The following is a 57,671-nucleotide window of genomic DNA, read 5'->3' as shown; positions in this document are numbered from 1 at the left end:
TTAGGATTGTCCCAGATTTTTTCCAAAGATCCCCCTTTGAACGCAGAATTAGAAGAACGCCCCAATTGCCAGCCATCGTCCAGTTGAAAATGGGTAATGCCCAGTTTAGCACCCGCTTCCAATTCCAGCAAGGCAAACTTTTCGCTGACCCGGGTATCCTGACCGCGATCACCCCAGGTGTTCATGAGTACCATTTCGTCGCGTCCAGGCACATGGATGCGCAGTTTGCGTTGGTAGGTACGCAGGGCTTTGTACCGATTGTTGGGATCACCTGCATACACGCCGGTTACAAATCCATAGCCGCGTCGCCACTCCAAAGGGTGTAAATCAGCCGGATTCAAGCCCGCACCAATGACCCGCAGGGTACCGAACTCGGTGAGGAAGTCGCCGCCAGGGTAGGCCAACTGTACATTGGAAGTAGGAGCTTCTTTGAGCAAAAATACCCCGTAGTTGCTGGTATTGTCATGGGCAAAAAGCAGGTTGCCACGGTACAGATTAGGTCGGTATGAGATGGCTCGAACGGTGTTCACCAGGTTGTTGAAGCGGTCGGTAATGTCATAAAACTCCACGGCATCCAGACGCCAATGCCGACCGGGTAGCTCTACTTTTTCAATCACCGGGGTATTGCTCCCGGCGGTGCTGGCGCTCAATTTTTCGAGGTTGACCATGTCGGCCAGGTTGGTGCCCGGCTGTAGCCAAACTGCATTTGAGCTGCCCCGAAAATAGAGATCGCAGGCAATAGCCGGGCAATCGGGATAAATACGAAACACCCGTTTGACTTCCAGTTTATCCAAAAAATAAGTGACTTCGGCGCTCAGGTACTCGGGCGTAACCGAGGTTTTGGGAACAAGTTTTGCCTCAAAGCGGGCATTTTCCACCTTTTCGCCTTGCCCCGGGAAGATCAAGTCTGGTTTATTGCTGCTCATTAGCCAGGTTTTTCGGTTGGCTTTGTCACTTAATGCACGTGAAATGAGGTTGCCTTGATTCCAGAGGTAGGTTCTGGAAATCAGATTGTTGGATATGTATAACGTGTCGTTTTTTAAGGTGGCTGTACAAGATTTGATGTCCTGGGCTTGTATAAATGGAAGCCAAGCAAGTAGACAGAAAAAACAAATGAGGTATTTCATGATGGTCTGATGTTAATCGATTGCTTTTGGTTATTCAAAAGTGATGCAGCTCATCGTTTTCCTTTTTGGGAAACGAGATTGTACAAAACAGGTTCAGTGTATGACCTCAATAGCTTCGCTGTCTTTTTGCACCAACAGAGCAGGCTTAGTCTCCAGGTAATGGCCATTGAGCAGCACGTTTTTTAGTTTTATTGCTTTGGTGTCGTCAAAATAAAAGGTAGGTCTGGCCTCAGTGTCGGGATAATGCACCGTGATATTTCGCATGCTTAGCCCTTTGACATGGCGGACATAAAAGGCGTTGGAAGGCAGTTTCATGCCAAAGGTTTGGCGGTTTTCAGGATAGCCCTTGAGATTTTCCGGGATGATGGACGGAATGGTCTTCAAAGAATCGGCACCCACTGCAATCACGATGCTGATTTGCAAGTCGGAGAGTTCCAGTTGTTCAATCGGGCTTTCCTCCAGGCCAGCGATGATGCTGGGGATAATGCTGCGACATTCCGCCCTAATGTTATGGATGCTGATGTTCCGCATGACGGAGGGTTGCTGATCGGGGTTCAAAAAACGTTTGCCGACCCGCACAAAAATTGGGCTGAGGACATCGGTCATGACAATATTGGAAAAGTGGATGTTTTCGACCAAACCACCATCCACACCTAGAACGACAATGCCACAATTCACACTTTGGGTGTCGGGCAGGTGTACAATATTGGGGGTCATTTTCCAGCGCTGAAACTTGAAGGAGGGCTTTTTGACCACACAATTGTTGACCGTGATGTTGCGAAAGCCAGCTCTTGATCCGGTGCCCAACTTGATGGCGTTGCAAAGCGAGGAAATGACACAATTGCTGACGCTGATGTTTTCACAGAACTTGTCCAGGTATTCACTTTTGAAACACAGGGCATCGTCTTCAGAGTCGATGATGCAATTGGAGATGGTCACATCCTGGGCGTCGACGTCAATGCCATCACAATTGTAATTGAACTTGCTTTGCACAAAAATCCCATCGAGGTTGACTTTTTTGCAGCCGGAGACAGAAATGGTGATCTGGGCTGCATTTAAAATATGGACATCGCGCAATAAGACATCTGTGCAGCGCAAGAAAAACAGGTTTTTGGGGCGGCCATCGGTATTGACCCCCAACTTAAAAACAGCAGCATCTCCCGAGCCTTGAACTGTACCTTTACCAATGATCCCCACCTGTTCGGCCTGATCGGCAATGATGAGTGCCTTCATGGTTTCCACAAATAAACCATTGTGGATAATGGTGCTAAATTTTTTGGCAGCCAGAATATTGTATTCGGGATAATCCAGTGGATTGCTGCTGCCCTGAATCACGGCACCGGGCATGAGATGGAGGTAAACTCTGGATTTTAAAAACAGGGTTCCGGTATAATATTTTCCAGCGGGCACAATCACCTCACCACCACCCTGGCTAAAACAGCGGTCAATGGCGGTTTGAATCGCCCGGGTATTCAGGGTTTTGCCATCCCCTTTGGCACCAAATGTGGTGACGTTGTAGGTTTGGGCAAAACCGACCTGAAGGGTCAGTACAAAAAACAAGGTGTAGATTGACTGCATTGCTTTTAAGTGTTCCATGTCCTCTTTTTAAAGTTTTCTGATTTTGATGTTCCGAAACCATTAAGACCCCATTTTGAATCAGCCAGCCTTTTTCAGGAAAGGGGCTGCCATTGGCTTTCATCCAGCCATTGCTCGATTTTCCATCAAACAACAAAGTCCAGCCTTGTTTCTTTTCCTTGTTGGACAATTGATTGGGCGTTGCTTGCTGCGTATAACCTGCCAGGATGAGTAAGGCTGCACAGAGGCTCAAACCCGGTTTTTTGAAAAAATCCATACGTTTATCCTTTCAGTGGTGGTTTTAAACCGTCATTTCCCAGCCTTTTTCGTAAGTCCGCCCCCACAATTTTGTGGCAGCTTTGTTGTTAAGGATGCGTCCATTTTGTGGGTCGCATTGCAGGGTTGTTCCTGTGCGTTGGGCGATGTTGGCCAGGTGGCAAAGCAGTACACTGCGATGGCCTTCTGCAACTGAGGCAGTAACCGTTGCATTTCCACGTACACTTTCGATAAAGTTGCTCAGGTGGTACATGTCGGCATTGCCGCTGGCGCTCACCGTATTGTTTGGATCAGCCTTGACGTTTGATTTGATTTCTTTGACTAGCTTGTCGGCCGTATCGAATACTTTGTAATCCCCACCACCATAGTTGACGAGTGTACCTTTGTCTCCGTAGATGATGAAACCACGGCCACTGCCTTCGATGGGGTAGGAGTTGCAACTGCGGCCTTCCCAAGTGATTGTTTTATTGTTCCCAAATTCAAAGGAAGCAATTTGCGTATCGGGGGTTTCCCAATCGTCTTTAAAGGCGTAGCGCCCACCTGCCGAGGTTACCTTGGTCGGGAAGTCGACTCCCAAAAACCAGCGACAACAATCGATCTCATGATTCCCATTGTTGCAGGCTTCACCCGTACCCCAGTGCCAAAACCAGTGCCAGTTGTAGTGCACCAGATTGTCCTGGTAGGCCTTACGGGGTGCAGGGCCTTGCCATAGGTCAAAATCCAGGGTAGTTGGCACCGGGATAGATTTTCCTATTCCAATCGATTTGCGCGAATTGGTGTACCAGGCTTTGGCCATGTAGGGGTTACCAATCAAGCCACCGCGTACTTCTTTTACGGCTTCGATCAGGGTAGGGAAGGAGCGACGCTGGCTGCCTACCTGGACAGTTTTGCCATATTTTTTTTGCGCTGCGATCAGCATTTCACCTTCCTGAGGATTGTGGCTGCAAGGCTTTTCAACGTAAACGTGTTTGCCGTTGGCCAGGCCAAGGAGGGTCGCCGGAGCGTGCCAGTGGTCGGGCGCAGCGATGACAAGGGCATCGAAGTCATTTTTGCTGACCAACTTGCGGATGTCTTTTTCTACCGTGGGCTTCCGAGCGGCATTTTTGACCGCGTTTAACCCTCTTTTGATTGCACCATCTTCCACGTCGCAGAGGTAAGCTACCTCTACGCCGGGGATTTCAGCAAATTTTTCGGCGTGGTAAGCCCCACGGCTGTTGACTCCCATTACGGCGACCAAGACTTTGTTGCTGGGTGCATTTTTGCCAAATACCGGAAAGTTAAGGATGGTTAACCCTCCTGCACTGGCAATTGAAGCCTTTTTAATGAATGTTCTGCGCTGCATGCAATTTATTTTTGATTGACCAATTGGATAACTTTTTCTTATTAAAGATTTTTTAGATTTTTTTCAACGGGGGTAAGACTGCCAAATACAATTATCAAATTACCAGTTTTGGCTACGCATTTGGCGGTTTTTGAACTAGGATACGAAGTTTACTTCAGCGCGACGTCGGCTTCTTTTTGTAAAAAATCGGCGTCCGCTTCATGCAGACCAGTGAGCTGCTCTTGCAAGAGGGCATCGTCGGGCACAATATCGATTGGGGTAATGCTGGAAGAAGCGGAAGAAGATTCATTGTAGCCAATATTCGAGGCCCGATTGTAGCAGGAAATCATGGACCAGCGCGGGCGGTCCGAGAGATTGGCATCGGAGCGGTGCAACAAATTGCTGTGGAAGAGGAGGACATCACCCGGCTCCAATTCAACGTACACCAATTCCATGGTTTTGAGCGCCAATTCAACGTAGCGAGCGGCTGCGCCAACTTGTTCGCCGGAAAATCCATGTTCTACCCGCCCCATTTTATGGGAGCCACGGATGACTTGCAAACAACCATTAGCCCGATTGGCTTCGGTAATGGCCACCATGACTGACATCATTTGATCGGGCAATAAAAATTCATTTTTGTACCAATAGCCGTAGTCCTGATGCCATTCCCAAGCACCACCAACCTGCGGTTCCTTTTGCATCAATTTGGAGTGAAAATGGCATACTGCGGCCTCACCTGCCAATACTTTATCTACGGCATCTACCAAACTTTTGCCCCGGGTCAGCAAGCCATAGGCGTCATTGCCTGGCTTGTACCACAAGGCCAATTTGCTGCGTTTGCCCGTACTATCGTTGACGTTGATGGCATGTTTGCTGATGGCATTATCTTCAATGGCAATGTGGTACAATTTGGAAATTTCAGCTGCGCTGAAAAATCCGTGCAGGGTTAAATAACCATCCTGATGGTATTGCTCGATTTGAGCCGAAGTTAAGGTTTGGCGTTGCATGTTTACGGTATTGATAGATTTTCAATTATTGAGCACTGATGCCAAAAAGTTGGCCGCCATAAGTTGCTTTGATTTTCACTCCAAATCCCAATTCAGCCAGCTGTTTGCCCGTGGCCCGCAGGATAGTTTGGCCCGTGATGGCTTCCTGAACCAGGTAAGTTTTGTTGGGATCCAGGTAATTGAGGTACACCTGCTGGCTATCATTTCGGGCACCGTGCCTAAACACACCGATGATTCCTCCAGAGCGGGTTTCGGTATTGATGCGTTGAAATCCATCCCAGCCGCCTTCTTTGGGCTCAGCAAAGCCGGGCAAGTCCTGGCGGTAGCTCATGATGTCGTGCCGTAGGGCCATAGCTTGCAGCCAGTCGGCATAAGCACGGTATTTTTTTAAATCCGTTGGTGATAACTTTCTAGGGTCGCCCAACATGATCGGTAACGCTCCTGCCAGGGATTGGATATGGGTTTCCCAACCTGTGTCTTGCATCGCCAGGTTGCCGATCACCAAAGCGGTAGCGGCCATTGCGGGGGAGCGCCACCAGGCCATGTTGCGTACGCGCAGGTCACCGTCCTGGTTCAACTCGTAAAAATTGGACAACCAATTGCCCTCCGCGTGTTTCAGCATGGCATAGTCGATCAATTGCAGGCCACCCATGGTTTCAAAAGTACAGTCGATGAACAACTTGGGATTCAACGCGTGCAGTTCATCAAAAAGCTGCCACATGAATTCGTAATTTGTGTAGAGTGATTCATGGTGGTCCTGGTGTCCAGGGTGTCCCGTAGCGTAACAGCCCGATCCAGCCGAATCAAAACGATAAGGACTGGTCACGATGGCAAAGTCCAGTTTGAGGTACTCCAAACCATATTCGCTAACCAAGCGACTAAGGATGGTTTTGATGTGTTGATACCAGGCGGTGCCAAAACAGGCAGTATACTTATCGGTATCACCATATAAAAGAAGGGAGGTAGGTTTGCCCTGTTGATCCTGAACAAACCATTGGGGATGCTCTTGGTACACTTTACTTTTCGGGCTAGCGCTGCCTACGCTGACCCATAATCCGGGTTTCATGCCCAGGGACTTGATGTAATCAAAAACCGGTTTGAGTCCATTGGGGAATTTTTGCTTATCGATGCCCCAATCCCCCCAATTGTCCTGCCAACCATCGTCGATCACAAATTCCTTCATACCCGCGGCAGCGGCCGCTGCCGCGAGTTCTTTGATCAAAGCCTCGTTGATGTTGCTTTTGAAGGGCCGCCAGGTATTGTAAACAAAGGTGGGTTTTTCGGTCAATTCTGACAATCGGATGCCCATGTGTTTGCGTATGAAATCCGGCACGGCGGTATTCAACACCTCATCGGGGTCTTTCTGGTTGTTGTACACGATGGTAAAAACGGGCGGCGTTTCAAAAGACTCGCCGGGCTTTAACCATTTGCGAAAAGGGAATGCGGCGTTTTTGTGGCTGAGTCCGGCGCACAGTTCGGGTTTTTCCCAAAACACCGAGGTTCGTTTCAACACACCAGGGGCTTCATTGCCAATGACGATGCCCTGTTTCCATTCAGGATTGTACACCATAACCAGCGCGTCCTGTTTGTTGCCTTCGTAAGGACCAAGGGAACGTCGGCGTCCATAATCGCTGAACACCCAGCTATAAGTATTGGGGGCGTATGTGCCAAGCTTCAATTTTTCAACGTCTACCGATTCTAAGGCAGCGGTACTGGAAGACAGATTTTTGATGCTTAATTTTTTGCGCAGCGCCGGGGATTGAGGATAAAGCAGGTAATGCAGGGTCAGTTCCAACTGTTTGTCCTGACTCAAAAGGGTAACTGAGGCCCCTTGGCCAGCCTTGGTATCGGTGATTTTCTGGATGTTTTGCAAGGTCCATTCTCCCAGGCCCGAGTATACTTTTTCGTTGTATTCAAATTGAAATTCAGGACTATTTTGCTCAAAATAGTTGAACTCGCCCTGGGTGGGTTTGTACACTTTGGTGCTGATGCTACCAGTAGGGGCAGGGAGTTTGATGCTCCGCTGAACCAAGGAATTCTTGAGCGTTAGTTCGTTGTTGTTCCAGCTTACAAAAGACTCCTGGGCGGTACTTAGCTGCCAGATAAGGGCATATAAACCTAGGAAAATCCATCGCTTTTTACTTTTCAGCAAGTGGATAAGCTGCTTAGGATTATTCCGAGTTAAAATCAATCCAATCGTCATTTTTACCAAATTTTCAATTATCATCAAAGATTTTGATGACACAAAATTCGATTATCCGCGCTACCTATTGCTTGACGATCTTATTAAAAACATGGATTATTTTGACTTTTTACAACAACAATATTCTGTTGAAATGTTAAATGGTTACACCTGGGTGATTTCTTGATATTTATTAAATGTAGATTCTTGATAATTTTGCAACTTCTTACGGTATTTTTTTTGACGTTTGGTATGAAGAAGTAAGTGTCTTTCACAATCCGTGGCATTACCATATTCATTTTTTATGACCAAAACCAAAATCTATTGGCTGTGCCAAATCACCGGATGGCTGGGTATGGTGGCCATCGAAGTCATCAACTTCACCTTTTTTATCGTTGGGAAATTCAGCCTTGAGTACTTGTTGTTTTTTCTGACTTTGGCCTTAGTGGGAGTTGTGCTTACACATGCCCTAAAGTTGCTGTTGGCTAGACTGCATTTTTTTCAAAACAATTCCACTTTCAGAATCTGGCTAGGGGCGCTATTGTACTCCCTGACGCTGTCCCTGCTACTAACTTGCGCCAATATTGGCATCAACCTTGCACTGGGAGTCTCCCTGAGTGAACAACTGACTCCAATCAGCCTGTTGGGTCTGACCCTCAACTGGATGCGTTACGTTGGCGTATGGGTGATCATTTATTTTTTGTACAAAATCATGGACATCAATGCGGCGCTCAAACAGGAGAAATTAAGCGTAGAAACCTTGGCCAAAAGCGCCGAATTGGAGCTGTTGCGCTCCCAATTGAATCCACATTTTTTGTTCAATGCGCTCAATAGCATCAAAGCCCTGATTAGCATTGATCCCGAAAAAAGCCGGGAAGCCATTGTGCTCCTAGGGGAAATTTTACGGTTCACCCTCAATTATGGCCAGGAAAGGGAAATTGCCTTACAAGCCGAAATCGAAGAGGTCCAAAAATACCTGCAACTGGAGCAAATCCGCTTTGGCGCTGGTTTGTCAGTAGATTGGCAGATTGATGATCAGGTCCGTCATCAGGTCATCCCACCGGGCATCTTGCTTACTTTGGTCGAAAATGCCATCAAACATGGTCAAGTCAATGCTCAGGGGCTTATTGAGCTGCGCATCGGACTCAAACTCATCAACGATACCATCCAGCTGGAAGTAGCCAACTCTGGAACCTGGCAGCCCGATGCCACTCATCGGGGCGTTGGATTGCGGCTGGTTCAGCGGCGCTTGGAAGCCATTTATGGAACTGCTGCTCAATTTACGCAACACAATGAGCCCAATGCTGTTCTCATCCAAATCACTTTGCCCAAACAATTGCCATGAGCTACCGCGCCTTAATCGTTGAGGATGAATACCTGGCTGCCGAAGAACTCCGCAAAATGCTGGCTGCCCACCCCGAGGTAGAGGTCTTGGGCACTGCCGATACATTGCCTGCCGCCATCGAGCAGATTCAAGCCCTCAAGCCCCAGTTGTTGTTCCTGGACATCAACTTGCGTGGTGCCTCCGGTTTTGATTTGCTCGAACAACTGGATGAGGTTCCATTGGTCATTTTTATCACCGCGTATGATCAGTATGCCATCAAGGCTTTTGAGGTGAGCGCACTGGACTATTTGCTCAAACCGATTAACCCGCAGCGTTTGGCCGAAGCGATCGAAAAACTCAAAAAACAACTCTTGCCAGAAGAGACCAACCCAAGCAGGTTAAGTATAGATAAACGCATTTTTATCAAAGACGGTGAGCAATGTTTTTTTGTTCCCCTTGCGGAAGTATTCCTCATCGAAAGTGTGGGCAATTATGCGCGGATGTATTACGGTAACAACAAGCCACTATTGCACAAGTCGCTCAACTACCTGGAAGAAAAACTCCCGGCCAGCCACTTCTTTCGTGCCAATCGTCAGCATATCCTCAACGTGGAATACATTCAAAACATCCAGGCTTATTTTAACAATACGCTTCTGGTCGATCTGCCAGCTGGGCATCGGGTTGAAATCAGTCAGCGCCAATCGGTCAAGTTTAAGGAGTGGATGGGGATTTAAAAGTTTACTCTTTATCCTTCCACGCGCTCATCACTACATTTCTGCATTCGTGTAAATTGAATGTCCTTCCTGCTGCAAATGCCACATTTTTGGATCATCAAAACGATACCAAAATGTTTGCATTCACCAGTGATACTCTGGTTTGGAAAGGCCAAACCAATCATTTTCAACTCTACAGTGGTGCGGAATTGCTCCTGGACTTGCGTTATTTGTCATCCGGCGAGCAGGAATGCCGCATCAACGGGCACAGCTTCTTTTTTGAACGCAGTGGTTTTTGGAATCCTGTTTATCAGGTGACAGAAGATGGCAACCAACTGATGCGCATGCAACATCAATTCTGGGGCAGTAAAGCCTTCATTTCCTTCGCAGCGCTGGATGGCCCACTGGAAATGCGCTACACCAACGATCCTCAACTCAGCCTAATCATCAGCAAAGGTTCTGAACAAGTCATCCGCTACTCCTTGCAGCTAGGCTTGTCAAAGCCCCCCTTTCGCATCGAACTGGGCAACTTTATGCTGGAAGTAGAGCATTTGTTGCTGCTTCTGGCCCTTTGCTTTATCCTCACCAAAGCCATCGTCAGAGAATACCATGGGTCTCAAGATGAGTTGCTCCTGCTGTTGGGCGCGGCTTGATTATTGTTTGATTATTCATTTCAAATCTCCCGATCATGAAGATTTTTTTGTGCCTGTTTTTGTGCTTGGGGGGAGTTTACCTCTCCGCTCAACAACTACAATGGCAAAAACTCAACACAGAGCCTTATCCGGGCAAACAGGACGACATTTGTTTTGTCTCGCCTCAACTGGGCTGGTATGTCAATGGTTATGGTCGCATTTACCGCACCCGCGACGGTGGCCAAAGCTGGGAAAAACAATGGGAACAAAAGGGGACCTTTTTCCGCTGCGTGGCTTTTTTGGATAGCTTGCGTGGGTTCGCGGGTACAGTAGGTACGGATTATTTCCCCAATGTAACCGACACGATCCCCCTTTATCGTACCCTGGATGGGGGAAAAACCTGGGCACCCGTATCTTACAAAGGGCCTTATGTCAAAGGTCTTTGCGCCATCGACATCGTCAAAGAACAATTCATCAACCATGGCAAAATCGACTACAAATACCACGTCTACGCTGTAGGTCGGGTGGGTAGCCCTGCCATGATGATGGTGTCGGACGATGCTGGCCAAACCTTCATTTCCAGCGACCTGAATGGGGCGGCGAGTATGCTTTTCGACATCAAAATGTTCAACACCAAAGAAGGTATTGCTTGCGCGGCCTCCAATGCCGATATAGCTGAATCCAACGCCCTGATCTTACACACCAAAGATGGAGGCAAAACCTGGAACAAGGTCTTCCAATCGAGCCGCCCTTTTGAAACGACCTGGAAAGTCTCTTTCCCTAGCCGCAAAGTGGGCTATGTTACCATTCAATCCTACAATCCGGACCCCAATGTGAAGCAGCAGCGCGTAGCCAAAACCATCGATGGGGGCCTGAGTTGGAAAGAACTAAACCTTGTGGAAGACCCACAATCCCGCGAATTTGGCATTGGCTTCCTGGATGAGCTTCACGGTTATGTTGGTACAATGAGCACTGGATTTGAAACCAAAGATGGTGGCAAGACCTGGTCAAAGGTAGACCTGGGGCGCGCTTGTAACAAAATCCGCATTTATCAGGAACCGGGCCAAACTTATGGCTACGCCATCGGCGTAAATGTGTTTAAGCTCCAAAAAAGCCCCGAATAGAATCAATCCTCTAACATTTATAGCAAAAACCAAAAATATGCAAAATCTGATTGTAGGCATTTGTATCGTCCTTGGCCTCCTCGTGGGCATGAGTGTACAGGCACAAAGTGAAAACTGGGTGCAAACTGATCTGGGCGAAGGTGTTTCCATTAAATATCCTCAGATTCCCAGCAAGCGCGAGATGGACGGTGGGATCACCTTATTTCGCTTTAAAACCGCCGATAGCCTGGCGGTGCTCACGGTTTTGATTCGCGACTTGAGCAATCTGGGGATCAACGCGGAGCAACTGAGCGCAGCCGCAGAAACTTCAGAATTTTGGGATCAAGTGCAGAGTAGTTCTTTGCAAGCGCTTTCCAATTCTAAATTGCTTAAAGCAGAGCGAATTCAAGTGAATGACCAACCTGCACTGGCGCTTGACCTCGAATTTTCCAGAGATGGAAAGGTCAATGTAATGAGCCAGCTGATCTTTGTAAAAGGGATAAAGAGTTATACGGTGAATTTCAATAGCCTGGAACAAAAAGGAGACCCTGCGGTGAAGGAGGTGTATTTTGCCTCTCTAAAGTTTTAGTTGTTCAGTTCAATAATTTTCAGACTTCCGTTCCCTGTGGCCTGCAGCACTATTTTTGATGGTGCTGTGGGCTTTGGTTTTGGACATCACGGCCTTCAAAAAAAAGAGCTTAGAGGAGCAGATGCCCTCTAAGCCTTTGCATTGAATGTGAATAATACAACTATAGTAGGAAAAAATACGTGCTTTTATTTATTGTCCCTGACCCATTGAAAAGGCCGGTTTTCCATCAAAGGCATACAGGTTTTCCGTTTTTACAACATCAATCTCATGCTTCAGGGCATTGATGAGTAAGGTGATGGTGTCGTGTTTGATGAACTTGCCTTGTTGACCCTGATAGCGACAGCGCCAATGGTCGGTGCAAAAAGTTTCTTCAAATCCTTCGGGCCAAACCTTGATGCCGCGATTGGTGATCATGCTCAATTTAACTTCTTCCACCTCGAGCTCTTTCATCCGATTGGCCAGCTCATCAGGGTTGGTGCCAGACCAGTGCACGAACAAATCTATTCCCATCAGTTCTTTTTTAGCGGGCTTTTTACGCTGGTAGCGCGGCAATTGGATGGGTTTGCCTGCGGCGTAGCTCACCGCTGACAATTGTTGTGGTTGCTGGCCCAGGTTGGCGATTACCGCAGCGGCAAACTCCCTGGTGCCGACCTTTTGTTTGCTCACACCTTCTTTGTAAATGTCGTAGGTATGAATGCCGTCTTCGATGGTTTTCAACCAGGCGTTTTGCACCTTTTCAGCTACTTCGGTTTGACCAATGTGGTTGAGCATCATGATGGCGCCTTGCAACAAACCGGAAGGGTTCGCCAAATTTTGCCCAGCACGCCGCGGAGCTGAGCCGTGAATGGCTTCAAACATGGCACAACTCTCACCAATATTAGCTGAACCAGCTAGCCCCACTGAACCCGCAATTTGAGCAGCTACGTCCGAAAGTACATCCCCATACAAATTGGGCATCACAATGACGTCGAAAGCTTCAGGGGTATCAGCCATTTTGGCGGCGCCAATGTCGATGATCCAGTGTTCGTTTTCGATATCGGGATACTCCCTGGCAATTTCTTCAAACACCTGATGGAAAAGTCCATCGGTTTGTTTCATGATGTTGTCTTTCGTAAAGCAGGTCACCTTTTTGCGGCCGTACTGACGGGCGTATTCAAAAGCGTAGCGTACAATCTTTTCGCAGCCGGGGCGGCTGATCAATTTCAGGCATTGCACCACCTCATCGGTTTGTTGGTGTTCAATACCCGCGTAAAGGTCTTCCTCATTTTCCCGGATGATGACCACATCCATCTGCGGGTGTTTGGTTTTGACAAAGGGATGCAAGCTCATGCAAGGGCGTACGTTGGAGTACAAACCTAAAAACTTACGCGTGGTCACATTCAAACTTTTGTAGCCGCCTCCCTGAGGCGTAGTGATCGGCGCTTTCAGAAATACCTTGTTGCGGCGGATGATGTCCCAGGATTCTTTGGCAATGCCAGCGGTATTACCAGCAAGGTAAACCTTTTCACCTACCTCAATTTCTTCAATCTCAATTTGAGCACCAGCCGCCAGAATAATGTCCAGTGTGGCGTCCATGATTTCGGGACCAATTCCATCCCCTTTTGCTACAGTTATCTTTGTCATATCCGTCGTTTTGATTGTTGACGGTGCAAAACTCTGGAGATTTATTCATATGTTTTTATTTATCTTTGCAATGAAAATCATAAACAAAATTTATGAATTACACTTTAAACCAGTTGCAAGTATTCCAGAAGATTGCCCAAACCCAAAGTGTGACCAAAGCAGCCGAGGAACTACATCTTACCCAACCTGCGGTTTCCATTCAATTGCGCAATTTTCAAAACCAGTTCAAAATACCCCTAACCGAGGTGATCGGGCGGAAGATTTACATTACGGATTTTGGGCGGGAAATTGCCCAGGCAGCCGAGCAGATTCTGGAACAAGTAGCTGCCATTCAGTACAAAACCCTGGCTTATCAGGGGCAGTTGTTTGGCAAACTCAAAGTCTCTGTGGTATCTACCGGGAAGTACGTTATGCCTTACTTCCTGACTGCATTTATGCAAACACACCCCGGTGTTGAGCTAGAGATGGATGTGACCAATAAAACCAAAGTGATCAAGAGCCTGGAAGCAAATGAGGTAGACTTTTCACTTGTTTCTATTTTGCCGGAGCACTTGGCTTTGAATCACATCGATTTATTGGACAATAAGCTTTATTTGGTGGGCAATCGAGATACAACCCCATCCGAAGAAGTTGACTTAAAGGTGTTGTTTGAGCAAAGCCCTTTGATTTTTCGAGAAAAAGGGTCCGGCACCCGCCAGTCAATGGAAAAATTCATCGCTGAGCAACAGCTGAATGTGCAGAAAAAAATGGAATTGACCTCCAATGAGGCAGTCAAACAAGCGGTATTGGCAGGCTTAGGCTACTCCATTATGCCTTTGATCGGCATACGCAATGAGTTACAAAGCGGGGCGATGAAAATTATTCCCCTGGAAGGTTTGCCCATTCATACGGTCTGGCAATTGATTTGGTTAAAAGGTAAAAACTTGTCTCCCGTGGCAAATGCGTATGTGCGACATGTCGAAATGGAAAAGGAACGAATAGCTGATTTGCACTTTACCCATTCCAGATGATCCCCTTTCAGATCCCTATTGTAGGGTCATTTTGATTGTGGTAGAAAGCTGGTAGACCCTCGTCGGAAATCTTCAACTGGTATGGGAAGTTTTGCTACCTTTAATGTCATTTTTAAACAAAACAACCAACATGACTCCCGCTCGTCATTTTAGTAAAAACCCGAAGTTCAATGATCGTCTGCGCCAGGGTGGTCTTTATGTAGCAGTAGCTGCCTTGCTGGCTACCCATACCCAGTGTACCAACAGTGGGGGAGGAGGTGATTGGGAAGCAGTAACCACTTATGAAGTGACCAAAGGCGTGCAAACCACCCTGGAAGAAGTAGAGCCCGATAAATTTGAGGTAGTAGACGAACAATTGCTCGAAGGCAAAGCTGCTTCCAGTGTCATCATCAAACGTTTGACGGGGGAAGTGGATACGCTCGGCCTGGCCGAAGCTCAATCCTTGGTGACTAGTCAGGATACGGTTTCAACCCATTCTACGACAAATAACAATACACATTATCGCCACGGTTATGGAATTGGCCCGGTATTGTACTGGAGTTCATTCGGGCACATGATGGGAAGAAGTTTTAATACTCCTTCTCCATACAACGTTTACCGCAGTAATGGTTTTGCCAGTTCAGGTGTAACCGATCAACTGCGTAGTACAGCCCTTTCACGCACCGAAATGCGGCCCGTACGTGGACGCACCGGATTTTTTGGTGGCAGTGGCCGCTCGCGTTTTGGCTCCTAAACAAAGGGGCAATAAAAAATAAGTGCTTCATTTTGCCAAAGGATTAGATGAGTAAATGGTTCATTTTAAGTTTCTTATCTAATCCTTTGGCCCAAGAAAAATGAAGCACTTATTTTTGCCCCACAACAAAACTTACATGCAGACCCATCAATTGCCCCAATTGCCCAGCGCCGTGTATGAGGAAATGGGCTGGAGCTACTTTTTATCGCCGGAAGGAAATGCTTACCTGACCGAGGAGATCGTTGAAATCAGCGCCGCCGAAAGGGATGCTTTTTATGCCGCGGGTAACCACTTGTATGAACTTTTTGTGGAAGCGGCGGAATACGTTCTGGAGAATGACCTCCTGCACACCCTGGGTATTCCTCCCAATTTGTATGATTTGATTGAGTATACCTGGGAGGATGAAAGACACCTACACCTCTATGGTCGATTTGACATAGTGGGAGGTGTCGATGGCTTGCCGATGAAGGTTTTGGAGTTTAATGCCGATACACCTACCTCAGTTCCCGAAACAGCCATTATCCAATGGGCTCAACTGCGGGCGAACGGAATTTCGGAAGATCGCCAGTTTAATTTTTTATACGAGGCCCTGGTGGACAACTTCAAACGACTGAAAAAGCTCAATCCTGGTCGCGAAGCTGCCATTTTGTTCTCCACGCTGGCTGGCGCACCGGAAGATGATCACAATGTAGAATTGCTCCAAACGGCAGCCCGGGAGGCTGGTTTTGAAACTGCTTTTCGCTACATCGACCAGGTCATCTTTTCAGATGTCAATGGCATCTTTGTCGAAGAAGAGGATGGAAACACTACCCAATATCCCTTCTGGTTCAAACTCATCCCTTGGGAGTACATCGCCGAGGACGAACCGGAATTGTGTCGCATGCTGACCAATATTGTCACTCGCGGCCTGGCCATTGTGCTCAACCCGGCCTACACTATGCTGTTCCAATCCAAGGCCATCATGGCTTACCTTTGGCAACTGCATCCTAAAGATCCATTGCTCCTAAAAACAACCTTGGAAGAACCTGTCGGGCGCGAGCATTATCCTTTTGTAGAAAAAGTGGTTTTGGGTCGAGAGGGTGCCAATGTGGCGATTTTTGACGACGATGGCCTGCCAGAAACTGCCCGCAGTGGCGATTACGAAAATCAGATCAAGGTGTATCAGTCCCTGGCGCAATTGGCACGTGATGATGCGGGAAATTACTATCAAGCGGGTCTGTTTTTTGCCTACGAGGCTTGTGGTATCGGGTTTCGGCGCAGCGCTCACCGCATCATTGACAATGGCGCCCAGTTCATTGGGCACTGGGTAAGAGTGTAAAAGTGTAAAAGTTGAGTACTACTAAGGTGCTCTAAGGTGTCTAAGGTGGTTCAAATATAAATGTTTCTATTATACTTGTTTGAACCACCTTAGACACCTTAGAGCACCTTAGCCGTTATTCATCTACTCCACTCGAGTTATGCCTAAAATAAAAAGATGTTGTTTTAGGGAAACTCCAATTCGAGCTGTATCCCACCCTCCGCTTCATTTTCCTTCTCCAAATTGGACAAAGTCACCCCCAATAGGCGTACTACTGGGGCCTCTTCGAGGTGCTGATCCAGCAAGTCGTGCACAATCCGAATCAACTCATCCAGGTTGCGAATTTCGGAAGCAAAGGAGCGGCTACGGGTAAGGATTTTAAAGTCGGGCGACTTGAGTTTCAGCGTTACCGTACGCCCAAAGTTCTCTGTTTTACTCATGTACCGATGCACCCCTTCCACCAAATCGCTGAGTTTGTTTTTCATGATTTCAGGATCACTCACATCGTCATTAAACGTGCGTTCCGCCCCAATGGATTTGCGGATGCGGTGCGGATTTACGTCCCGATTGTCTTCGGCCCGCACAATGCGGTAATAATGCCGCCCGGCTTTTCCAAAAAATCGCACCAGATCTGCTTCGCTGCGTTCCTTGAGATCGCCCCCTTTGTAAATGCCCATGTTGTGCATTTTGCGGGCGGTAACCTTGCCTACGCCGTGGAATTTTTCCACTGGGAGTTGCTCCAAAAAAGGAATGGCCTCTTCTGGAGTAATCACTTTGATGCCATTGGGTTTGTTGATGTCGGAGGCTATTTTGGCCAAAAACTTGTTGAAAGAAACCCCGGCTGAAGCCGTCAATCCCGTCTCTTTTTCGATGCGTTGTCGGATTTCCTGAGCAATCAGGGTAGCCGAGGACATGTTCTTTTTGTTTTCACTCACGTCCAGGTAGGCTTCATCCAGGGAAAGGGGTTCCACCAGGTCGGTATAATCCAGAAATATCTCCCGAATTTGGTTGGACACAGTACGATACACTTCAAAGCGGGACCGCACAAACACAATCTCCGGGCACAAACGCCGGGCCATTCCACCCGACATGGCACTGCGCACGCCAAATTTTCGCGCCTCGTAACTGGCCGATGCCACTACACCCCGCGTGCCGCCACCACCCACCGCCAAAGGCCTGCCACGCAGCTCCGGGTTGTCCCGTTGCTCCACCGAGGCAAAGAAGGCGTCCATATCGATGTGGATGATTTTGCGCATGGCAATCATTGGCGTTTCAATAGCAAAAATATAAAAACTTATCGGCGACTTTTAAAAAGAAAAATTTTAACTTTTAGTCTTGTTGAATAGAAGGTGATTGCGCCTTTTTAGTATGTTGTGGCAAAATTTAACCATCATGAGACTCACACTTGTCGTCCTCCTCCTGGCCCTGAGCCAACTCTGCCTGGCACAGCCTCAATTCAAAGGCAAATGGAAACCCATCTTCAACGGCAAAAACCTGAAAGGTTGGGATGTAAAAATCCGGGGTTATGCCCTCAATGAAAATTTTGGCAATACCTTCCGGGTGGTAGACGGGAAAATGCAAGTGAATTATGAAGCATATACCGACTTTAAAGAACAGTTCGGGCATATTTTTTACAAAAAACCTTACAGCTATTACATTGTAGCGGCTGAATACCGCTTCATCGGCCAGCAGGCGCCCAAAGGGCCGGATTGGGCTTTTCGCAACAGCGGCATCATGGTCCACGGCCAACCCGCCGCAACCATGGGCAAGGATCAGGATTTCCCCATTTCCATCGAGGTGCAACTCTTGGGACAAGACGTGAACATCAAGGCTCCGCGCACCACCGCGAACCTTTGCACACCCGGTACACATGTAGAGATGAACGGCAAATTGTTTACCCCGCATTGCACCAATTCCAAGTCCAAAACCTACTACGGCGACGAGTGGGTACGCGTTGAAGTAATGGTTTTGGGCGACTCCATCATCAAACACATCGTCAATGGCGATACGGTTTTGACCTATCAAAAACCGCAAATCGGCGGCGGCACCGTCAGCGGTTTTGATCCTGCAGTCAAAAAAGACGGCCAAATGCTCACTTCTGGCACCATTTCCCTGCAAAGTGAAAGCCATCCAGTGGAATTCAGAAAGGTGGAGGTGATGGATTTGGAGAAGTATTATCGGAAGAAGAAATAGGTAGGACTGTAGAGACGCACGGCTGTGCGTCTTAGTTATGGATAAAGAGACGCACAACCGTGCGTCTCTACAAACCTCACGTATGCAAGCCATTTCCCTTTTCGAACTCCAATCCTTCCTGCGTCAAGTAGTTGCACTGAACTTTCCAGATGCGCTATGGGTGCGTTGTGAAATTGCGCAGCTGAGCCAGTCGAGAGGGCATGTGTACCTGGAACTGGTGGAAAAAGCCGAGAATGAAAATGAACCCACTGCTCAAGCTTCGGCGGTCATTTGGCAAAGTGCCCAGCGCAGGTTACAAAGCAAATTGGGGGCCGCCAATTGGAAAGCGCTGCTTCAGGTAGGTGCGGAGGTGCTGTTGCGGGTAAAAGTGGAACACCACGAGCGCTACGGCCTCAAGCTGATGGTGGACGACATCGATCCCAGTTATACCCTGGGCAAACTGGAGCAACGCCGCCGCCAACTGTACGAGCAATTGAAACAGCAGGGGCTCCTGGGCAAAAACGGGGACTTGCCCCTGCGCCCGGTTTTGCAGCGCATTGCCGTGATCAGCTCGGAAACGGCCGCTGGCTTCCAGGATTTTTTACAACATTTGGGCGAAAATGTTTATGGTTATACCTTTAAATCCAGTTTATTTCCTGCCGCCATGCAGGGTGCCCTTGTAGAGACTGAAGTACTGAAACAACTCCTGGCCATCCAGCGCCGGATAGCTGGGTTTGATGCGGTAGTCTTGATTCGGGGCGGAGGTGCCAAGCTGGATCTGGCGGGTTTTGATAGTTTGGCGCTGTGCGAAGCCATTGCGAAATTTCCCTTGCCCATTTTGACCGGGATTGGCCACGATGTGGACGAAACTTTGGTAGATCTGGTGGCCCATACCGCTTTAAAAACCCCCACTGCAGTTGCCGATTATTTGCTGCAACACAACTTGCATTTCGAAAGTCAATTGCTGGAGTTGAGCCAGTTCCTGAGGTATCAGGCGGCGGAAAGTTTCCACGCCGCTGAATTGCAACTCAGTACTTGTATCCAATCTTTACAAACCATCCCTCAACTGATTTTGGCTCGGCAGCAGGATAAGTTGCAGCGCATCGCGGCGGAGTTGCCCCTCGTTGCGCGTTACCAACAACGCGAGCAGGTACAAAAAATCGAACAATTGGAGCAGATTTGCCAATTGTTGAGCATTGAGGGGACATTGCAGCGGGGTTTTGCGCTAGTGTCCAAAAATGGCAAGCCTGTTGCTTCGGCGCAAGAAATTATGGCTGATGAAAGTTTGGAGATTGAATTCAGAGATGGGGTAATTCAAAGTAAGGTGAAGTAACTCTTATGGCCTAACCTCCAGCCAGGGAATACCCCAGCGCCCCTCAAAAAATAATACCCTCACAGTATCCCCTTTGTTCAAACGCTGATAGGTCACTTTATCCACCTGAACCTCATCAATCGGGTAATCGAAGTCTAATGGCTCCAGGCTCAGGTAGTAGGTAGTGGTTTTTCCGGTGGTCTTGTCTTTGTCTAGAATCTGGGCATGGAATCCAGCAGCATTGGATTGATCCAAAGCGCAATTGGTGCACAATATGGCTCCGTAACTGTATGCTAAAGTGATGCCCAAAACGACCAAGGCCATTAAAAAACTTTGACCTTTTTGCCAATCAAATTCCCGGTTTCCAAGTAGCAACCCAGCGGATAAGGGCAGGGCCACCAACGGTAAAAGCCACCAGAGTTTTTCAAAATCATAAATATTCAGATCCAACATTGCTCGAAGAAACAAAGCCATGGATGGGATGAAAAACGCCAAAAAAACGGATGGATGAGTGCTGTTCTTTTTTTCTTCGATATGAATGAGCCCTTTGAATAGTTTGACGAGCACTATGGCTGCAATGGGGCACAACATAGAGGCAATAATGGCTGCAAGGTAGGGCTTTGGATAAAAAAAAGTCCAGGCAGCAATGATTCCTGCCACCCAATTGAGCACCTTGGTACTGAGCCGGGCATTATGAAACTGAGTTTGCCTTTCAGCTACTGAAAATCCAAAAGTATTGTCTTCGATGATGTGTTGGTAACTGTCCCCCATCTCCAATTCGTCAAGGTCAGAATACTTGCTGGCCAGGATGTCGACCAATTCTCCCAAGTTGCCAAAATATTTACTGATTTTAATCCGCTTGACGCCCGGGGTTTTGGCTTCGATGATTAGGGATTTGTCATCGATCCTAAAGCCCTTAATTTCATTCAATTTGATGGAACGACTAAAGAGAATATTTTTATAATCAATGGATTGATCAGTCAGGATTACTTTGCTTACAATGGTGTCTGCAACTCCCGCAATCATCAACCCAATCATGGCTATAGAAACGGGAATGGCGAACCAAAAAAACTCAGCCGTTTCATTTGTTCGCCAACTCGGGATGAACAATAACAGAATTGGCATGCTAAATAAACCAATTAGCAATGGTGCAAAAATGAAGATAAAAATCGCCCAACCCTTGGCCATTTTATATTCCTTCATTGAGGCTCATTTTTCATTCAAAATATTTTTCACACAATTTCGACCCACAATTTAAGGGATATTATCTTTGCTCGCTATGGAAACGACTTACGAAAGCGCTCTGGAAGAACTTCAACAAATCACGCAGCATTTGCAGGAGGGCAAAATTGGCATCGACGAGTTGGCCGTGCAGTTGCAACGGGCCGCTGAACTGATTCGTTTTTGCCGCGAAAAACTGCGCAGCGTGGAAAAAGACATTGAAGGGCTATTTGAAGAATTGACATGATGTCAAACAAGCACATGGAACGGGTTTATTTGGCTACTGGTAGCAACATTGGCGACAAATCGGCCCATCTGGCCAAGGCATTGGAACTCATTGAAGTTTACGTCGGCGATCTGGTGCAAGTCTCCGGGGTGTACCGTACAGCTGCATGGGGTATTGAAGACCAACCCGAGTTTTTGAACCAGGCCATGGCCGTAGATTCCAATCTGGAACCAGAAACCTTGTTGTTGGCAGTCATGGAGATTGAACGCCAAATGGGACGTGAGCGCCGCATCCGTTGGGGTGAACGATTGATCGACATCGACATCCTGTTTTACGGCAATCTGGTTTCCCAGTCCCAACGGCTTACCATACCCCATCCCTTTATCCAGGAGCGCAATTTTGTGTTGCAACCGCTACTCGAAATCGCGCCGGATTTTTACCACCCCGTTTTACAAAAAAGCATTCGTGAACTAGCGGCGGCCTGCCCCGATCCCCTGAAAGTGGAACGGATTTGAACGACCTGATTATGACCGAAAACACCTTTCCATACCAGTTCATCGCCATCGAGGGCAATATCGGCGCTGGCAAAACCACCTTGTCCAATCAACTGGCCGCCGAGTACGGCTGTCGCTTGATCCTGGAACAGTTTACGGACAATCCATTTTTACCGCTTTTTTACGACAATCCTGAACGCTACGCTTTTCCGGTTGAGTTGTTTTTTATGACCGAAAGGCACAAACAGCTCCAAGAGGAACTGTCGCAGACCCACTTGTTTCAACAGTCGATCATCGCCGATTATTTTTTTATCAAAACCTTGTTGTTTGCCAAAAACAACCTCAAAGAAGAAGAATACCGCCTCTTTCAGCGCTTGTTCAATGTGTTGAATTCAACCTTTCCCCGGCCCGATTTGTTGGTGTACCTGCATCGTCCCGTAGAACGCCTGATGTACCAGATCCGCAAACGGGGCCGTGCTTTTGAGCAAGACATCAGCGACGCTTACCTGGAACAAATTCAGGCTGCATACCTGGAGTTTTTCCGCACCGAAAGTTCCATTCCTATTCTGATCATCGAACTGGAAGACCTTGATTTCGCCCATGAACCCGAAGCTTACCAACAAGTCAAAGACCTGATTTTTCAAACCTACTCCTCGGGGGTACACCGCAAAAAGCCATGACCTCATTAAAAACCTACAATACTTTTGGCGTAGAAGCCCAGGCCCCCGAAATGCTGACAATCGAATCAGAAGACCAATTGTTGGAGCTGTTGCGCACACGTGCCAAGCGGCCCTACTTGATTCTCGGTGGCGGTAGCAATGTTTTGTTTCGCCAAAGTCCCAGTGGTGCCGTTTTGCTCAATCGCATCAAGGGCAGAGTTGTGGTAGAGGAAACTACAACTGAGGTTACCATAGGGGTTGGAGCTGGAGAAAACTGGCACGAACTGGTACTGTGGACGCTTGAACACAATTGGGGTGGGTTGGAAAACCTTTCCCTGATTCCCGGCACAGTCGGAGCCGCGCCCATTCAAAACATAGGTGCTTACGGCGTTGAATTGAAAGATACTTTTGTTGGCTTGGAGGCCATTGAATTGAGAAGTGGGGAGGAGCAGGTTTTTTCAGCCGAAGATTGTGCATTTGGCTACCGCGATAGTTATTTCAAAAGGGCAGGTAGGGGCAAATATTTCATCACCCGGGTGTACCTGACTTTGCAAAAACAACCATTGGTCAATATTTCCTACGGGGCGATCAAAGAGGTATTGCAGGCTGCAAATATTGACCAACCCACCATCCAGGATGTAAGCAAAGCAGTGGTGAAAATCCGCAGTTCCAAGTTGCCCGATCCAGCATTCATTGGCAACGCTGGTAGTTTTTTCAAAAACCCGGAACTGGAGGCTGAGCAGTTTACCCGTTTACAAGCTGAGTATCCCCAAATCCCCCATTTTTTTGCCCCCGCAAGCAGGGTGAAAGTGCCCGCTGGCTGGCTCATTGAGCAGTGTGGCTGGAAAGGTCAACGCCGGGGCAATGCGGGCTGTTATGACAAACAGGCGCTGGTGCTGGTCAATTTAGGCGGTGCTACCGGTGCAGAAATTTGGGCATTGGCGCAGGAAATTATGGAAACAGTTAAAATGAAATTTGGGGTAGTGTTGGAAGTAGAGGTCAACGTGATTTGATTATTCCGGGTGAATTGTCTCAAAATTCCCCGTCTTCCGGTTTTTCCGCACATTGTCCCAATGGAAGTAACGGCCATTCATCACGACATACACCCCTGGCGGTAGCATCTGCACAAAAGCCAGGGCGCTCCCCATGTTGAAAAATCCATCCGAAGAAGTGCCAAAAGCGTAGGGAATCATGGCTCCGGTAAGGACTATGGTTTTGCTGTCAAGTGGGGTGTTGGCCAGGTAAGTCGCAGTTTCCACGATGGTGTCGGTACCGTGGGTGATTAAAATCCGATCGTGCTGATTTCGCTGGCAATTGTGGGCAATGATGGAGCGATCGGCATCGGTCATTTGCAGGCTGTCGATCATCATCAGGGTTTTGACGTCGACATCGAGGGTGCAGCGCCCGGTGACCAACATTTTGGGTAGGTGGGTATCCTGGAAATACAATTCACCTTTGATGTAATTGTATTCTTTATCGAAGGTGCCGCCAGTGACGAAGATTTGGATCATGGTATTGGGTAAACAGCATTATAGGACATTTTGCTCGGAGGACATCAATTGCCCCAGGCTTCAGCCTGGGGGCAAAGAAAACCCTCTGATTTGGGCTTTAGCCTTTGCTTAAAAATTAATGCTTAGGCTAAAGCCTGATCAAAGGTGGAAACCCGATCCACGAGCTTTAGCGCGTGGCAATTGATGTCCTCCGGGCAAAATGTCCAGTAGTGTGTGATTCAGGCGGTAAATTTAGGATTATTCTACCTTAAACTTGGCATCATCCAGGCCCTTATTCCATTCGATGGATTTGACCTTGAATTCCAGTGGAAAAGGCAGCACTCCGGCAATAACCACCTTGCGCGGTGCAAAGATTCCGTTTTGTTCTTGATAATCAGCAAATTCAGTGGTTTGTGTTCCCGCTTCGCTGGTTTCTACACTTTTGACCATATAGCCCGTTTTGACATCAAAGTAAGTGGTCTCTTTGTTGCCTTGGGGGTCTTCGATGATCACTTTGTGGGCTTCATTGCCATTCACCGCTTCGGTGCCTTTGTAGCTGAGTTTGTAGCCCAGTTTTGCGTAGTGCAATTCGGGGAAAATCAGGGCTTCGCCCTCGGCTTTTTTCAACTCCTTTTCGCCCATCGCCGCCGATTGGCCTTGCTGGGTTACTTTGCCTTTTTTTCCATCGAATACTTGTGATTGTACCTCATTGCCCATGGCTGTCACACTGATTTTGACTTTTCCCGGATCTTTTTTCAGGGATACCATCTCCAGGGTCATACCTTGCACACTGGCTTCCATGCTCAAGGATTCGTCCTTGATGGCCATCAGTTTTTCCTTGCCGCCAATGGCCTGGATGTATTTGTCGATGACCTGTTCAGCACTAATTCCGCCTGCCGCCGGGGCTGCTGGTGCTTTGACCGGATTGCCATCTGTATCGAAATAATTGACCGTTCCAAAGGCTTTCAACTTATCTGCTACATCATCCTGGCTACCCACCACTACGATGTGGGCATTTGCGGGGAGCAGGTATTTTTGCGCAGCTGCCTGGATTTGCTCAGGGGTGATTTTGCTGAGGCGTTCCAGGTAAGTATTGTAATAATCTTTGGGTAAGCCATAACGAGCCGTGTTGAGGGCATAAGTGGCAATGGTTTGGGGTCTTTCCAAGCGCATGGCAAAAGTGCCGGCCATGACAGCCTTCACCCGACTGAGTTCCTCTGGTTTTACCAAGGTCTCACGCATCTTCTTGAATTCTTGCATGAATTCAACGATGGCACTGTCGGTAACTGCATTGCGGAAGCTACCCGAAGCAGTGAAATAGCCCACTTCCGTATCCGGGCTAACATTTGAGTAAGCACCATAGGTGTACCCTTTGTCCTCCCGCAGGTTCAGGTACAAACGGCTATTGGAATCACCACCAAACAAAGTGTTCATCACAATCACCGCCAAATAATCGGGCTGACTTGGCTTGAGTTGGACAGGGTAAGTAATGTCAATAACAGACTGCACTGAGCCATCCCGGTTGACAAAATCAACCTGCGTTTGTTTGGGCGCAGTTGGGGCTGCGAAAGGTGTTTTGCTTACCGTTCCTTTCTGCCATTTGCCAAAATACTGGGTTGCCTTGGCCAGTGCCTGAGCGGGCGTAATGTCTCCCACCACAATCAGGTAAGAGATATTTGGCTTAAAATAAGTGGCATAATATTTACGGCACTGCTCTAACGTAATTTTATTGACAGTGGCCTCGGTGCTCAGTTCGCCGTAAGGGTGATTTTTGCCGTACCGCACCACATTGGCTACATTTCCAGCAATGGCTTCCGGATCTTCCTTGGCTGAGGCTAGACCAGACAAGGTTTGCTTCTTCAATTTTTCAAACTCCTCGGCTGGGAAGGTGGGATTGAACAACATATCACTCATCAAGGCGAGTACCTTGTCCTGATGTTTGGTCAAACCTGATCCGAACAAACCGGTGGCACTGGAACTGATGTTGGCACCGATAAAATCGATGGCTTCATCCAGTTGGGCCTTGGTTTTGGTTTTGGTGCCGTTGGCCAGCAATGAGCCCGCCATTTCACCTACCCCGGCGAATTCCCCTTCAAGATTGAGCGGGGCATCAATGAAGAGTTGGAAGGATACCTTAGGCAATCGGTGGTTTTCTACCACAATAACCTTGAGTCCGTTTGGCAGTACGTTTTGAACGTAGTTGCCCAGTTGAATTTTTGGTGCAGGAAGGGCAGCTGGTGCCTTTTTGCGAAAATCTTCCTGTGCTTTCAGGGTCAAGCTCAGGCCCAGACCCAGTAAAAAGCATATGCTGTAAATGATGTATTTTTTCATGTTTTGACAGTTCTTCGGGTTAGTCAATTATTGTTTTTGTTCGGGCAACCAGTAGAGTACCACACGGTTGTTTTTGTCCAGGTATTTTTTGGCTACCCTTTGCAAATCTTCGCGTGTCACCTTGAGGTAACGGTTGATGTTGGTGTTGATCAGGTTGGCATCGCCGTAATAGGTCTCAAAATTGGCGAGGTTTTCGGCAATCCCTTCCAGCGTACTGTTTTCGTCAACCAGATCAGCTTCGAGTTGATTGCGCAGTTTTTGGAATTCCGTTTCCGGTACCAATTGGGTTTTTACCCTTTCAATTTCCACATCCAAAGCTTCCTCTACCTTGGCCGGTGCAATTCCTAAGCCTGCAATGCCCAGAATGATAGAGGCTCCTGGTTGCTCCAAAGGCAGCGAAACGGATTGAGCTGCAACAGCCAGCTGTTTTTCATCCACCAAGGCCTTATACATCCGCGATGATTGCCCGCCAGAAAGCAGGCGATTCAACATTTGCAGGGCATAAAAGTCAGGATCGGTTTGGGCAGGGGTGCGGTAAGCCATAAAGACACCAGGCAATTGTACCTTGTCAAAAATGGTGTCTCGAACTTCTTTACCCAATGCCGGCTCAACAATCGTTGGGCGATAAATTGGCCGGGTACCTTTGGGGATGCTTGAGAAATACTTTTCGATCATCGGTTTGATCTGTGCCGGATTGATGTCACCAGCAATGGTCAACACCGCATTGTTGGGCACGTAAAAGTCTTTGTAAAAATTGACATAGTCGGATTCGGTGGCATTGTCCAGGTGCTCCATTGAGCCAATGGGCGTCCAGCGATAGGGGTGTTGCTTGAAGAGGCGCAGCGCCATTTCTTCCAAAAAGCGACCATAAGGCTGATTGTCGATGCGCTGACGGCGCTCTTCTTTCACCACCTGGCGCTGGGTCTCAATACCTTTGGTCTCGACCTTGGCGTGCAACATCCGTTCTGATTCCAGCCACAAAGCCAGAGGCAATTGATTGGACGGCAGAATTTCGTAATAATAGGTACGATCCTGGGAAGTGTTGGCATTGTTGACACCGCCAGCGCCCGAGAGGTATTTGTCAAACTCACCTCGACCTACATTGGCAGAGCCTTCAAACAGCAAGTGCTCAAAGAAGTGAGCAAATCCGGTACGTTCTGGGTTCTCGTTTTTCGAACCGACATGATACAGGACGGACACCACTACAATCGGGGTAGAATGTTCTTCGTGTAAAATCACCTTGAGGCCATTGCTCAGGGTATAGCGTTCAAATTTTACAGGGTTCAACTGAGCATTGGCCAAGAAAGGCAAACTCAGCATACACAACAGCAGGGAATACGAAATACGCATAAGGCTGATTGGTTTAATGGAGAAATAAGGTATCTGGTTTATCTATAAGGTATAAAGACAAATCCAGGCTTAAAAGTTGGCATTAGAACGCTGTTCTTTTAAATTCTTGGATGAAAAATTGGAAAAATATCGACCAATGAAAGTTGAGGAGTTGAGAAGTTTAGAAGTTGAGGCTACCGCGAGCGACTTAGACAAGGACGTTTTCAAAATCGCTCGCGGTAGCCTCAACCTTCTCAACCTTCTCAACTTTCTCAACTTTTTTCCGTAACCTTGCCTATCCAATACCCATCCACCCATGCCAGACGTAAAAATTGAAGCCTCCTGGAAAGCCGCCTTGGCGGAGGAATTTGAAAAGCCTTATTTTCAGGTTTTAATTGATTTTTTGAAAAAAGAAAAAGCCGCCGGGAAGGTCATTTTTCCACCGGGGCCGCTCATCTTTAATGCGTTTGAGTGCACGCCAATTGATGCGGTGAAAGTGGTGATTTTAGGCCAGGATCCTTACCATAACCCAGGAGAAGCCATGGGTTTGTCCTTTTCGGTACCCAAGGGAGTCAGAGTGCCGCCCTCCCTCAAAAACATCTATCAAGAGTTGTTCACCGATTTACAAATCCCGAAAGCAGAGCACGGCGATTTGAGCAACTGGGCCCAGCAAGGGGTATTTTTACTCAATACCATGTTAACGGTAGAGCAAAAGCAGGCCGGCTCTCATCAAAAGGCGGGCTGGCACTTTTTTACGGATGCCGTCATCCAAACCCTTTCAGAGAAGCGGGAACATTTGGTCTTTATGCTTTGGGGAAACCCTGCGCGTAAAAAGGCAGAATTGATAGATGGGAACAAACACCTGATTTTGGAAGCCGCGCACCCTTCACCATTAGCGGGCGGTGCCTTTTTTAATTGCAAACATTTTTCCAAAGCCAACGCCTATTTGAAAGAGCATGGTATGGGAGAGATCAATTGGGTGGTATAATTAAGGTAGGGTTTTATTTGAAAATATCCGCCACTACCTCATCCCGTTTCCCTCTACTGATCGGGATTTTTACGGTACCAATCTCCAGCATATTGCCATCTAGTGCACTGACCTTGGATTTGGCCACGATGTAGGATTTGTGCACCCGGCTAAATTGTTGATTCGGGAGTAGCTCCTCTAGGTTGCGCAAACTTTCAAGGGTGACGTACCTGCGATTGCCACTGCACACAAAGCGGACGTATTCTTTAAGCCCTTCGATGTAGAGGATGTCATCCACGAACACTTTGACCAGTTTGCCATCTACTTTCAAGGATAAAAAATCAGGGGCAGCAGAGCTTTGAGCCGGGTTTCCTGCCTGGCGGGCGTTCAGTAGCTGTTTGGCTTTTTGCACCGCCTGTAAAAATCGTTCAAAGGGAAAAGGTTTGAGCAGGTAGTCCACTACATTGAGGTCGTAGGCCTCGATGGCGTATTCTGTGTAAGCAGTTGTAAAAACAACCAAGGGTGGGTTTTGTAGGGTTTTGAGCAGATTATTACCACTCAGCACGGGCATCTGAATGTCGAGGAACAACAAATCAACCTGGCCCAGCTGCAAACGCTCCAGCGCTTTCATCGGTAATTTTTCTTTACCAACTATTTCCAAATCGGGCACTTGTTGGGCGTAAGTTTCCAGCAAATTGAGCGCGAGGTATTCGTCATCGACGAGCAAGGTGCGGATCATGGCTATAGTTTGAGCTTTAAGTTTACTTCAAAGGTATTGGCCTGGTCCTGCACGTCAAACTGGTGGGCAGCAGGGTACAATAACGCCAGGCGTTGGCGCAGATTATCCAGACCAACACCTCCCACATCGTCCTTTTGTACGTGCTGTACGTCATCTTTGCTATTCCGGGTTTTAAACTGCAGCCATCCTTTTTCGACACGCAATTCAATCTGGATAAAAGCTGTTTCATTGAGCTCAAAATCAGCGTGTTTGCAACAGTTTTCCACCAAGGGAATCAGCAACATGGGTTCGAGCCGAGCGCCCTCAATGTGGCCATCAATTTTAAACGTGATGTTCAGTGGTGTTTCACTGCGCATGCGGAACAGCTGTAAATACTGCTCAATATGGGAGATTTCCGTTTCCAGGGGGATTTGTTCCGCTTTGGAGTCGTAAACTACATAGCGCAAGAGTTTAGAAAGCTGCATGACCATATCCGCAGTTTGTGGAGAGCGAACTACCGCCAGGGAATAAATATTATTCAGGGTGTTGAACAAAAAATGCGGGTTGATCTGGGCGCGCAAAAACTGCAATTGAGCCTCGTTCTGCTTGCTGATGATGGCCAGGTTTTGTTGCTCGTGGCGAAAACGAATCTCCAGAATTTGGTAGAAGGTACTGACCAGAAGTGTGAGGATGTTGGTTAAAATGGCACCAGCCCACCATTTGTTGCCTTCGGATAAGATGACTGTACTGGGCCGAATGGGAGGAAAAAAATCATTCAGGTTGATGCGGATTGCGGCAATGCCGAGCATCAGTAGGGTAGCCCACAGCAGGAATTGTACATAATGGTTTTTTTCAAAATAGCGCTCTACCAGCCAAAGATTGGCATAAAACAACAGCGCCATGGGCAGCAAATTACCCAAACCCCTTAAAAAACTTATGCCCAGATTGCCATACAAGGGCATAAACAACCAGGCATATACCACAATCAACACCAGCCAAACGCCAATGTGAAAAGCTACTTTTAGGCGGTAATTGTTCAAAAAATGCTTATTCATTGTTTTAGCTTGAATGTGTTACCTCAAAGCTACACAATGGCAACATTTTCAGGATATGCTTTCAATGAATGGTAGGAATTTTTAAACGAAAAGCAGGAAAGATGAGAGATGAGAGATGAAAGATGAGAGATTCGCGTTACCGTTTTCATCTCTCATCTCTTATCTCTCATCTTTTCACTCTTTTATTCCTTCACAATCTTCACCACCTCAGTTCCCAGTTCCCCTAAGTTCAACTTGAGGACGTAGAAACCAGCAGGTAGTCCGTCGAGGTCTAAACCATCGAGCAGCGCGCCTGCGTCGACTTTTTTACTGGTACGCAAGCGACCGTCGGCGTTGAACAGTTCCAGGGTGATGGCGCTGTTGGATTGTTGCAGGAATTGGATCACGAGGCGGTCGGTGACCGGGTTGGGATACACGTTGAACAGTTCATCGGCACCAACTCCAACTTTGGTATTGGCCAGTTTGGAGAAAGCGTCTTTACCCGAAACATTGTTGATCATCCGAACCCGGTAAATATTGATGCCTCGTTTGGCATCGTAGTCGATGTATTCGTATTCCTGTTTGCCATCCTTGATGCGAAGCGGTTCTTTCACAGTGGCAATTTTGTCAAACAGCACAGCATCTTTTGAACGTTGTACATCAAAGGTATAGGTATACCCATCGTTGCGTACTGCCCAGTTGAGCCGGATGGTTTGATCGTTCATCGGCACCGCATCGAGACCAAAACTGTTGATACCGCCACCACAAAGGGTTGGGTTGTCACTGATGGAAAGTGAAGTAGAGAAACTACCAACGCAGTTGTTTTCGGAAACCGTTACGGTTACCCCAAAGCGACCAGCGTATTCAAAACCTACGGTGACAACTTTGCCATAGGCAACCCTTGGATTGACACCCGAATCGAAATCCCAGCGCACGCCCGCGTTTTGGGTTCCGGTTTCGATTTGCAAAATGGCATTGTCTTTAAGGCAAAAACCAGTTGGGCTCTTCCAGTCAATTTTTACGGCATCGCCTACTTCAATGGTAACCACATTGTTCTCAATGTAAGGGCAATTGGCGTCTTTGATGCGCACACAACGGGCAAAATAAGTGGTCTGTTGCAGTGGACCTGGATCGTATTCCGGTGAATTGGAATTAGGGATAGGTTCAAAAAACGCCATGTCAAAACGAGAACTACTGACGGATTTCATCCACAAATACTCCACTTCACCAGGGGCGCCACTTGGCGACTCTACATTGACCAGCGGTGCCGGATCAGCACCCGGGCCGCATAATTTCTGATCGTAGCCAATTTTACCAGCATAAGTCAGGTTTACACAAGGTTTGATCAATCCGGCATCAATGGTCAGGTCGATTTCTCCGTCGTCCAGAATAATGACATCCGTCATCAAAGTTGTTGGGTCGTAGTCGCTATCGATTGCATCGTTGCTGCCCGAATTGGCTTTACCGACGGTAAACCCTGGAGGCAGCAGAATGGTCAGCTTGTACTGCCCGGCAGGACCCGTGTAATTGAACTTGCCATTGGCATCCGTTATGATGGTGTCAGGAATAGAAAGGCCACCTTTGGGGATTACCAGAATGACGATTTTTACACCAGGAATACCCGGCTCCCCGGGATCTTGAATACCATCTTCATCTAGGTCATGCCATACAAAATCACCGATAACTGCACGGCAATTCTCGCGGGTAATCACGATCAGTCTGCGCAGTACGGCCTCACAGGCTTCCACGCTGCTGGGTGAAAGGCGCGCAATCAATTCGTAAGTGCCAACTGGAAGGGTACTTGGATCAATGCTGGATACGGGTTGCCCATTGAGTGTAAAGGAAATCTCACCAGGGATTGAACTGGTAGCTTGTAGCACAAATGGTGCGGCATTCACACAGAAAGTATCCCTGAAATCACGCAGGTTGGAGATGCTGATGGTGGGGTAGGAGCAGGTATTGCGGAAAATCATGGTATCCACACCATTCGTCACCCGCAGGGTGTAACCTTGGGCGTCGATGTGCCGGAAAGTCAGGGAGAAAATGCCCGGACTGGTGCTTGGCAGTGTGGTGCCTACTGTTATAGGCAGAGGTGCTGCCGGTGGATTTGGACTGTCATTGCGGAATACCCCAACAGCACTGGTAATGCGCCAGGTTTCTCCCGGCAAGGCCTCAATGGTGATGGTTTCGCGGAAATGGCCAGTGAAGGCGTCACTTGCATTGTTGAGACAAACGCAGGTACCTAAGGTGCTGCCTTTAGGACTTGGCGTGACCCCTGCATCCCAATCCAGGTTACTGGTGCCAGGTTGTACACAAAAAGTATCTGTCGCATAGGTAATCGGGTCAATGTCACTGTCTAATGCATCGTTGGTACCTACATTGGGTTGGGTAGGCCGCAGGGTATCCGGAAGCACAAATGTCACTTTATAACAACCAGGGTCTACAGTGAAAAGGTATTTGCCGTTTAGGCCCGTAGTGGTCATGGCCATTGAAGTATTGCCTGGGTCAACCCGGTTGAGCACAACCTTGATGCCTGGAATGCCAGGTTCTCCAGCATCCATAATCCCGTCTTTGTCGGTATCAAACCACAACATATCGCCAATGAGTGCCTTGCTGGGATTGAGTGCTACTGTACAGGAGGTAACACAACCCAGGGCATCGGTAGTAGTCACAGAGTAAGTACCACCATTGAGGTTTTTAACTGCGCTCGTGGTAGCTCCATTGCTCCAAATATAGGTATATGGCCCGGTACCACCAGTAACCCGCACCTCGGCTTCACCGTCGCTGACTCCAGGTACGGTAACCGCTTTGATAACCACTACCTGGCAAAGCAAAGCTCCTGCATCGCGTACCCGGAAGGTATCAATCACCTGGCATTCGCGGGCATCGGTGACCGTTATGCTGTATAGTCCGGCATTGAGTTGAGTGATGGCTGAGGTTGTAGCTCCGTTGCTCCATTGATAGGTGTAAGGAGTAGTACCACCGCTTACCGTACATCGTGCGGCACCAGTTTGGGGAGCACCACACACTATTGCATTGCCACTCATCCGGGTACGCAAGGTATCGGGTTGAGTGATTACAAAACTGGTATCCTTGCTACAACTGTTTTGATCCGTTACGGTAATGCGGTAAGTACCGGGTGCCAGGTTATCCACCGTAGAGGTGCTGCTGCCATTGCTCCAGTTGTAAGTGAGTGTGCCATTGCCTCCCGTAACGGTCAGAGCAATGCGGCCATTGTTTTCCCCGTTGCAGTTTACATCCGACTTGAGGGCGGTAAATTTAAAACCCGAGTTAAGTAAAATGGTGTCATTGGCCGTTTTGATGCAATTTCTGGCGTCGGTAACGGTAACACTGTAGGGCCCAGGGGGAATGTTTTGAACACTGGAGGTAGTGGCACCATTGCTCCAGAGATATTTATAGGGAGCAGTTCCTCCACTTACGGTGATCTGCCCGGTACCTGCATTGACATTGCTACAAAGGAAATCGCTCACTTTAAGGGTTACGATCAAAGCGGGTGGATCGAGCAGGGTGGCAGAGCCTTGCACTACGCAGGCTTTTGCATCCCGCACAATGACCCCATAAGTTCCTGCCGCCAAAGTATCAATGGTTTGGGTGGCTTTGCGATTGCTCCAGATGTAAACAAAAGGGGCGGTGCCTCCACTCACCAGAGCGGTAATTCGGCCATTGTTTTGGCCCGTGCAATCGATCTGTTTTACATCCAGGGTCAGCTCCATACTCGGCGGCTCGGTGATGGTAGTTGCCCCAAATTTTTGGCAGCCTTTCGCATCAGTTACGGTCACCCGGTAAGTGCCACTGGCCAGGTTTGAGATCGAGTCAGTGGTAGCGCCATTGTTCCACAAATAAGTGAATGGACCAACGCCGCCAGTGGCTTTCACTTTGGCGGTGCCTTTGGTTGCACCACAAGTATTGTTATTGGTAGAAGTAACGGTGATTTCAATCGGAGGGGGCGATTTTACCTCTACATCTACTATTTTAGTACATCCTTTGCCGTCGGTCACGGTAACGCGGTAGGTACCGGGAGCTAATTTGCTAATGGTGTTGGTCGATCCCCCTACCGCCCAATTAAAGGTATAAGGCTGCGAGCCTCCCGTGACTTCAACTAAGGCAAAGCCGTCGATATTGCCCGGGCAAGAAACGGGGACTCCAATGGGCTTGACGTTCAAATTGGAACCCGGTAGCAAAGTGTCTATAGCTGTAGCGGTACAACCCCGCACGTCGGTGGCGGTAACTGTGTAAATGCCCTCACCCAGGCCTGCGATGGTATTGGTGGTAGCTCCGGTGTTCCAGCGGTAAATAAATCCACCGTTGCCGCCACTGGCTGTAGCTGCAATGGAACCATTGAGGTCGCCGGCACAAATTGGATCATCCGGGTCAAGGGTAATTCGGATGGGGGTTTTGTTGGCCACAGTCGTGGTTGCTGTACCTGAACAGCCGCCAGCATCAATCACGGTAACGGAATAAGCTCCAGGTTGCAGGTTGTTGATGGCTGAAGTGGTAGCCCCATTGCTCCATTTGTATTCGTAGGGCGCAGTGCCTCCGCTAACCGTGACATTGGCTGAGCCATTGTTTACGCCAGGGCAAGTAATCGCGGTAGATTTGATGTCCAGGATCATTGGATTGATGGACACGGTAAAGCAGGCGATTTTCCCACACAATTTGGAGTCTGTCACCGTAACGCAGTATTTGCCCGGTTGGGTCGCAGTATAGGTTTGTCCGGGAACCATTCCGTCCCAGGTATACGTATAAGGTGGGAAACCGCCACTTCCTGTAGCCTTGATGGTGGCTGGAGAAGTACAACTTTGGGACTCAAAAGTCACATTGATGCGTGGTGGATCGGTGAGGGTGGCCGTTCCAGTAACGGTGCGGCTAGCTGCATCCGTAACGCTTACGGTGTAAGTGCCCGCCGCCAAACTACTGACCTCACCAGTGGTGGCGCCTGTACTCCAGGCGAAAGTATAAGGGGCTGTGCCACCGCTCGGTGTGCACACAATTTTGCTTCCTACATTTAACCCAGCACAGGTCGGGTGAGTAATGTCGAAGCTTAGAGAAATTTGTGCCAGTACTTCAGTGTTCCAACTACTGACCAGTAGGGTAAGCCCCAGCAAGAGTAGTTTAATCGGCACGCCATACGTTTGGGACAAAATAGCGTTTGGTCTTTTGAACATTGGATTAAAATTTGTTAGCATGAAAAATACGAACCCGGTGCTGCTCCAAACAGCGAGGCCAATGCAAAAAGACTGAAAAATGGGTTGGACTACTTCAAAAGATGGGGAGAACGAATAAAAATGTAGTTGTGGCTTTACGTACTGCAAATTAACAACTAATTTTTGAGAAGGGCAAAGCTTTGTTAAAGATAATGTGGATTTTTTTTAATGTTAACGGCTTGTTGTCAAAAAAAAAGTCGCACTACTCACTCGCAGTACGACCAACTACTAACAAATTATAATCCCATGAATATACCTCTCTGATAAAGGAGCGAATTTAAGCTTTGCGCTTAATATTCTCGCCTATATAACCAAGATTTTTTCATTTTATTTTACAAAACCTTAAAACAATCTTACGTTTCGGTTTTATAAAATAAAACTGAAAAAGGTTTGATTACAGAATGAACAGCTTAGTTTTGCAATTGGTTTTACGGACAGGCTTAAAAAAAAATAAGTCGCGCTGAATGAGCGCGACTTACTGCATATAATCCCATGAACTTTAAAAACTAATCTTTTCCCTTACGGGTATATTTTGAGTGAAAATCACTTCGAGTTTGGTGGGGAAAGGTTTGCAATAGTAAGTCAGACTTTATCCCTAAACCTGACTTACTATTTTCGCAAACAAAGATCCCATAATGCATATCCAAAATTTGTACCCGATTCATTCATCGGCTACGTTCGTTTGACAATACAAATATGGGGCAAAGAATAGGGGTGTACAAGGACAAAATTTACGTATTGTGAAAAAAATAAAATTAAATAAATGAGGGTTGAATTCAATAAATAAAGGATTTCTGGTTTTTATTTGTGAAAAAAAACGATCAAAAAGAATCCTTTTTCCTGAGAAAAAAATCAAAAAAAATCTTTTTTACCGCTTAAAAGGGTTCGAAAAAGCTGGATTGTTCACAAAAGAAGTATCCGTCAACATTTTTAAAAAGGCAATCAAGTCAGATTTATCCTGATCGGAAAGGGGAAAACCCGTGATGTTGGCATCCTCATTGGCAACACCGTGACCTCCCCGACTGTAATTTTCCAGGACTTCTTCCAGGGTTTTGAAGCGCCCATCGTGCATGTAGGGCGCCGAAAGGGCGACATTGCGCAGGGAGGGTGTACGGAACCGACCATTGTCACTTTGTAATCCGGTCACTTTTCCCCGTCCCAAATCTTTAAATGCACTCAGGTTGGGCACATTGTCCAGTCCGTTGTTGTGGTAGTTGTTATCGGTGAACAGGGGATTGAAGTGGCAATGCGAGCAACCTGGGTGCGCCACAGCTCCGGCATATTCGATAAAAAATAGCTCCAGCCCCCTTTGCTCCTCATCGGTAGGGAAATCTTCCTTGGCCCAAATCACCCGATCATACCGCGAATAAGCACTAATCAGGGTGCGTTCAAACTGACTCAAGGCCTTGACCACCAGATCGCGGGTCAGCTCCGTTTTGCGGCTGATGCCAAAAGCCTGCCTGAAACGGCCAGGATAATCTTTGTGGCGGCGTAGTTTGCGCTCCACATTGTCCCAGGTATCGTCCATTTCCAGGTGGTCTTCGATGGGCAGCAAGGCCTGGCCTTCAAGATCAACCGAGCGGCCGTCCCAAAAGAAGCCCCGGGTATTGTAGGCCAGATTGACCAGAGGCATGGCACTACGGATTCCGTTTTGCCCTCGGATGCCGGGGCTGGTGGCCAATCCGTCAGTAAAGCCCTTTGATTGTTGGTGGCAGGAAGCGCAAGACTGGGTACTATCACGAGACAAAATAGGATCGTAAAACAACATGCGTCCCAGAGCTACGCCCGCTTTGGTCAGGGGGTTGGTGGCCGTTGCTGGAATTGGTGGCATCCATTTGGGAATGCTCAACACGTAATCTTCCGGGGTGTAATTACCCGTGATGAGGTCGGTATCGGGTTTGGGCTCTTCTTTTTTGTCGTCAGGATTACAGGCCCACAACAAGCCCAACACCAATAATAGTACGGGCAACCCTGTGTGGTTGCCCCGCCCCGCGCGATTGCCCCACCATATTATAGTACAACCCAGCTCAATTTTCATCATTCAATGTGTTTAAAAAGGCAATAAGATCAGCACGATCCTGTTTATTCAGTTTCAGCTTGCGCACATTGGGGCTTACATTGAGCCCAGAATGCCCGCCACTGGCATAGTGATCCAGCACTTCATCCAGGGTTTTAAAACGCCCATCGTGCATGTAAGGAGCGGTGTATTTCAGGTTGCGCAAAGTTGGTACCCGAAACAAGCCATTGTCGTTGCGGTTGCCCGTGATGTCGCCCCGCCCCTTGTCCGGGTAATCGTCCAAGGATAACGTTGCAAGCAACCCATTGTTTTCAAAGTTCAAGGTACTGAATAAAGGATCAACGTGGCAATGGTTGCACTCCGAAGTGGGAACTGCCGGGGAAGCATCAAAAAAAATGGTCCAACCCCGTTTTTCCTGTGGCGTAAATTGAGCCTCCTCCCGCATCACCCGGTCAAATTTTGTGTCTGCACTGATCAGGGTGCGCTCGTATTGGGCCAGCGCTTTACCTACCAATATACTATCAATTTCTTTGCGGTTTTTGATGCCAAAAGCCTGCCGAAACAAGCTTGGATATTCGCCATGGGCTTGTAGCTTTTGCAACAGCAGGGGCCAGGAATGCCGCATCTCCAGGCTGTCGCGCACCGGATGTAGCGATTGTTCCTCGAGCGTGGCCACCCGCCCATCCCAGAAGAGCCCCTTGGCGTAAAAGCCCACATTGAGCAAAGACATAGCGCTGCGTTTGCCCATTTTACCTTCCACCCCTGTACTTAAGGCCTTTCCATCAGTAAATGCTAGTTCAGGCTGGTGACAAGAACTGCAAGCGATGCTGCTGTCTTTGGATAAAATGGGGTCAAAAAACAACTTGCGGCCCAGGGCGACTCCGGCTTTGGTCAAAGGGTTATCCGGGGGAATGCGCATGGGCGGGAAGCTGGGGGGATGGGCAGGCTGTACATATTCAGGCTGATAGGGGAGTTGTTGAAGCTCGGATTGGGGCTGGCAGGCGGAGAGGAGGAGGAGAAGGATTGTTCCAACCGGACTAAAGGGCACATACAAGTTTAGGCATTGAATCCAATATAGTACGATTGCCTCAGAACCCCCGACCCCTAAATGGGAGTACAGCTTACGATGCTTCACTATTTTTCCATTTGCACCAGCCGCAACTTTTTCGTGCTTACCGAAAATGTACTCCCCTTTAGGGGTAGGGGGTTCTGAGACAAGAGCAACCTGTTCAACCATTCCCTCAACCTCCAGCATACAACTAGCCTCTTTTATCCATTTTATGCTAACAGCTCCCATTTTCATCACCTACTCCTGATGCACCTTCACCGCTTCCCCCAAATTATCCGCAATAAATTGGGCAATGGCCTTATCCACCGTATGATCCTGGGTGACCTTGCGGAAATCCAGGTAATTCGAGCTGGACTGCGCCAGGACCCGGTGCAAATCAACATCCAGCGCCAAATTGCTGTTGCTTTTGTCTTTGATCACAATGTCTTTCAAAAACACCTTTTTGCGGAAAAACTCATTTTCCCCGATGTGGAAGGTGATTTTGGTGGCGTACTTTCCACTGTTGTCCAGATCGGCATTGCCTTCAATTTTGGTGAACACATAGCCCTTGGCCCAGGACCAATAATTGTCGTCCAGCGGGTGGGGTGGGGTATAGCTGCTCGGGCCAACGGCATTCAGATCGGCAGAAACGCCCAGGCCCAGTTTGATGCCTTTATAAGTACCCGGCGGAATGTTTTTGATGGTAAAATTGATGCCTTTTTGCGCCGCATCGTCGGATTGGATGTTTTTGAAAGAAACCAATTCCACGTCGATGAGCTGGAGGCTGTCGCCCTTGGGGTCATCGGTCTTCAACAGGGCCACATCCGAAATGTAGAACTGGAACAGTTGAAAGCGCAACTTCATGTTGTCGGCATAGGCATAGTCTGCATTGAACATCTTGAGTTTGTTCTGCTCGTACAAACCCCGGAAATTGAGGGTCAATTCGCCGCCGGTATCGCTATTTTTGTCCTCCTTGTCACAAGTCCACAAGCTGAAGACCAGCAAGAGGTAGAATAAAACACGGAATTTATTCATAATGGTAGTGGCTTTTGAAACACCTGTTCAAAAATAGGTTTTCTCGAAATAGTAAACCGCAAAATGGAGGATTTGGTCGGGAGTGGACAATGATTTTTGTTGGGGAGGGAAAAATAAAAGTTTTGGTAAAGTGTGGAGGTGGGCGCTCTTCGATCCCAAAATGCTCGCTGCGCGAGCGGGCTCGACGATCACGAGTTCCAGATCCTACTCCTAGTCGTGCAGGGTAGGCGATTCAAGGTGTGGCCCAATAAGTATTTCGGCATCTCCCTAAAAATTCCGTTTTTTACACCCAAAACCTGCCTACCATGAAAACCTTTGCGCTCCTTGTCTTGCTTGCCCTGTTTATTCCCCTCCAGGCCCAAGTCGATCTGCTCATTACCCAAGTCAACATCGTTGATGTAGCGACCGGGAAAATCCTGCCCAATCAGATCGTGAGCATCAAGGGCAATCGCATCATTTATGCCGGACCACCCAAAGGGAAATTACCCGAAGCCGAACAAATCCTCATTGCCAAAGACAAATACCTCATGCCCGGCCTTTGGGATAACCACGTTCACTTTGGCGGCGATACCCTCATCGACGAAAACGAACAACTCCTGCCCCTTTTCCTGGCCATGGGCGTCACGGCGGTGCGCGACTGCGCGGGTGACATCAGTTTATCGGTACTCCAATGGCGTAAGGAAATCCAGGAAGGCAAACGGGTAGGGCCACGCATTTTCACCTCCGGACCCAAACTGGAAGGCAAAAAATCCATCTGGCCGGGCGATCTGGAAATTGCCACGACCGTCGAGTTGCAACAAGCCCTGGACTCCCTGCAAAAACTCAAGGTGGATTTTGTCAAAATCACCGATAATACCCTGGAGCCCCAATTGTTTCTGCAAAGCATCCGCGAAGCGCGCAAGCGGGGTTGGAAGGTCACCGGGCACATTCCGGTCGCCTTGACCATTCAGGAGGTAGCCGGAGCGGGTTTGTCGGCCATCGAGCACCTGGGCTACGTCATCCGGGCGGCCTCGCGCCAGGAGCAGGAAATCACCAAACAGCGCGCAGCAGGCACGCTGACCGCCCGCCAGGCGAATGAACAATTCCTCGCCACCCTGGACACCTTCACCGCCCTGGCCAATTACCGCAAACTCGCCACCAATGGCACCGCCGTAGTGCCCACCATGATTGGTAGCTACGCCACGGCATACCTGGATCAAAACGACCACAAAAACGATTATTACCTGACTTACCTCGGGCCGGAGTTCAAACGCACCTACCAATGGCGCATCGATCGGGCCATGAAGGATGACTCGGCGGCCATCGACTTGCGGCACCGCCTGTTTGAAACGGCTGCCTCCCTGCTGCCTTTGCTGCATCGCGCTGGCATGACCATCATCGCCGGAACGGATGCGGGCTACCTCAATTCTTTTGATTATCCCGGCTTGGGCATGCACCAGGAGCTGGAGTTGATGGTGCGTTATGGTTTAAGTCCGCGGGAGGCTTTGAAGGCTTCGGTGATCAATGGCCCGGCATTTTTGGGTTTAAGCAAGGATTACGGAGCGGTGAGTAAAGGCAAAATGGCTGACTTATTGCTGCTGGATGCGAACCCATTGCAAAACATTCGGGCTACGCAGCAGATTGAGGGGGTGATTCACGCGGGGAATTGGTGGAGCAAGGCAACCATCCAGGAAGAATTGTCGAAACTCCAAAAATGGGTGGAGAACAAGGAAAAGTAAAAATACTTAGGTGCCTCTTCAGTGCCTTTGGTTTCTTAGGTGGTGAAAGAAACCGCCTCGCGAAGCGGGGCAAAATTTCACCACCTAAGAAACCAAAGGCACTGAAGGGGCACCTAAGGAAGAGAATTAATACTTGGCCGGCTGCCCGGGCTTGGGCAAGGACTTTTTGATGAACTCCCGGATATCCTCATTGCTCGTCTCCAGGTCTTCCTTGCGCAGGTACATCATGTGCCCGCTGCGATAACCCTTCCAGCTCATCCTGTCTTTCAGTTTGCCACTGGGGTCCATTTGCCACATGTTGTATTTGGCGTTGAAGTAGTCGCAAGCGCCATCGTAGTAGCCCGATTGCACCATCAGATGCAGGTAAGGGTTTTGCGCCATGGCCTGGCGCAGGTTTTCACCCGTGCGGTCATTGGTCCGATCCCAGGGGTTCACGGGGCCAAACATGTTGTACTTCAGGTCGGTTTTGTACTTCAATTCTTCGCGCAGGTAGATGTTGATCGGTGGTGTGAAGGAATGCAGCCAGGAAGTAAGCTCAGCACTGTAATCGGGCGCCAAACCTATGTCCTGCCGATCGATCCCCAGGTAGCGCGAATCCAGGCGGCCTACGGTGTAGCCCTTGTCACGCAGCAGTTCCTTCCAGAAAAACTGCACCGTAATGTCCAGGTTGGCTTTGAGAATCACGTCTTCTTTCAGACCGGAATATTTTGCAAATTTGGCCACTACCGCTTTTTTCCTGGCCTCGTCCAGCGAGTGTCCATGGGCAATGGCGGGCAGCAACTCATTCATGGTGAAGGCCTCCACTTCGGGCAAGAGGGCCGTGAGGTCTTTTTGCTGCAAATCGGCTGATAAGGCCTTGTGGTACCAGGCAGTAGCCGCGAAGAAAGGCAAACGCAGGGCCTGATCAACCGCACCGTCGCGCAGAATGCCCAGCTCGGTAGGAGAGACCAGGATTACCCCATTCAGGTACATCCATTGCGAGTTTTGCAGTTCCAGCGCCAGTCCCGATACCCGGGTGGTGCCATAACTTTCCCCAATCAGGTACTTCGGTGAAGCCCAACGGTTGTAGCGGCTGACAAAGGTGTTGAGCCATTCCGCCAGGTACTTGATGTCGGCGTTCACTCCAAAAAACCTGGCAGGGGGGACATCCTTGGCTACAATGCGCGAAAAGCCTGTATTCACTGGGTCGATGTGCACAATGTCGGCCACATCAAGGATGGAGTAGGGGTTGTCCTTGATGCCGTAGGGCATGGTGGGGTAGCCCTCATCGTCGATTTGCAGGATGCGCGGCCCGGTGTAGGCAATGTGCATCCACACCGAAGCGGAACCAGGGCCACCGTTGAACGAAATCACCAGGGGGCGATTGGCGCGGTCTTTCACATCGGTACGTTCATAATAGGTGTAAAACAGCCCGGCGAGAATTTTTCCTTCTTCATCCCACACCGGAATCGTACCTGCATGGGCACGGTAAGGCACTTTTTGGCCTTTAACGGTCACCTCCCGGGTGGTTTCTACAAAATGGTCGGGATTGAGGGTGCGGGTAGGTGAAGTCACTTTGTCATCCTTGGGCGCAGCGCCGGTTGTCGGCGGCGGCGGTGGGGGAGTGGTGGTGTTTGGATTGTTACCTGGTCTGTTTTGGGCGTTAACCAAATGGAGCATCAGCATACATATGCCGACAATGAGCCATTGTTTTTTCATAGAAAATCGTGTTGGTGTTGAAAGTTTTATACTAATCCTTAATGCGTTGAAATTATTGGAAAAAAACAAAACCGGGAAGTGTGGAGGAAGGAAATAGACGGAAGGCAGTAAAGGTGGAACGAATGGCGAACGCCATAAATGACGAATGACGAATAACACCCAACTCCGGGCAATTATTCGTCATTCCTCATTCGAAAAATTCGTCAATTAAAACTACTTCCCGAATCGATAGCCAATGACCATGGTCAGCGGGATATCCCAATTCAAGAGTGGAATTTCGCTCAGGTCTACTGGTTCAGCATCCCCAATGCCATCGATGTTGTACACAAAAGCACGGCCAAAACCAATGTTGAAGTCGAAGTGAAGGCGTTCGTTGCGGGCGAAAGTTTTAAAACCCACCAGGAAGCCTCCCGAAAAACGGCTGGTGTTGTACTCATCGGCGTCCTCGGCCGTACTGCGCGCTTTACCAGAGGAATAGCGGGTGTACAAGCCCGTGTAAAACTTGTCGAGGCCAATATCGCTGGGGTTGAAGTAATAACGACCATTGACGCCAAAACGCAAAGTGGTGTTTTTGAGGTCATCTCCTTCATTAAAATTGATCTTGTTCCAGGAGCCACCAACAACGGCTTCAAGGCCAAAATTGTCGCTGAGGCCGAATTCGCTGCGCAGATTCAGTGTTCCGAACAATGGGGCAAATGGGCCAACTTTTACATCTACCTGGGCAAAGGAAGAGCTGATTGCAGCCATACAAATGACTGCAGTAAGGATGAAGTGCTTCTGCATGATAAACAGTTGATTAGGTGTAGAAAAAAGTGTTGTGTGAGCTTGAATTATAATTGTTATAACTCTATTGTCGGGTGTAAAGTTCCTCTAATCTGCTTTTATATTCAAGCTTCTTAGAGGAACTTTAACTTATTTTAAAACTTTTTAACAACGCAGAAAAATTAACTTCCCGATTTGGGTTTTGAATAGGAAGTCGAACGGTTCATTTCAAGTGAGCTTCCTATTCAAAAGCCTCAAAAAAATCGGGAAGTAATTTTTTGCGTCATACTTAACGCAATTTTCCAACTGCCTCGGCAATGCGTTTGATTGCTTCATTCAATTCTGCCTCCGAAGCAGCATATGAAATCCGGAAACAGTTGTCAGCACCAAAAGCAACTCCTGAAACGGTAGCAACATGCGCCTTCATCATCAGGTAATCGCAGAAGTCATTGGCGTCGTTGACGGCGGTTTCACCATCGGTGGTGCCAAAATAAGCACTGATGTCTGGGAAAATGTAAAAAGCCCCTTGTGGCTGATTGACCTTAAACCCAGGAATTTTGCTCAAACCAGCAATCACCAGATCACGGCGTTTGAGGAAAGCTTCACGCATTTCATAGGTTGGCGTCATGTCTGCCAACAGTGCAAAAGCGGCTGCCTTTTGGCTGAAGGAGTTGGCCCCAGAGGTTACCTGTCCCTGAATTTTGGTGCAAGCATCGGCCAACCAAGCGGGTGCACCGATGTAGCCCAGGCGCCAGCCAGTCATGGCATAACCCTTGGCAAAACCATTGACGGTAACCGTTTGGTTTTTGACATTTTCAAACGCACCAATGCTGACGTGTTTTTCGCCAAAATTGATGAATTCATAAATCTCATCAGAAACGATGAGAATGTCTTCGTGCTGAGCGATCACATCGGCAATGGCTTTCAACTCCTCGTGTGAATACACCATCCCGGTTGGGTTGGAGGGGGAGGAGAAGATGATGGCCTTGGTGCGATCGGTGATGGCTGCGGCGATTTCGGAAGCGGGCACCTTGTAATCTTGCTCAAAGCTCGACTTAAGGATCACTGACTTACCTTCTGCCAATTCTACAATCGCCGAATAAGACACCCAATAAGGCGCCAGGATGATTACTTCATCACCGGGATCCAGAATTGACAAGAAAATATTTGCCAGCGATTGTTTGGCGCCATTGGAAACTACAATCTGGTTGAGGTTGTAATCCAGGTTGTTGTCGCGTTTGAACTTCACCTTGATGGCTTCCCGCAGTTCCTGCAAACCTGCTACCGGCGTGTATTTGGTAATGCCATCATCCAGCGCTTTTTTAGCCGCTTCCTTGATGTGGCTGGGGGTATCAAAATCAGGCTCCCCCAAACTCAGGTTGATCACATTGTGGCCTTGGGCTTTGAGTTCCCGAGCCATTGCCGCCATTTTAAGCGTCTCGGATTCTGCCATCTGCAGTACGCGCTGAGACAGACGAGAGGTAGTCGCAACAGACATGTTTTGAGTTTTTTGAAATTGAACGTTATTAAAACCTAAGGCTGTCAGTAAATGGTTAGGCAAAAAAATGACCTTAGGAAAAATGCGATCAGGACAATCGACAGCAAAAGTACGTGCAAAGTCGCAAAGAACCAAAGAAATTTGGAATGGGGCGATAAAAAAATAAGTGTTCATTTTGCTAGAGGATTAGATAAGGAAACGGTTCATTTCAAGTGGCTTATCTAATCCTCTAGCTCAAGAAAAATGAACATTTATTTTTTGCCCCACTACTATGGAGACCCTTAATTGAGCAAAATCAACCAATGTCAACCCTGAATATTGACATTTGTATCCTTTTTCGCCCATGAAAAGTTTCTATCTTTCCCGCTATAATAGTTCCAATGAAAGACAAGCTTTTGACCCTCGAACAAAAAATCGCTGAGGCCCGGCTCGGCGGTGGGCAGCAACGGATTGATGCCCAGCACAAAAAAGGAAAATTGACGGCTCGCGAACGCGTCCATTTTTTACTCGATCCGGGTTCGTTTGAAGAAATAGGCATGTTTGTGCAACACCGCAGTCGGGATTTTGGGATGGAAAACCAACGTTTCCTGGGCGATGGGGTCATCACAGGATATGGTACCATTGATGGACGTTTGGTGTACGTTTTTTCACAGGATTTTACCGTCTTTGGTGGTTCTCTTTCGGAAGCCCACGCTGAAAAGATCTGTAAAATTATGGATCTGGCCATGCGCAATGGTGCGCCAGTGATTGGTTTGAACGACTCAGGCGGTGCCCGGATTCAGGAAGGGGTGGCCTCTTTGGGGGGCTACGCAGATATTTTTTACCGGAATGTAATGGCTTCTGGAGTGGTGCCCCAAATTTCGGCCATCATGGGCCCGTGTGCTGGGGGAGCGGTGTATTCACCCGCCATGACCGACTTTATCATCATGGTAGAAAACAGTTCCTACATGTTTGTGACTGGCCCCAACGTGGTCAAAACGGTCACGAATGAAGACGTCAGCTCGGAGGATCTTGGGGGTGCCAGTGCACACTCCACCAAATCGGGCGTTACCCACCTCACCGCTGCCAACGACATCGATTGTTTGCAAAAAATCCGGCAACTGGTCAGCTATATGCCCCAGAACTGCGAGGAAAAACCAAGTTTAAAGGCTTACGATTTGGGCGAAGAATGGCGGGAAGAGTTGCGCAACATCGTACCCGACAACCCCAATCAGCCCTACGACATGCGCGATGTCATCAACGGTATTGTGGATGAGGCCTCGTTTATGGAAGTCCAGGAGTCCTTTGCCGAAAACATCGTGGTGGGTTTTGCCCGTTTGGCGGGCCGGAGCATCGGAATCATTGCCAATCAGCCGATCAGTTTGGCCGGAGTACTCGATGTGAACAGTTCCCGCAAAGGGGGGCGTTTTGTCCGTTTTTGCGACAGTTTTAATATCCCCTTGCTGGTGTTGGTAGATGTACCTGGCTTTTTGCCAGGAACGGATCAGGAATGGAACGGGATCATCGTCAACGGGGCCAAATTGCTGTATGCCTTCAGCGAGGCTACAGTGCCACGCATCACCGTCATTACCCGCAAAGCCTACGGCGGCGCTTACGACGTGATGAACTCCAAACACATTGGTGCCGACCTTAATTACGCCTGGCCCGGCGCGGAAATTGCCGTAATGGGTGCCAAAGGAGCTTCGGAAATCATCTTCCGCAAAGAAATCCTGGAAGCAGAGGACCCCGAAGCCATGCTCCTCCAAAAAGAAAAAGAATACCAGGAAGCTTTTGCGCACCCCTACCAGGCGGCTGAGCGCGGCTACATCGATGAAGTAATCGACCCCTGCCTCACCCGCCGTAAACTCATCAAAGCTTTTGCTTCGATCGAAAACAAGGTGGCGCACTTGCCGAAGAAGAAGCATGGGAATATACCTTTGTAAGTGATAAATGATGAATGATAAATGATGAGTGATGAAAAATTCATCATTTATCATTCATCTCTCATCATTCTTCTGCCTATTTTTGTCCCACAACAAAACAATTGGGTAAGTGACCATGCCCAATTTCTAAAGTCTAATTAAAAAAAGAACTTATGAAAAAGTTATCCAACTTCAGCATCTGGCTGATGTTCTTACTTCCCATGACCAATTTGTTGGCCCAAAACATTCAGGAAAATGAACGCACCATGAGCCAGGGTTCCAAACCTGGCTTTTCCATGAACGTCAGTGATTTGGATGCCAAAGAAACCGAACGTTTGTGGATCGATTATTTGAAGGATACCAAAGCTAAAACCAAAAAAGACCGCAAAACCAATGAGGTATTTGCCGACGACGCTTCCATACCCGCCATCAGCACCAACTTGTTGGACATTTATGCCACCTTTACCGAACGCAACAAACAAACGGAAATCATAGTGTGGGTTGATTTGGGTGGTGCCTTTTTGGCTCGTCGCCAGCACCCCGATAAAATTGATGCTTTTGAGCAGTGGTTGAGCGAATTTGGCCGTCGTACCCGGGTGCGCAAAATCGAATTGGAGCAGGAAGCAGAAGAACTGGTGTTTAAGGACCAGAAAAAAGAATTTGACAAACTGATCAAGGAGGAAGAACGCCTGAAAAAAGAAATTGCCGATGCTGAACAACGCATCAATCAGGCGAAAAAAGAGCTGGAAGTCAACAACGCCAATCAAAACAATCGTCGCCAGGAAATGGAGCGGCAGCAGATGAAGATCCAGGAAATTGAGGCGAAGAAGAAGCGGGTAGAGTAGAAACGCAAAATCTTGCGCCTCCGCCAGGCCCTACGGCTGTAGATACGCAGGGTTATACGTCTTCGTTAAACCCACAGCGACATTTCATTGTCACAAAGGGAAAAAAGAGGACTCAAAGGACACAAAGTTATACATTGACAATGTTTTGCTTTGTGTCCTTTGAGTCCTTTTTAGATTTTGCCCCAAATTTCACTTTTCAATCTTCCTCATACAACAAATACTTCTTCCGCATCTCCTTGTACTTCGACAGCCCCGGCTCCCAGCTCTTGCGGATTTCCTTTTCCTTTTTCCTGGCAATGATTTGCTCTTTAAACTGTTTGGTGCCTGCTAAAAAGTCGATGTTGCCCATTTGGCGGCTTTGACTCCGGTCGAAGAATTTTTCTTTGATGGGATAAGCCTTGTACATATCGATCATCCAGCGGATGTTGATGCGACCCTTTTTGCGGAAGGAATCCAGTTTGTATTCCCGTAAGTCAAGGCCATAGCAGGCCTGATCCTGGTGCAGCGGCGTTTCCGACATACCCTTGAGGCTTACCGGAGTAAAGGAAAAATCGAATTTACCCTTCAGTGCAGGGGCCCCCAACACGGTAAAAGGCATATAAGTACCCCGACCCTGACTCAGAATGGTACCCTCAAACAGACAAAGGGAAGGATACAGCAGGATCGACTGCTGGGTGTTCAAGTTGGGCGAAGGAGCCACGGGTAAGGTGTAATCCATGCCGTGGGTATAGTTTTTAAGGGGAATGATTTTGAGTTTGCACTGCTGCTTGTTGGCAATCCAACCTTCACCGTTGATCATTTGGGCGAATTCGCCAATGGTCATGCCGTGGGTGATGGGAATTGGGAAACGGCCAATACCCGACTCCAGGGCCATGTCCAGAATGGGACCGTCGACAAAATCATTGGGATTGGGCCGATCCAGAATCACCAATTCTTTGTCCGCCTCGGCACAGGAGCGCATGGCGTCGCGCAGGGTGTTGATGTAGGTGTAAAAACGGCAACCTACATCCTGAATGTCAAAAATGAGCACGTCAATTTGGGCCATTTCCTCTGGGGTAGGGCGGCTTTTTTTGCCGTACAATGAAACGATTTTGATGCCCGTTTTGGGATCCACTTCGTCTGCTACGTGATCACCATTGCTGGCGTTGTTGCGAAAGCCGTGTTCGGGCCCGAAGATGAGTTTGATGTCTACGCCCAGGGCTTGCAGTGTATCAACACTTAGCTTTTTGCCGATGATCGAAGTTTGATTCACCAACATACCTACTTTTTTGCCTTTTAAATAGGGTAAGTAGGTGTCTATTTGCTCCGCTCCGGTCAGGATGGGTTCGTCTGGGCCTTTGAAAAAAATACTACATAGGAAAAAAATAGGCAGCCAAAGCAATTTCATGAGTGGGAGGTTTGATGGTTAGGTTAAAAACTTCGATGGTCAAAAATAGGAAAAAATCATTATTGCTCAGTATAACTAAGGTGTCCCTTAAGTGGCTTAAGTTTCTTAGGTGGTGAAAGAAAACTTTTTATTCACCACCTAAGAAACTTAAGGCACTTAAGGGACACCTCAGATTATAGGTGCCTAGGGTGTTTTCCGTTCCCGTTCCCAACGCGCACATTCTTCCATCACCGCAATTTCATTACTCAACAAACTGTGCTGCCCCGTGAGCATGAAGGCCTGCGCCTGGAGCACCTGAGTGTAAAACAAGCCGAAATTGTACGCTTTCCCATACTCTACCTGTTTAAAAGCAGCATTCAAGGCGCTGATTTTGTCACTGAAGGCTTTGCGGAATTGAGCCAAAAGGGGCAACATTTCTTTCAACATGGCACTAGCTACCTCCGCGTGTTTGTTGCGGGCTTGCAGCTGAATGGCTTTTACTTTGGTAGGATCGCGATCCCGGCCATATTCACCCATGGCGATCAATGGGAGCTTTTTGATTTCGGCATCTGCCCATTTTTGGACTTCTTCGTGTTTTTGCGCATAACGCTCTTGTACAGCACCTTGAGCCTCGGTCATACTCATATCCGCCATGGATTGCATCAAGGTAGTGGTCATGCCCATCCAGTCGACGTCCATGCCTGCTGGTGCAGCAACTTTACTATTCGGGGTGCCCACTGCGGGTTTGATGCCATTTTTACTCAGTTGCTGGGCAATGTAAGCTTGTTGCTCTGCCTCACTCATCTGGGCAAATTTTTGGGCAAAGGCGGGATCGCTCAACATTTTTTGAGCCATTTCACGGGTGGCGTTGTCCATGGCCGCTTTTTGAGCTGGGCTGACGTTGTTGGCCACGGGTTGAGCTGCTGCGGTGTTGTAACCCATAGGATTTTGGCGGTAAAAATTGGCGGAAATGGCCTGGCTTTGCTGGATATGGTTTTCCAGTTTGTGGGTCCAGTTTTGGTAAAAAGCGAGGGTGTTAGCGCTGGCGCTGCCGTTGGGATAAACCCTTGCATAAGCTTCGGGGAAAGTGCTGCAAGGCTGAGGTAATTCATTGAGCAGGGCTACTGCATCCACGGCTACAATGGGCTGAGCGACACTCAACTGACTCAACAAAATCAATAAACACAAGGTGAAAAAACTGTTTTTTCTCATGGTGTCAAAAGTGTTTAGGGTAAAAACATTAGGTGTTGACTACCCGCTTAGACACCGGGAATAAAAATACGGTGGCAGTATTTTGAACCTGCCTACTGTAATTTCCGACTGAAATGCTTAAAAACAAGATGGAGGAATTTTACTCCATTACTTCATAAATCCGTACCGGCTGCGTTTTATTTTTTACAAGCACATCATCTTTCCGCTGACAAACAAAGGCTTGTTTGATCAGTTGATAGGTGTTCTCACCTACCAGCACTTCTCCTGGCCCACCACTGGACTGAATCCGTTGGGCAGTATTGACCACATCACCGATCACGGTATAATCCAGTCGTTTTAGTGAAACCGACCCGATATTGCCAGACACCATTTCCCCGCTATTGATGCCAATCGACACATTGGGGCTATAGGTGACCCCTACATTCTCTTCCCGTTGGATGGCACAAATTTTTTTCACTACGGCCAGGGAAGCTTCCACCGCTTTGTCCGCGTGAAATTCACCCCTGAAAACGGCCATTACTGCGTCACCCATAAATTTGTCTACATAGCCACCGTGATGCGTGACTTCCTTGACAATCAGGTCAAAGTATTTATTCAAAATGCTGACTACCACGTCCGGTGTTTCGTTTTCGGCGATGGCAGTGAACCCACAAATGTCAATAAAAACGACTGTAGCCTCGATGGTTTCATTGGAAAAAAGGCTCCGTTCAAAATCACAACAAGCCATGAAATTCAAAACGGTGGGGTCGACATACATTTTCAAGATGTTGTTTTCCCGCAAGGCCTGAACTGTGTTTTGCAATTGACTAACATAACCCAGGGTTTTGTCAATGGTGGTTTCGAGGTCATCAAAATTGATGGGTTTGCACAAAAAATCAAAGGCACCCCGGTTCATGGCCAGGCGAATATTGTCCATGTCGCCGTAAGCAGAAACAATTACAGTTTTGATCAAAGGGTTGATTTCGTGCAATTTGAGCAACAAACTGAGCCCATCCAGCCTGGGCATGTTGATGTCACTCAATACCGTATGAATCGTGGGGTCACTGTTGATGATGTTGAGTGCTTCTATACCATCGCTCGCAAAAAAGAACTCGTATTTACCCTCGCGGATTTGGCGACGTAATTTTTGTTTGATCAGGATTTCCAGATCTTGCTCATCATCAACGACCAGGACTTTATTCATGGAGTTTTTCTTTGAGGTTGCTAAAATCGATGGGTTTGGTCAGGAAATCATCGGCACCGAGTACATTGGCTCGTTCACGGTTTTCTTTGTCTCCATACGCCGTGACCATGAACACTTTGGGAGGTGCTTCCGGGTAGATTCCCCGCACTCTCCTCAACAATTCCAAGCCACTCATACCCGGCATGTTGATGTCGGATAAAATCAGGATGATGTTACTGTCTGTTTTTTTCAGTAACTCCAGGGCTGCTTCACCAGAGTGGGCAAATTCAAAAGTAAAGACATTCTCCCGAATTTCTTTTCGAAACTTTTGCTCAAAAAGGGCACGGATATCGGTTTCGTCGTCAACAACTAGGATGCTCATTTTAAACTGGTTTAAGAATTAACGAAGGGGTAATTCAATAATAAAGGTAGTTCCATGTCCTTCTTGAGATTCAACCCTGAGGTGCCCCTGATGTCCTTTTGTAATGATGTCGTAACTGAGCGATAAGCCCAGCCCTGTTCCTTCTCCACTTGGTTTGGTGGTAAAAAAAGGTTGGAAGATTTTATCCTGCAAAGCTATGGGTATCCCCGTGCCGTTGTCACTGATCTTGATTTCAATACCTTGGTCGCTAACAGCGCTACTAGCGATGACTTTGGGTTGGTAATCTTTATCTCCACCTAACTTCTGTCGTTGATCCACGGCATAAAAAGCATTGTTGAACAGATTGAGTAAAACCCGGCCAATGTCTTGTGAAACTAAGTTAACCAAAGGAAGCTGATCTGCCAGTTGTAAGGCATAATCGGCCTGAAACCCTTTGATTTGAGCCCGCAAACCATGGTAACTCAGGCGCAGGCATTCATCGATGAGAACATTGAGGTTGGTTGCTGTTTTTTGGCCACTGCTGGTGCGGGAATGTTCCAGCATGTTTTTGACAATGCTGCTGGCGCGTTTGCCGTGGTGATTGATTTTATCCAGATTTTGTTTCAGGTCAGTAGCTATACTTTGTACTTCTTCCGTATTGCCCTGATTGATTTCTGTTTGCAACTCATCGATCATTTCACTGCTGACTTCGGCAAAGTTGTTGACAAAGTTGAGGGGGTTTTGGATTTCGTGGGCGATACCAGCAGTCAGTTCACCCAGAGATGCCATTTTTTCGCGTTGGACCAGCTGCGTTTGGGTACTCCGCAAAGTTTCGAGGGATTGTTGGAGTTCGAGGGTGCGATCAGCTACCTGACGCTCTAGCGTTTCGTTTTGGGTAGCCAGTATTTCTTGTTTTTCCTGCTCCTGGGCCAGGGTGCGTTGGGAAAGGAGTTCCACTTCCCTTAATTTTTCAGCTAGGGTTTGACTGGCAAAAGAAGACTCTAGAGCAAGGTAAATAGAGACTGATACGGGGATGCTGATGAAGCTAAGGCTGAATGCAAATTGGCCCCATATCCAATTGGGACCAGCCGGGATATAATTCCAAGCAAACAAATAGAATAAGCAGAAAAAGACCAAAAAACCAATTGATCCCCCAAAAATGATTTTACCCCCCCTTTGTTTTTTACGGGTGGCCAACCAGGCAATGCGACCAGTTTCGAAAAAAACCAAAATGCTTGCTAGAATAAAGCCCAGGTTATAACCATTTTGGTAGTTGCTATACAAGATGAGAACACTTGCGCATAAATAAACCACCAAAAACCAGTAAATCAGACCTTTGGGTGTGCTAAAAATAGCGTAGGTTCCTTGTAAAAAGAAAAACAAACTGAGTCCATATGAAATGCTAGCGGTGCTGAGGAAAAACATTTTGGTACTGGCCAGGTCTACGTGTCGATATACCACTCCGATGAAAAGAAGCAAAATTAGATTAAGCAGGGCAAACAAAAAGAAATAAAGGTTAGCCTTCTCTTTTTTGTTGGAGCGAAATAAGGCGAAATGAATCACTGCCAAAATCAAATAAAGACCAAAACGACCAAACTCAAAATAAGGGGTGAGTTCATTGAGTAAAAACTTACCTATGTTTTCGACTTCCATTAAATGCAAAGACAGAGCGACATTTGGGCGGTCAGCAAAAATAAGGTACGGTAGATTTTTTTGCACAGCAAAACGAACCGCCAACACCTGCGTTCCAGATCGGTATAGGGGAAGCCCTAACGTTGTACCATTCCTGGGTGCAAAGGCCAATACCTTACCATTTTGATCAGCTATTTTTCCATAGCTACCGATCATTTTTCCATTTAAAAAAATTTCTGAAGCCCCGGTTTGGGCTACGATACAAGCCAATGTTTTTTGCGTAAAACTGCTATCAACAGTGAATTTGAGTCGAAACCAAACCGTTCTGGATTTCCAAAGTTCTGGGATGTTTTTAAAATCCTGAGTGGGATCAATACTTTTCCATTGGGAGTCATCGTAGTCCGTTTTTACCCATTCGGGATCATCTCCCATCTGCATTTTCCAACCCTGTTTGAGCTCAAGGCCCTGAGCAGGGATGCTATCTATGTGCAACAAATCCTGCTTTTGAGCAAAAGCAGAAAGGCTACACAACAGCAAAAACAGCGTAAAATATCTCATGCTCAGGCATTGGTGCTTGGAAGATTCAACTCAAAGATACCTACAAATCATCCGTGGATTGGAGGATTATTCTCCCAATGGTACGTACTGGTTTCCGAATGGATACAATTGGCTTCCGAATGGTTAATAACTCATATTGCGCAGTTCTATGCTTAGTCTCCATCTAATGTGAGAACGACTGATGCACACAGCGATTTCAATATGTCCATATTTTTTCCGCAGAGTTTCACGGAGTACACGCAGAGTTTCGCGGAGTTTTTTTAGTGGCGCCTGCGGTGCGGAGAGGCCACTGAGGTCGCCTTTGTTGAAATTTGGGTACTTACCCTTCATCAAGTCACATGATCATGGGCTTGATCTTAAGCAAGATTTTCTTGGAGCACGACCTCCAGCCACCGCAGGTGGCAAACTCCTTAAAACTTAAAAACTCCACGAAACTCTGCGTGTACTCTGTGAAACTCTGTAGTGAAAAACATTTGGCGCCGCCAAATCAAAAAGAAATCTTGCTGTTCAACCAAGCCTGGACATTAAACCTGCTTGCTCAACTGCTCAATCGCTTTCACCAAGGTATCCAATTCACGCGTAGTGGTGTACACATTAGGCGTCAGACGCACCCCTTTGATGTTTTCCCACTCGATGGCTACATTGTGGATCTTATAGTTCTGGTGTAAAAAATTGGAAACTTCGGCAGGTTTTTTACCTTCAACGGTAAGCAAACCGATGGCGCAGCCGTATTCGAGCTTGAGAGAGGTTTTGACCTTCACTCTAGGCATGGCATTGGCTTTTTCGGCCCAATAATTTTTTAAATAATGCAGGCGTTTTTCCTTGCGCTCGCCCCCGATCATCTCGTGAAAATCAATAGCCTGATTGATGCCCTGTTCAATGGCAAAGGAACGGGTACCCAGGTTTTCAAACTTACGGATGTCTTCACTTTCCGCATCTGGAGCAGCCAGCAGCGGGTACAGGTTTTTGATTTTTTCCTTTTTTACGTACAACATGCCACTTCCAAAGGGAGCGCAAAGCCATTTGTGCAAACTGGTGCCATAATAATCGCAGTCCAGATCAGCTACCGAATATTGGAAGTGGGCAAAGGTATGTGCACCGTCGACCAGCACTTCAATGCCTCGTTTGTGGGCTTCTTTGGCAATTTCCTTGACGGGTAGGATTTGACCCATCCAGTTGATGAGGTGGGTGATCTGTACCACTTTGGTTTTGGCGCTGAAAGCGTCTACATAACTTTTGACCAGGTAATTTTTATCTTCCGAAGGCAATTCCAGGTTGATCCATTTCAGGACGATACCATCCCGTTTTTCCCGCTGCTTCCAGGCGTTGATCATGTTGGGATAATCCTGTTTGGTCAACACGACCTCATCACCAGCTTGCAGGCGGAGCCCAAAAATAATGGTTTCTAAGGCTTCAGAGGAGTTGCGGTTGATGGCTACTTCTTCTTGAGATACTCCGGCCAAATCTGCCAGACGGCGGCGCAGGGGTTCACGGCCTTCGTCCAAGGTACGCCACATGTAGTAGGAAGGAGTTTCGTTACTTAGGCGATTGTAGCGCTCTACAGCCTCTTGTACCACCTTGGGTTGTGGGCAAACGCCACCATTGTTGAGGTTGATGAGGGCCGATGAAACGGTATAAGCTTGACGGACCTGGTACCAAAAGGTTTCATCCTGGATGCTGTCTTCCAGGCTCAAGGCATTGATGCGCTCGATGCTTTGTAAAAAATTCTTTCCTTGTGCGCTGTCTAAAAAGGGCGGAGTTGCCCCTAATGCAGCCAATGCACCGAATTTTTGGAGAAAATTCCGACGTGTAGTCATGGCAAATTTGGTTTTTCCGTTTGGCTTTGATTTGTCCAGGACAAGATAACGAAAAAATGCAAAACCATGATTAGGAGTGACGAATAACCCGAATGACGAATATTGAGCTACGACACACAACTGGACATTTTGCTCGAAGGACATCAATTGCCACGTGCTTATGAAGTTTTCTTTAAAAAGCGTTCTTTGACATATTGGAACTAACATCAGCGAAAGGGCGATAAAAAGGCGACTGTAAAGCCCTTAGGCCCACATATTGAAGCAAAGGCTGGTTTTGATGACCAGGTTGTGCAAACCATTGTTCGACTTTAATTTTCAATGCATCCCATTGATCGACCAGGCGATGATTGTGCAAAAGATCTTGCTTGAGCCATCGCCACATTTTTTCAATGGGATTGAGCCAAGAAGCATAAGTGGGCAAAAACAACAATTGAACGGGTAAATTTTTACCCTTGAACTTTGCTTTAGGCTTGAGATGTTGCCATGATTTGGGTAAAATTATGGGGAATGGAGATTGCTGAGGAGCTAAAGCAGCAAGGACGTCGGGGTGAAAATGAACCGGCCAATTATCCAGGATGACCCAAATGGTTTTTTGAGGATGCTTCAGGGTGAGTTCCTCAAAAAATTGAATGATGGTGGGTACCTTGATTTTATGACGAATCAAATAGTGGGTTTGGCCCGTTAGTCCATTTAAAGCGCCACAGATTCTGAACGTTTTATTGGAATAATGACCTAATCTACACAAGGGTTGCTTTTGCGAAGCTGGACTCCAGTCATAGCCAATCGTGGGCTGGAGATATACGGTGAGCTGATCCAAGAAATAAATTTCCTGCTCTCCAGGATTATGGCTTCGGATTTGCTGTAGCAGGTACTCTACTTTGGCCTGATAAGCTGGATCAGGGCTATGTACATATTGGCGTGCTCGTAAATGGCGAACCCCAATTTTTTTGAGTACTTGCCACACTCCACCCAGGGAGTAGTCCTTAAATGCCTCGATCTTTTCCCTCAATGCCTTTAGCGTCCACCGACTTTGATCTAAACCAAAGTTAGTTGGACTTTGACCTACCACCAACTCAACCTGGGTTTGTAGTTGTGGGGGGCTTAGAGGGGGAAAACCCAGGCTTACGACCGCGGCCTGCCTTTTGTTCTAAGCCTTTGATGCCTCCTGCTTTGTAGCGAACCACCCAGTCATAGACCGTGTTCTTGCGCCGACGTCGCAGTAAGCCTTTGTTTGCAACTTCGTTGCCAAAGGAACCAGACGCAATTTGTAAAATGGCACTCGCTCGCTCTCGAAGATAGGGCTTGGGTGAACGTTTCAAGAGGCCTTCCAAGGCTTCTTTTTCCCCTTCGC

General features: G+C 47.8%; 45 protein-coding genes and 1 pseudogene (1 of these 46 running past the window's edge). 18 read left to right on the top strand and 28 right to left on the bottom strand.

Going from position 1 to position 57,671, the window contains the following annotated elements; genetic code table 11:
• The 5 genes from ACO08K_RS03345 to ACO08K_RS03325 all read right to left on the bottom strand — a co-directional run.
• Positions 1 to 1,127: the 5' portion of an alpha-galactosidase gene (locus ACO08K_RS03345; protein ID WP_421794979.1), read on the bottom strand. It extends 946 nt beyond the left edge of the window; only the first 1,127 of its 2,073 coding nucleotides appear in the window; its start codon is at positions 1,125 to 1,127; its stop codon lies beyond the left edge, outside the window.
• A gap of 93 nt (positions 1,128 to 1,220) precedes the next feature.
• Positions 1,221 to 2,723: a glycoside hydrolase family 28 protein gene (locus tag ACO08K_RS03340; protein WP_421794978.1), complete on the bottom strand. Its 1,503-nt coding sequence runs from the start codon at positions 2,721 to 2,723 to the stop codon at positions 1,221 to 1,223.
• A gap of 280 nt (positions 2,724 to 3,003) precedes the next feature.
• Positions 3,004 to 4,320, bottom strand: a complete 1,317-nt coding sequence (locus ACO08K_RS03335; RefSeq protein ID WP_421794977.1) for a Gfo/Idh/MocA family protein — start codon at positions 4,318 to 4,320, stop codon at positions 3,004 to 3,006.
• A gap of 149 nt (positions 4,321 to 4,469) precedes the next feature.
• Positions 4,470 to 5,306, bottom strand: a complete 837-nt coding sequence (locus tag ACO08K_RS03330) for a phytanoyl-CoA dioxygenase family protein (protein WP_421794976.1) — start codon at positions 5,304 to 5,306, stop codon at positions 4,470 to 4,472.
• 25 nt (positions 5,307 to 5,331) lie between these two features.
• On the bottom strand, positions 5,332 to 7,509 hold the full coding sequence (locus ACO08K_RS03325) for a glycoside hydrolase family 36 protein (RefSeq protein WP_421794975.1): 2,178 nt from the start codon (positions 7,507 to 7,509) through the stop codon (positions 5,332 to 5,334).
• Between the two features lie 283 nt (positions 7,510 to 7,792).
• Between ACO08K_RS03325 and ACO08K_RS03320 the strand changes: the two genes are divergently transcribed.
• From ACO08K_RS03320 to ACO08K_RS03300, 5 genes are all read left to right on the top strand, one after another.
• Positions 7,793 to 8,833, top strand: coding sequence for a sensor histidine kinase (locus ACO08K_RS03320; protein WP_421794974.1), 1,041 nt, complete (start codon positions 7,793 to 7,795; stop codon positions 8,831 to 8,833).
• Complete coding sequence (locus ACO08K_RS03315; RefSeq protein WP_421794973.1) at positions 8,830 to 9,546, top strand: LytR/AlgR family response regulator transcription factor; 717 nt, start codon at positions 8,830 to 8,832, stop codon at positions 9,544 to 9,546. The genes ACO08K_RS03320 and ACO08K_RS03315 overlap by 4 nt, the downstream gene beginning before the upstream one ends.
• Positions 9,547 to 9,659: 113 nt before the next feature.
• Positions 9,660 to 10,178 (top strand): hypothetical protein, encoded by a 519-nt coding sequence (locus ACO08K_RS03310; protein ID WP_421794972.1) that lies wholly within the window; start codon positions 9,660 to 9,662, stop codon positions 10,176 to 10,178.
• Positions 10,179 to 10,213: 35 nt separating this feature from the next.
• Positions 10,214 to 11,281: a WD40/YVTN/BNR-like repeat-containing protein gene (locus ACO08K_RS03305; RefSeq protein ID WP_421794971.1), complete on the top strand. Its 1,068-nt coding sequence runs from the start codon at positions 10,214 to 10,216 to the stop codon at positions 11,279 to 11,281.
• Positions 11,282 to 11,318: 37 nt separating this feature from the next.
• A complete protein-coding gene (locus tag ACO08K_RS03300) occupies positions 11,319 to 11,849 on the top strand; it encodes a hypothetical protein (RefSeq protein WP_421794970.1) in 531 nt (176 codons plus the stop codon).
• 189 nt (positions 11,850 to 12,038) lie between these two features.
• Here the strand turns inward: ACO08K_RS03300 and ACO08K_RS03295 are convergent, their stop codons facing one another.
• Positions 12,039 to 13,472, bottom strand: coding sequence for an NADP-dependent isocitrate dehydrogenase (locus tag ACO08K_RS03295; RefSeq protein WP_421794969.1), 1,434 nt, complete (start codon positions 13,470 to 13,472; stop codon positions 12,039 to 12,041).
• Between the two features lie 92 nt (positions 13,473 to 13,564).
• On the opposite strand from ACO08K_RS03295, the gene ACO08K_RS03290 reads away from it, so the two are divergent.
• The 3 genes from ACO08K_RS03290 (at position 13,565) to ACO08K_RS03280 (ending at position 16,533) form a co-directional block, all read left to right on the top strand.
• Positions 13,565 to 14,482 (top strand): LysR family transcriptional regulator, encoded by a 918-nt coding sequence (locus ACO08K_RS03290; RefSeq protein WP_421794968.1) that lies wholly within the window; start codon positions 13,565 to 13,567, stop codon positions 14,480 to 14,482.
• Positions 14,483 to 14,612: 130 nt separating this feature from the next.
• Complete coding sequence (locus ACO08K_RS03285; RefSeq protein ID WP_421794967.1) at positions 14,613 to 15,215, top strand: hypothetical protein; 603 nt, start codon at positions 14,613 to 14,615, stop codon at positions 15,213 to 15,215.
• A gap of 136 nt (positions 15,216 to 15,351) precedes the next feature.
• Entirely contained in the window at positions 15,352 to 16,533 is a 1,182-nt protein-coding gene (locus ACO08K_RS03280; protein ID WP_421794966.1) for a glutathionylspermidine synthase family protein, read from the top strand.
• Between the two features lie 164 nt (positions 16,534 to 16,697).
• On the opposite strand, the gene dinB is transcribed toward ACO08K_RS03280, so the two are convergent.
• Entirely contained in the window at positions 16,698 to 17,768 is a 1,071-nt protein-coding gene (dinB, locus tag ACO08K_RS03275; protein ID WP_421794965.1) for a DNA polymerase IV, read from the bottom strand.
• Positions 17,769 to 17,904: 136 nt separating this feature from the next.
• Between dinB and ACO08K_RS03270 the strand changes: the two genes are divergently transcribed.
• Positions 17,905 to 18,705, top strand: coding sequence for a 3-keto-disaccharide hydrolase (locus ACO08K_RS03270; RefSeq protein WP_421794964.1), 801 nt, complete (start codon positions 17,905 to 17,907; stop codon positions 18,703 to 18,705).
• Positions 18,706 to 18,787: 82 nt separating this feature from the next.
• On the top strand, positions 18,788 to 20,017 hold the full coding sequence (xseA, locus tag ACO08K_RS03265) for an exodeoxyribonuclease VII large subunit (RefSeq protein WP_421794963.1): 1,230 nt from the start codon (positions 18,788 to 18,790) through the stop codon (positions 20,015 to 20,017).
• Positions 20,018 to 20,020: 3 nt separating this feature from the next.
• Here the strand turns inward: xseA and ACO08K_RS03260 are convergent, their stop codons facing one another.
• On the bottom strand, positions 20,021 to 21,199 hold the full coding sequence (locus ACO08K_RS03260; protein ID WP_421794962.1) for a hypothetical protein: 1,179 nt from the start codon (positions 21,197 to 21,199) through the stop codon (positions 20,021 to 20,023).
• A gap of 76 nt (positions 21,200 to 21,275) precedes the next feature.
• On the opposite strand from ACO08K_RS03260, the gene xseB reads away from it, so the two are divergent.
• From xseB to murB, 4 genes are read left to right on the top strand one after another with little or no spacing between them, the layout of a single operon-like run.
• A complete protein-coding gene (gene xseB, locus ACO08K_RS03255; RefSeq protein WP_320028342.1) occupies positions 21,276 to 21,464 on the top strand; it encodes an exodeoxyribonuclease VII small subunit in 189 nt (62 codons plus the stop codon).
• 14 nt (positions 21,465 to 21,478) lie between these two features.
• Positions 21,479 to 21,958, top strand: coding sequence for a 2-amino-4-hydroxy-6-hydroxymethyldihydropteridine diphosphokinase (folK, locus tag ACO08K_RS03250; RefSeq protein ID WP_421794961.1), 480 nt, complete (start codon positions 21,479 to 21,481; stop codon positions 21,956 to 21,958).
• 11 nt (positions 21,959 to 21,969) lie between these two features.
• On the top strand, positions 21,970 to 22,617 hold the full coding sequence (locus ACO08K_RS03245) for a deoxynucleoside kinase (protein ID WP_421794960.1): 648 nt from the start codon (positions 21,970 to 21,972) through the stop codon (positions 22,615 to 22,617).
• Positions 22,614 to 23,609 carry a UDP-N-acetylmuramate dehydrogenase gene (gene murB / locus ACO08K_RS03240; RefSeq protein ID WP_421794959.1) on the top strand — a complete coding sequence of 332 codons (996 nt, stop codon included), beginning with the start codon at positions 22,614 to 22,616 and terminating at the stop codon, positions 23,607 to 23,609. Before ACO08K_RS03245 ends, murB begins: the two co-directional genes overlap by 4 nt.
• On the opposite strand, the gene ACO08K_RS03235 is transcribed toward murB, so the two are convergent.
• From ACO08K_RS03235 to ACO08K_RS03225, 3 genes are all read right to left on the bottom strand, one after another.
• Complete coding sequence (locus ACO08K_RS03235) at positions 23,610 to 24,107, bottom strand: asparaginase domain-containing protein (RefSeq protein ID WP_421794958.1); 498 nt, start codon at positions 24,105 to 24,107, stop codon at positions 23,610 to 23,612.
• 237 nt (positions 24,108 to 24,344) lie between these two features.
• Positions 24,345 to 26,417: a M16 family metallopeptidase gene (locus tag ACO08K_RS03230; protein ID WP_421794957.1), complete on the bottom strand. Its 2,073-nt coding sequence runs from the start codon at positions 26,415 to 26,417 to the stop codon at positions 24,345 to 24,347.
• A gap of 27 nt (positions 26,418 to 26,444) precedes the next feature.
• A complete protein-coding gene (locus ACO08K_RS03225; RefSeq protein WP_421794956.1) occupies positions 26,445 to 27,767 on the bottom strand; it encodes a M16 family metallopeptidase in 1,323 nt (440 codons plus the stop codon).
• Between the two features lie 295 nt (positions 27,768 to 28,062).
• On the opposite strand from ACO08K_RS03225, the gene ung reads away from it, so the two are divergent.
• A complete protein-coding gene (gene ung / locus ACO08K_RS03220; protein WP_421794955.1) occupies positions 28,063 to 28,734 on the top strand; it encodes a uracil-DNA glycosylase in 672 nt (223 codons plus the stop codon).
• Positions 28,735 to 28,747: 13 nt separating this feature from the next.
• On the opposite strand, the gene ACO08K_RS03215 is transcribed toward ung, so the two are convergent.
• From ACO08K_RS03215 to ACO08K_RS03190, 6 genes are all read right to left on the bottom strand, one after another.
• The gene (locus ACO08K_RS03215; RefSeq protein ID WP_421794954.1) at positions 28,748 to 29,452 is read right to left on the bottom strand and encodes a LytR/AlgR family response regulator transcription factor; all 705 of its coding nucleotides are present in this window, start codon (positions 29,450 to 29,452) and stop codon (positions 28,748 to 28,750) included.
• A 2-nt stretch (positions 29,453 to 29,454) separates the two neighbouring features.
• A complete protein-coding gene (locus ACO08K_RS03210) occupies positions 29,455 to 30,486 on the bottom strand; it encodes a sensor histidine kinase (protein ID WP_421794953.1) in 1,032 nt (343 codons plus the stop codon).
• A 182-nt stretch (positions 30,487 to 30,668) separates the two neighbouring features.
• Positions 30,669 to 35,651: an SdrD B-like domain-containing protein gene (locus tag ACO08K_RS03205; RefSeq protein WP_421794952.1), complete on the bottom strand. Its 4,983-nt coding sequence runs from the start codon at positions 35,649 to 35,651 to the stop codon at positions 30,669 to 30,671.
• 907 nt (positions 35,652 to 36,558) lie between these two features.
• Positions 36,559 to 37,731 carry a cytochrome-c peroxidase gene (locus ACO08K_RS03200; protein WP_421794951.1) on the bottom strand — a complete coding sequence of 391 codons (1,173 nt, stop codon included), beginning with the start codon at positions 37,729 to 37,731 and terminating at the stop codon, positions 36,559 to 36,561.
• Positions 37,718 to 38,755, bottom strand: a complete 1,038-nt coding sequence (locus tag ACO08K_RS03195) for a cytochrome-c peroxidase (protein ID WP_421798284.1) — start codon at positions 38,753 to 38,755, stop codon at positions 37,718 to 37,720. Before ACO08K_RS03195 ends, ACO08K_RS03200 begins: the two co-directional genes overlap by 14 nt.
• Positions 38,756 to 39,013: 258 nt before the next feature.
• Entirely contained in the window at positions 39,014 to 39,790 is a 777-nt protein-coding gene (locus ACO08K_RS03190) for an MbnP family protein (RefSeq protein WP_421794950.1), read from the bottom strand.
• Between the two features lie 305 nt (positions 39,791 to 40,095).
• Between ACO08K_RS03190 and ACO08K_RS03185 the strand changes: the two genes are divergently transcribed.
• Positions 40,096 to 41,508 carry an amidohydrolase family protein gene (locus ACO08K_RS03185; RefSeq protein ID WP_421794949.1) on the top strand — a complete coding sequence of 471 codons (1,413 nt, stop codon included), beginning with the start codon at positions 40,096 to 40,098 and terminating at the stop codon, positions 41,506 to 41,508.
• 126 nt (positions 41,509 to 41,634) lie between these two features.
• Here the strand turns inward: ACO08K_RS03185 and ACO08K_RS03180 are convergent, their stop codons facing one another.
• The 3 genes from ACO08K_RS03180 to ACO08K_RS03170 form a co-directional block, all read right to left on the bottom strand.
• Positions 41,635 to 43,206: a S10 family peptidase gene (locus ACO08K_RS03180; RefSeq protein ID WP_421794948.1), complete on the bottom strand. Its 1,572-nt coding sequence runs from the start codon at positions 43,204 to 43,206 to the stop codon at positions 41,635 to 41,637.
• A 213-nt stretch (positions 43,207 to 43,419) separates the two neighbouring features.
• Positions 43,420 to 43,989, bottom strand: coding sequence for a DUF3575 domain-containing protein (locus ACO08K_RS03175; protein WP_421794947.1), 570 nt, complete (start codon positions 43,987 to 43,989; stop codon positions 43,420 to 43,422).
• A 268-nt stretch (positions 43,990 to 44,257) separates the two neighbouring features.
• Positions 44,258 to 45,466, bottom strand: coding sequence for a pyridoxal phosphate-dependent aminotransferase (locus ACO08K_RS03170; protein ID WP_421794946.1), 1,209 nt, complete (start codon positions 45,464 to 45,466; stop codon positions 44,258 to 44,260).
• Between the two features lie 380 nt (positions 45,467 to 45,846).
• On the opposite strand from ACO08K_RS03170, the gene ACO08K_RS03165 reads away from it, so the two are divergent.
• Both ACO08K_RS03165 and ACO08K_RS03160 read left to right on the top strand, forming a co-directional pair.
• Positions 45,847 to 47,388 carry an acyl-CoA carboxylase subunit beta gene (locus ACO08K_RS03165; protein ID WP_421794945.1) on the top strand — a complete coding sequence of 514 codons (1,542 nt, stop codon included), beginning with the start codon at positions 45,847 to 45,849 and terminating at the stop codon, positions 47,386 to 47,388.
• A gap of 152 nt (positions 47,389 to 47,540) precedes the next feature.
• Positions 47,541 to 48,212, top strand: coding sequence for a hypothetical protein (locus ACO08K_RS03160; protein ID WP_421794944.1), 672 nt, complete (start codon positions 47,541 to 47,543; stop codon positions 48,210 to 48,212).
• Positions 48,213 to 48,408: 196 nt separating this feature from the next.
• Here ACO08K_RS03160 and ACO08K_RS03155 read toward each other — a convergent pair whose 3' ends face one another.
• From ACO08K_RS03155 to ACO08K_RS03120, 8 genes and pseudogenes are all read right to left on the bottom strand, one after another.
• Positions 48,409 to 49,599: an exo-beta-N-acetylmuramidase NamZ family protein gene (locus ACO08K_RS03155; protein ID WP_421794943.1), complete on the bottom strand. Its 1,191-nt coding sequence runs from the start codon at positions 49,597 to 49,599 to the stop codon at positions 48,409 to 48,411.
• Positions 49,600 to 49,782: 183 nt separating this feature from the next.
• Positions 49,783 to 50,790, bottom strand: a complete 1,008-nt coding sequence (locus ACO08K_RS03150; protein WP_421794942.1) for a hypothetical protein — start codon at positions 50,788 to 50,790, stop codon at positions 49,783 to 49,785.
• Between the two features lie 139 nt (positions 50,791 to 50,929).
• Positions 50,930 to 51,973 (bottom strand): adenylate/guanylate cyclase domain-containing protein, encoded by a 1,044-nt coding sequence (locus ACO08K_RS03145; RefSeq protein ID WP_421794941.1) that lies wholly within the window; start codon positions 51,971 to 51,973, stop codon positions 50,930 to 50,932.
• The gene (locus tag ACO08K_RS03140; protein WP_421794940.1) at positions 51,966 to 52,334 is read right to left on the bottom strand and encodes a response regulator; all 369 of its coding nucleotides are present in this window, start codon (positions 52,332 to 52,334) and stop codon (positions 51,966 to 51,968) included. Before ACO08K_RS03140 ends, ACO08K_RS03145 begins: the two co-directional genes overlap by 8 nt.
• An 18-nt stretch (positions 52,335 to 52,352) precedes the next feature.
• Positions 52,353 to 54,503 (bottom strand): ATP-binding protein, encoded by a 2,151-nt coding sequence (locus tag ACO08K_RS03135; protein ID WP_421794939.1) that lies wholly within the window; start codon positions 54,501 to 54,503, stop codon positions 52,353 to 52,355.
• A 524-nt stretch (positions 54,504 to 55,027) separates the two neighbouring features.
• A complete protein-coding gene (locus ACO08K_RS03130; protein ID WP_421794938.1) occupies positions 55,028 to 56,320 on the bottom strand; it encodes an aminotransferase class V-fold PLP-dependent enzyme in 1,293 nt (430 codons plus the stop codon).
• 172 nt (positions 56,321 to 56,492) lie between these two features.
• Complete coding sequence (locus ACO08K_RS03125) at positions 56,493 to 57,389, bottom strand: IS630 family transposase (protein ID WP_421798283.1); 897 nt, start codon at positions 57,387 to 57,389, stop codon at positions 56,493 to 56,495.
• Between the two features lie 4 nt (positions 57,390 to 57,393).
• Positions 57,394 to 57,671 (bottom strand): annotated as a pseudogene (locus ACO08K_RS03120) (hypothetical protein); the annotation flags it as partial.

The organism is Haliscomenobacter sp. (genome assembly GCF_965225875.1).
In the GTDB taxonomy this organism is placed as follows: domain Bacteria; phylum Bacteroidota; class Bacteroidia; order Chitinophagales; family Saprospiraceae; genus Haliscomenobacter.
Note: the sequence above shows the minus strand (reverse complement) of the source record. Positions and strands in the feature narration are given on the sequence as shown.

Excerpts from the sequence above, each read along its gene's own strand:
- ACO08K_RS03340 (WP_421794978.1), bottom strand. The coding sequence starts at position 2,723 with ATGGAACACTTAAAAGCAATGCAGTCAATCTACACCTTGTTTTTTGTA.
- ACO08K_RS03335 (WP_421794977.1), bottom strand. The coding sequence starts at position 4,320 with ATGCAGCGCAGAACATTCATTAAAAAGGCTTCAATTGCCAGTGCAGGA.
- ACO08K_RS03330 (WP_421794976.1), bottom strand. The coding sequence starts at position 5,306 with ATGCAACGCCAAACCTTAACTTCGGCTCAAATCGAGCAATACCATCAG.
- ACO08K_RS03325 (WP_421794975.1), bottom strand. The coding sequence starts at position 7,509 with ATGACGATTGGATTGATTTTAACTCGGAATAATCCTAAGCAGCTTATC.
- ACO08K_RS03320 (WP_421794974.1), top strand. The coding sequence starts at position 7,793 with ATGACCAAAACCAAAATCTATTGGCTGTGCCAAATCACCGGATGGCTG.
- ACO08K_RS03315 (WP_421794973.1), top strand. The coding sequence starts at position 8,830 with ATGAGCTACCGCGCCTTAATCGTTGAGGATGAATACCTGGCTGCCGAA.
- ACO08K_RS03310 (WP_421794972.1), top strand. The coding sequence starts at position 9,660 with ATGTTTGCATTCACCAGTGATACTCTGGTTTGGAAAGGCCAAACCAAT.
- ACO08K_RS03305 (WP_421794971.1), top strand. The coding sequence starts at position 10,214 with ATGAAGATTTTTTTGTGCCTGTTTTTGTGCTTGGGGGGAGTTTACCTC.
- ACO08K_RS03300 (WP_421794970.1), top strand. The coding sequence starts at position 11,319 with ATGCAAAATCTGATTGTAGGCATTTGTATCGTCCTTGGCCTCCTCGTG.
- ACO08K_RS03295 (WP_421794969.1), bottom strand. The coding sequence starts at position 13,472 with ATGACAAAGATAACTGTAGCAAAAGGGGATGGAATTGGTCCCGAAATC.
- ACO08K_RS03290 (WP_421794968.1), top strand. The coding sequence starts at position 13,565 with ATGAATTACACTTTAAACCAGTTGCAAGTATTCCAGAAGATTGCCCAA.
- ACO08K_RS03285 (WP_421794967.1), top strand. The coding sequence starts at position 14,613 with ATGACTCCCGCTCGTCATTTTAGTAAAAACCCGAAGTTCAATGATCGT.
- ACO08K_RS03280 (WP_421794966.1), top strand. The coding sequence starts at position 15,352 with ATGCAGACCCATCAATTGCCCCAATTGCCCAGCGCCGTGTATGAGGAA.
- dinB (WP_421794965.1), bottom strand. The coding sequence starts at position 17,768 with ATGCGCAAAATCATCCACATCGATATGGACGCCTTCTTTGCCTCGGTG.
- ACO08K_RS03270 (WP_421794964.1), top strand. The coding sequence starts at position 17,905 with ATGAGACTCACACTTGTCGTCCTCCTCCTGGCCCTGAGCCAACTCTGC.
- xseA (WP_421794963.1), top strand. The coding sequence starts at position 18,788 with ATGCAAGCCATTTCCCTTTTCGAACTCCAATCCTTCCTGCGTCAAGTA.
- ACO08K_RS03260 (WP_421794962.1), bottom strand. The coding sequence starts at position 21,199 with ATGAAGGAATATAAAATGGCCAAGGGTTGGGCGATTTTTATCTTCATT.
- xseB (WP_320028342.1), top strand. The coding sequence starts at position 21,276 with ATGGAAACGACTTACGAAAGCGCTCTGGAAGAACTTCAACAAATCACG.
- folK (WP_421794961.1), top strand. The coding sequence starts at position 21,479 with ATGGAACGGGTTTATTTGGCTACTGGTAGCAACATTGGCGACAAATCG.
- ACO08K_RS03245 (WP_421794960.1), top strand. The coding sequence starts at position 21,970 with ATGACCGAAAACACCTTTCCATACCAGTTCATCGCCATCGAGGGCAAT.
- murB (WP_421794959.1), top strand. The coding sequence starts at position 22,614 with ATGACCTCATTAAAAACCTACAATACTTTTGGCGTAGAAGCCCAGGCC.
- ACO08K_RS03235 (WP_421794958.1), bottom strand. The coding sequence starts at position 24,107 with ATGATCCAAATCTTCGTCACTGGCGGCACCTTCGATAAAGAATACAAT.
- ACO08K_RS03230 (WP_421794957.1), bottom strand. The coding sequence starts at position 26,417 with ATGAAAAAATACATCATTTACAGCATATGCTTTTTACTGGGTCTGGGC.
- ACO08K_RS03225 (WP_421794956.1), bottom strand. The coding sequence starts at position 27,767 with ATGCGTATTTCGTATTCCCTGCTGTTGTGTATGCTGAGTTTGCCTTTC.
- ung (WP_421794955.1), top strand. The coding sequence starts at position 28,063 with ATGCCAGACGTAAAAATTGAAGCCTCCTGGAAAGCCGCCTTGGCGGAG.
- ACO08K_RS03215 (WP_421794954.1), bottom strand. The coding sequence starts at position 29,452 with ATGATCCGCACCTTGCTCGTCGATGACGAATACCTCGCGCTCAATTTG.
- ACO08K_RS03210 (WP_421794953.1), bottom strand. The coding sequence starts at position 30,486 with ATGAATAAGCATTTTTTGAACAATTACCGCCTAAAAGTAGCTTTTCAC.
- ACO08K_RS03205 (WP_421794952.1), bottom strand. The coding sequence starts at position 35,651 with ATGTTCAAAAGACCAAACGCTATTTTGTCCCAAACGTATGGCGTGCCG.
- ACO08K_RS03200 (WP_421794951.1), bottom strand. The coding sequence starts at position 37,731 with ATGATGAAAATTGAGCTGGGTTGTACTATAATATGGTGGGGCAATCGC.
- ACO08K_RS03190 (WP_421794950.1), bottom strand. The coding sequence starts at position 39,790 with ATGAATAAATTCCGTGTTTTATTCTACCTCTTGCTGGTCTTCAGCTTG.
- ACO08K_RS03185 (WP_421794949.1), top strand. The coding sequence starts at position 40,096 with ATGAAAACCTTTGCGCTCCTTGTCTTGCTTGCCCTGTTTATTCCCCTC.
- ACO08K_RS03180 (WP_421794948.1), bottom strand. The coding sequence starts at position 43,206 with ATGAAAAAACAATGGCTCATTGTCGGCATATGTATGCTGATGCTCCAT.
- ACO08K_RS03175 (WP_421794947.1), bottom strand. The coding sequence starts at position 43,989 with ATGCAGAAGCACTTCATCCTTACTGCAGTCATTTGTATGGCTGCAATC.
- ACO08K_RS03170 (WP_421794946.1), bottom strand. The coding sequence starts at position 45,466 with ATGTCTGTTGCGACTACCTCTCGTCTGTCTCAGCGCGTACTGCAGATG.
- ACO08K_RS03165 (WP_421794945.1), top strand. The coding sequence starts at position 45,847 with ATGAAAGACAAGCTTTTGACCCTCGAACAAAAAATCGCTGAGGCCCGG.
- ACO08K_RS03160 (WP_421794944.1), top strand. The coding sequence starts at position 47,541 with ATGAAAAAGTTATCCAACTTCAGCATCTGGCTGATGTTCTTACTTCCC.
- ACO08K_RS03155 (WP_421794943.1), bottom strand. The coding sequence starts at position 49,599 with ATGAAATTGCTTTGGCTGCCTATTTTTTTCCTATGTAGTATTTTTTTC.
- ACO08K_RS03150 (WP_421794942.1), bottom strand. The coding sequence starts at position 50,790 with ATGAGAAAAAACAGTTTTTTCACCTTGTGTTTATTGATTTTGTTGAGT.
- ACO08K_RS03145 (WP_421794941.1), bottom strand. The coding sequence starts at position 51,973 with ATGAATAAAGTCCTGGTCGTTGATGATGAGCAAGATCTGGAAATCCTG.
- ACO08K_RS03140 (WP_421794940.1), bottom strand. The coding sequence starts at position 52,334 with ATGAGCATCCTAGTTGTTGACGACGAAACCGATATCCGTGCCCTTTTT.
- ACO08K_RS03135 (WP_421794939.1), bottom strand. The coding sequence starts at position 54,503 with ATGAGATATTTTACGCTGTTTTTGCTGTTGTGTAGCCTTTCTGCTTTT.
- ACO08K_RS03130 (WP_421794938.1), bottom strand. The coding sequence starts at position 56,320 with ATGACTACACGTCGGAATTTTCTCCAAAAATTCGGTGCATTGGCTGCA.